Annotated in this window: 32 protein-coding genes, 1 tRNA gene and 5 pseudogenes; 12 read left to right on the plus strand and 26 right to left on the minus strand. The window is 65.0% G+C overall.

The window, feature by feature from the left end; genetic code table 11:
* Window positions 1-74 (minus strand): annotated as a pseudogene (locus tag MU521_RS21725) (IS6 family transposase); the annotation flags it as partial.
* 100 nt (window positions 75-174) lie between these two features.
* Between MU521_RS21725 and ppcA the strand changes: the two are divergent.
* Complete coding sequence (gene ppcA, locus MU521_RS19745) at window positions 175-1653, plus strand: phosphoenolpyruvate carboxylase (protein WP_092695195.1); 1479 nt, start codon at window positions 175-177, stop codon at window positions 1651-1653.
* Window positions 1654-1885: 232 nt separating this feature from the next.
* Here ppcA and MU521_RS19750 read toward each other — a convergent pair whose 3' ends face one another.
* The 3 genes from MU521_RS19750 to MU521_RS19760 all read right to left on the minus strand — a co-directional run bounded on the left by MU521_RS19750 (window position 1886) and on the right by MU521_RS19760 (window position 4930).
* Window positions 1886-2896, minus strand: a complete 1011-nt coding sequence (locus tag MU521_RS19750) for a DMT family transporter (protein WP_245681232.1) — start codon at window positions 2894-2896, stop codon at window positions 1886-1888.
* A 546-nt stretch (window positions 2897-3442) separates the two neighbouring features.
* On the minus strand, window positions 3443-4108 hold the full coding sequence (locus MU521_RS19755) for an HAD family hydrolase (protein ID WP_092695199.1): 666 nt from the start codon (window positions 4106-4108) through the stop codon (window positions 3443-3445).
* A 576-nt stretch (window positions 4109-4684) separates the two neighbouring features.
* Window positions 4685-4930, minus strand: coding sequence for a hypothetical protein (locus MU521_RS19760; RefSeq protein ID WP_092695201.1), 246 nt, complete (start codon window positions 4928-4930; stop codon window positions 4685-4687).
* Between the two features lie 662 nt (window positions 4931-5592).
* Between MU521_RS19760 and MU521_RS21540 the strand changes: the two genes are divergently transcribed.
* Entirely contained in the window at window positions 5593-5715 is a 123-nt protein-coding gene (locus tag MU521_RS21540; protein ID WP_281187071.1) for a hypothetical protein, read from the plus strand.
* A gap of 206 nt (window positions 5716-5921) precedes the next feature.
* Here the strand turns inward: MU521_RS21540 and MU521_RS19765 are convergent, their stop codons facing one another.
* The 6 genes and pseudogenes from MU521_RS19765 to MU521_RS19790 form a co-directional block, all read right to left on the minus strand.
* On the minus strand, window positions 5922-6233 hold the full coding sequence (locus tag MU521_RS19765) for a hypothetical protein (protein WP_092695203.1): 312 nt from the start codon (window positions 6231-6233) through the stop codon (window positions 5922-5924).
* Window positions 6234-6381: 148 nt separating this feature from the next.
* Window positions 6382-6924: a cob(I)yrinic acid a,c-diamide adenosyltransferase gene (locus MU521_RS19770; protein WP_092695205.1), complete on the minus strand. Its 543-nt coding sequence runs from the start codon at window positions 6922-6924 to the stop codon at window positions 6382-6384.
* A 175-nt stretch (window positions 6925-7099) separates the two neighbouring features.
* Window positions 7100-7319 (minus strand): annotated as a pseudogene (locus MU521_RS19775) (transposase domain-containing protein); the annotation flags it as partial.
* Window positions 7320-7358: 39 nt separating this feature from the next.
* Complete coding sequence (locus tag MU521_RS19780; protein WP_175452947.1) at window positions 7359-7745, minus strand: CBS domain-containing protein; 387 nt, start codon at window positions 7743-7745, stop codon at window positions 7359-7361.
* A 535-nt stretch (window positions 7746-8280) separates the two neighbouring features.
* Window positions 8281-8694: a universal stress protein gene (locus tag MU521_RS19785; RefSeq protein ID WP_092695209.1), complete on the minus strand. Its 414-nt coding sequence runs from the start codon at window positions 8692-8694 to the stop codon at window positions 8281-8283.
* 314 nt (window positions 8695-9008) lie between these two features.
* Window positions 9009-10226 carry an FAD-dependent oxidoreductase gene (locus MU521_RS19790; RefSeq protein ID WP_092695211.1) on the minus strand — a complete coding sequence of 406 codons (1218 nt, stop codon included), beginning with the start codon at window positions 10224-10226 and terminating at the stop codon, window positions 9009-9011.
* A gap of 167 nt (window positions 10227-10393) precedes the next feature.
* On the opposite strand from MU521_RS19790, the gene MU521_RS19795 reads away from it, so the two are divergent.
* A complete protein-coding gene (locus MU521_RS19795; protein WP_092695213.1) occupies window positions 10394-10819 on the plus strand; it encodes a hypothetical protein in 426 nt (141 codons plus the stop codon).
* A 145-nt stretch (window positions 10820-10964) separates the two neighbouring features.
* Here MU521_RS19795 and MU521_RS19800 read toward each other — a convergent pair whose 3' ends face one another.
* On the minus strand, window positions 10965-11156 hold the full coding sequence (locus MU521_RS19800; RefSeq protein WP_092695215.1) for a hypothetical protein: 192 nt from the start codon (window positions 11154-11156) through the stop codon (window positions 10965-10967).
* Window positions 11157-11462: 306 nt separating this feature from the next.
* On the opposite strand from MU521_RS19800, the gene MU521_RS21545 reads away from it, so the two are divergent.
* Complete coding sequence (locus tag MU521_RS21545) at window positions 11463-11594, plus strand: hypothetical protein (protein WP_281187072.1); 132 nt, start codon at window positions 11463-11465, stop codon at window positions 11592-11594.
* A gap of 1618 nt (window positions 11595-13212) precedes the next feature.
* On the opposite strand, the pseudogene MU521_RS19805 reads toward MU521_RS21545, so the two are convergent.
* The 8 genes and pseudogenes from MU521_RS19805 to MU521_RS19835 form a co-directional block, all read right to left on the minus strand.
* Window positions 13213-13908, minus strand: a pseudogene (locus MU521_RS19805) (IS6 family transposase).
* A gap of 420 nt (window positions 13909-14328) precedes the next feature.
* The gene (locus tag MU521_RS19810; RefSeq protein ID WP_092695217.1) at window positions 14329-15474 is read right to left on the minus strand and encodes an ISH3 family transposase; all 1146 of its coding nucleotides are present in this window, start codon (window positions 15472-15474) and stop codon (window positions 14329-14331) included.
* A gap of 368 nt (window positions 15475-15842) precedes the next feature.
* Window positions 15843-16073: pseudogene (locus MU521_RS21730) on the minus strand (TrmB family transcriptional regulator); the annotation flags it as partial.
* Between the two features lie 299 nt (window positions 16074-16372).
* A complete protein-coding gene (locus MU521_RS19815) occupies window positions 16373-16657 on the minus strand; it encodes a hypothetical protein (RefSeq protein ID WP_092695219.1) in 285 nt (94 codons plus the stop codon).
* A gap of 446 nt (window positions 16658-17103) precedes the next feature.
* Window positions 17104-19770, minus strand: a complete 2667-nt coding sequence (locus MU521_RS19820) for a DEAD/DEAH box helicase (RefSeq protein WP_092695221.1) — start codon at window positions 19768-19770, stop codon at window positions 17104-17106.
* Window positions 19771-19772: 2 nt separating this feature from the next.
* Window positions 19773-21371: a ribonuclease H-like domain-containing protein gene (locus tag MU521_RS19825; protein ID WP_092695223.1), complete on the minus strand. Its 1599-nt coding sequence runs from the start codon at window positions 21369-21371 to the stop codon at window positions 19773-19775.
* Window positions 21372-21652: 281 nt separating this feature from the next.
* Window positions 21653-22621 carry an MBL fold metallo-hydrolase gene (locus MU521_RS19830; RefSeq protein ID WP_092695225.1) on the minus strand — a complete coding sequence of 323 codons (969 nt, stop codon included), beginning with the start codon at window positions 22619-22621 and terminating at the stop codon, window positions 21653-21655.
* 61 nt (window positions 22622-22682) lie between these two features.
* Window positions 22683-24401 (minus strand): ATP-dependent DNA ligase, encoded by a 1719-nt coding sequence (locus tag MU521_RS19835; protein WP_092695227.1) that lies wholly within the window; start codon window positions 24399-24401, stop codon window positions 22683-22685.
* A 418-nt stretch (window positions 24402-24819) separates the two neighbouring features.
* On the opposite strand from MU521_RS19835, the gene MU521_RS19840 reads away from it, so the two are divergent.
* A complete protein-coding gene (locus MU521_RS19840; RefSeq protein ID WP_092695229.1) occupies window positions 24820-26865 on the plus strand; it encodes a cryptochrome/deoxyribodipyrimidine photo-lyase family protein in 2046 nt (681 codons plus the stop codon).
* A 70-nt stretch (window positions 26866-26935) separates the two neighbouring features.
* Here MU521_RS19840 and MU521_RS19845 read toward each other — a convergent pair whose 3' ends face one another.
* Window positions 26936-27388 (minus strand): hypothetical protein, encoded by a 453-nt coding sequence (locus tag MU521_RS19845; protein WP_092695231.1) that lies wholly within the window; start codon window positions 27386-27388, stop codon window positions 26936-26938.
* 270 nt (window positions 27389-27658) lie between these two features.
* Window positions 27659-29176 carry a lipopolysaccharide biosynthesis protein gene (locus MU521_RS19850; RefSeq protein WP_092695233.1) on the minus strand — a complete coding sequence of 506 codons (1518 nt, stop codon included), beginning with the start codon at window positions 29174-29176 and terminating at the stop codon, window positions 27659-27661.
* A gap of 436 nt (window positions 29177-29612) precedes the next feature.
* On the opposite strand from MU521_RS19850, the gene MU521_RS19855 reads away from it, so the two are divergent.
* Entirely contained in the window at window positions 29613-30614 is a 1002-nt protein-coding gene (locus MU521_RS19855; RefSeq protein WP_245681233.1) for a hypothetical protein, read from the plus strand.
* 19 nt (window positions 30615-30633) lie between these two features.
* Here the strand turns inward: MU521_RS19855 and MU521_RS19860 are convergent, their stop codons facing one another.
* From MU521_RS19860 to MU521_RS19870, 3 genes are read right to left on the minus strand one after another with little or no spacing between them, the layout of a single operon-like run.
* The gene (locus tag MU521_RS19860; RefSeq protein ID WP_092695237.1) at window positions 30634-31188 is read right to left on the minus strand and encodes a hypothetical protein; all 555 of its coding nucleotides are present in this window, start codon (window positions 31186-31188) and stop codon (window positions 30634-30636) included.
* 57 nt (window positions 31189-31245) lie between these two features.
* Window positions 31246-33504: a VWA domain-containing protein gene (locus tag MU521_RS19865; RefSeq protein WP_092695239.1), complete on the minus strand. Its 2259-nt coding sequence runs from the start codon at window positions 33502-33504 to the stop codon at window positions 31246-31248.
* Window positions 33504-34712, minus strand: coding sequence for an AAA family ATPase (locus tag MU521_RS19870; protein ID WP_092695241.1), 1209 nt, complete (start codon window positions 34710-34712; stop codon window positions 33504-33506). Before MU521_RS19870 ends, MU521_RS19865 begins: the two co-directional genes overlap by 1 nt.
* Before the next feature lie 69 nt (window positions 34713-34781).
* On the opposite strand from MU521_RS19870, the gene MU521_RS19875 reads away from it, so the two are divergent.
* From MU521_RS19875 to MU521_RS19890, 4 genes are all read left to right on the plus strand, one after another.
* Window positions 34782-34855 (plus strand) — tRNA-Lys (locus MU521_RS19875).
* Between the two features lie 21 nt (window positions 34856-34876).
* Entirely contained in the window at window positions 34877-35341 is a 465-nt protein-coding gene (locus MU521_RS19880; RefSeq protein WP_092695243.1) for a hypothetical protein, read from the plus strand.
* A 244-nt stretch (window positions 35342-35585) separates the two neighbouring features.
* Window positions 35586-35975 (plus strand): hypothetical protein, encoded by a 390-nt coding sequence (locus MU521_RS19885; protein ID WP_092695245.1) that lies wholly within the window; start codon window positions 35586-35588, stop codon window positions 35973-35975.
* Between the two features lie 82 nt (window positions 35976-36057).
* Complete coding sequence (locus tag MU521_RS19890) at window positions 36058-37005, plus strand: ArsA family ATPase (RefSeq protein WP_092695247.1); 948 nt, start codon at window positions 36058-36060, stop codon at window positions 37003-37005.
* Between the two features lie 211 nt (window positions 37006-37216).
* Here MU521_RS19890 and MU521_RS19895 read toward each other — a convergent pair whose 3' ends face one another.
* Together MU521_RS19895 and MU521_RS19900 are read right to left on the minus strand one after the other, a co-directional pair.
* Window positions 37217-37960, minus strand: coding sequence for an SDR family oxidoreductase (locus tag MU521_RS19895; RefSeq protein ID WP_092695249.1), 744 nt, complete (start codon window positions 37958-37960; stop codon window positions 37217-37219).
* A 566-nt stretch (window positions 37961-38526) separates the two neighbouring features.
* Window positions 38527-39288 carry a sugar phosphate isomerase/epimerase family protein gene (locus tag MU521_RS19900; protein ID WP_092695251.1) on the minus strand — a complete coding sequence of 254 codons (762 nt, stop codon included), beginning with the start codon at window positions 39286-39288 and terminating at the stop codon, window positions 38527-38529.
* Window positions 39289-39543: 255 nt separating this feature from the next.
* Here MU521_RS19900 and MU521_RS19905 point away from each other — a divergent pair, with 255 nt between their 5' ends.
* Both MU521_RS19905 and MU521_RS19910 read left to right on the plus strand, forming a co-directional pair.
* The gene (locus MU521_RS19905) at window positions 39544-39723 is read left to right on the plus strand and encodes a hypothetical protein (protein WP_092695253.1); all 180 of its coding nucleotides are present in this window, start codon (window positions 39544-39546) and stop codon (window positions 39721-39723) included.
* Window positions 39724-40678: 955 nt separating this feature from the next.
* Window positions 40679-40749: pseudogene (locus tag MU521_RS19910) on the plus strand (IS6 family transposase); the annotation flags it as partial.

Consider the following 40749-nt stretch of genomic DNA (forward strand, 5'->3'; position numbering starts at 1 on the left):
GGTGTCGCCTCGCGTTCAACAAACTCTAAGTCGATCTGGTCGATACTACCGCCGAGGCGTGTGTTTTCGGGCACAGATCACTCAGAAAACACACCGCCTCACTCTTCATCCTTATCTGAACACCGCCCTCCCGTTTGGCTCGGGGTTTTAGTTCCTCGACGCCGATATGAGTCTATGACCGACATCCCGCGGGTGCTGAGCACACAACACCCGGACAACGCGACGCTCCCATTCTTCACCGCTGGGGACGTCATCGAGGGCGAAGACGAGATTCAGGAGGGGTACTACGTCGCCTCCCATCTCGGCTGTGACGAACAGATGTGGGACTTCGAGGGCAAGGAGGGCGACGAGTACGCGGTCAAGAAGCTCCTCTCGCGGTACGACGATTTCTTCACGGACACGCGACTCGGCGAGGACTTCCGGCTGACCATCCGGGGGCCGAACCCCGATCTTGAGGTCTCAGAGGCGAAGATACTGCTCGAAATCTTGGAGAGCATCCCGCGGTCGTTCGACGCCGCGAAGCTGTTCGCCGAGGACCGCGACATCGAGACGGTCCCACCCATCTTCGAGGTCATCATCCCGATGGTCACCGACGCCGACCAGCTCAATGCCGTCCACGAGTACTACCGGTCGTTCGTCGCCGGCAAGGGCGCGGAGACGGTCTGGGGCGATCGAACCGTCGAGGACTGGGTCGGCGAGTTCCGGCCGGCGACCATCGGCGTCATCCCGCTGATCGAACAGCGCGACGCGTTGCTCCAGGCCGACGACATCGTCGGCGACTACGCGACCGCGCAGGGACTCACCGACGTGCGCGTCTTCCTCGCCCGGTCGGACCCCGCGTTGAACTACGGCTCGCTCGCTGCCGACCTCATCAACAAAGTGAGCCTCCAACGGCTCTACCGGATGGCCGACGACCGCGACATCGACATCCACCCGATGCTCGGTGCCGGGTCCGCACCGTTCAGGGGCAACCTGACGCCCGAACGGGCCATGGCGGTCACCGAAGCCTATCCCGAGGTCGAGACGTTTACCGTCCAGTCGGCGTTCAAGTACGACTACCCCATCGAGACCGTCCGCGAGGGCATCGAAACGCTCAAACAGGCCGAACTGGGAGCGGCCCCGCCGGCGTTCGACGAGGAACGGGCACTCGACATCGTCGACCGGACGGCAACCGCCTACGCCGACCAGGTGGACGCGATCGCCTCGACGGTCAACCGGCTGTCGAGTGCGGTGCCTGACCGGCGGGCGCGCAAGCTCCACATCGGCCTGTTCGGCTACTCCCGCGAGGTCGGCGAGAACGCTCTCCCGCGGGCCATCGGCTACACTGCAGCGCTGTACAGCGTCGGCTGCCCGCCGACGCTCCTCGGATGCCACGCGCTCACCGACGAGGACCGTGCGTTCGTCCGCGACGTGTTCCCCGCGTTCTTCCAGAACCTCCGTGACGCCGCCCAATACTACAACCCGCGGTGTACCGACGTGCTCGACCTGTCCCAGGACGCGCTCGAGACGGCCGCCAATATGGTCGACGTCGACCCGGAGGAGACACACCGGGCGGCGACCGACACGGCCATCGACGCCTTCCAACAGGACGACGACGACGCGCTCAGGACGGCTATCCGCCGGGGTGCCCGCCAGCGACAGTTCCTCGGCTGACCGCGTGCCGCGGCTCGCCGGGATACCACGTCACGTCCCCAGCGGACGGCTGGCCGACACCCTCGCGTTCGTTTGCCAACCCGAGAACCGCCACCAGTCTAAAAAAGCTCACGTCGGCCGTGCGAACAGTATCGGTCGCAACCGTACTGACGACCCGTGACACGAACGACTCCGGTCTGTCATCGTCTCGCAGGTGCGCCCGCCCCGTCCAGAGTGTCCGTGCGCTGCCGTCTCAGTCGTCACGCGAGGGCGGACTCGACGGCAGGTTATCGTCCCTAAGACGCCGCCTGAACCGGACGACTTCCGCCCGGAGGGTCGCTCGCTCGACCAGTGCGAAGCCGGTGACGACCACGAGGAAGCCGACGACCGTCCAGACCGTGACCCCCGACGCCAGCAGGAGCCAGCCGAACAGGGCCGCGACGACGGGGACCACGTACGCCACGAGGTTCGTCCGGACCGGCCCGACCCGACCGATGAGGCCAAAGTAGATGGGGTATGCCACGGCGGTCGACGGGATGGCGACGACCAGCAGGCTGAGGACCGTCGCCGTCCCCATCCGCGATACGCTGCCGACCGGCTCGCCGGCTGCGAGACTGAGGCCGTGGAGCAGGACGGCACCCAGCCCCATCGCCCACGCGGTCAACGGAAGGCTGTCCATCCGGGGACCGACCCGCTGGAGGAGGACGGAGCCAAGCGCCACCGCGCTGGCGGCACCGAGAACGAGCAACTGCCCGATAGTGTTCGCGCTCGTGAGCGTCGACGGCGAGGGTTGGATCATGACGACGACACCGGCCAGCGCGACGCCGATGCCGAGTGCGCCCACCCAGGAGAGGCGGTCACCGAGCAGCCACCACGCGAACACGGGCGCGAGCACGGGGTTCAGCCCGTACATCACCGACGCCATCGCCGGCGTGGTCGGCCCCTGGCCCAGGAACAGCAGGCCGTTGTTCAGCGTGACCAGGAACAGTCCGGCGACGCCGATACCCAGGAAGTCGCCGCGGGTGCGGGGAAGCCACGACGACCGTGGCCGTGTCAGCGCGGCGTAGCCGACCAATAGGACGGCCGCGATATCGAACCGAAGGCCCGCAAAGAGCACTGGCGGCAGCTCCCGGAGCCCGGTCTTGATCGCGATGAACGACCCGCCGAACAGGACTGCCAGCAGGACGAACAAGCCGGCGTCGCGGTATCGGGCGTCGAGGACCGGCGGTGACCACGCGCGGAGACTCGACAGGCTCAGCGCCACCACCCGCTCGTCGATGTCTCAGTCATTACTCTATGAAAGGGCTGAATCATCAAGAGGGCTGTGCGGGAAGAGCTGACACGGGCCAGTTGGCTGTGTTTGACGGTCCTATGGGGCTCGATGACGCCCTGACCGACGCCGGCGAGGAGGTCGGCTTCGGGGTCGACATCGTCGCCCCCGCCCAGTGGCACTACGGGTCAGCAGCGGGCGTCTACAAGAATCGCAGTCCTGCGACGATGCGCCCGGCTATCGAAGTCCGTGACCGGCACAACAGTGCCGACCTCGCACGGACGCTGGCCGACAAAGTCGCCCAAGCGACTCCCCACTTCGAGCCAAACGAGGATGCGGCGGAAGCCGAAATCGAAGCCGTCGCTCCGTCGTTACTGGCGGTCTGTCGGCGTCTGGACAGACCCGGCCACTGGCACCGAGTCGATGGCGCACCACGAACGGGAAACTGCCCGGGCAGAGGGCCCCGTCTCCTCTACATCGGGGTGTCTCTATCACGCTGTCGCCCGCATCCGCGGGGACCCTCATCTATCGTCCGTCACCTCAGTCCGCCTCGCAGAGTCGTTCGACGACTGTGTGGAGACTCGCTACGTCGTATGTCGGTTCGACGGCCAGCGAACGGTCCGCGTTGTGTTGGCGCCGCAGGAACGCCACGTCCACACCGGCTCGGCGAGCCGCTTCGACGTCGCTCTCGCTGTCACCGACGTACAGCGGCCGGTCGATTCCGAGGTCGGTCATCGCGGCCGTGAGGTAGTCCGGTTCGGGCTTCTTGCGGTCGAGGCTCGCGAGCGTCGGGTCGCGTGCCCGTACCGTCCCGACCAGGGCCGCGAGTCCGTGGTAGGTAAGTACGTCATCGACGATCCGGGTCTGATTGTTGCTGACGACCCCGAGCGGCAGGTCGACTCCGGCGAGCGCGTCCACGTCCTCGTACGGCTGTTTTCGCCCATCACGGGTCGCCGCCCGGAGCAGCGTCTCGATCCGGTCGTCCCGGTGGCGCCACAGCGTCGCCGGGTCGACGTCGTGGGTCCGGCCCAACTGGCGCACGTCAGCAGGGTCGACGCCGATGCTGATGGCGTCCACGTCCGCCGGGTCGGGGTCGTCGATCCCCGCGGCCTCCAATGCGGCGCCGGCCGCGCGGTCGATCGCAGCCCGGTCGGCCAGCGTCACGATGACCCCGTCGTGGTCGAGCAGGAGTCCGTCGTAGCCCATCGTCCGACACTTCGGCGCTAGCCACCTGAACACACCGATTCACTCCCGTTTTCGGGACAATCGCTCCGCAGTCTCGGTCGGCGAGACGAGGCGTGCCCCGCAGCCGTCTCTGACGGGGCTGTGATGCGCCGGGACAGGGTCCGGGTCTGGGTCCGGTCGTCGAGTTACTCAGGAGAGCCTGTCATACAATAGTCCTCAACGCATATAATTCATGGAATCATTCCTGAATAGAAGTTGTGAATAGCAAATTCACGGGCTTCAACGCGAATTGAGGGCTGTACAATCGCCAGGTAGAGGGTGTGATACGTATTTTATGACACGCTGCAGGAAGCTACTGTGACAGGGGCCACGCCACAGAGGCGGTCTGCGAGAAGCTACTGGCCGAGAGAGACGGCGCCCGGCCACAGTTCCGCTACCCGTGCCGCGGTTCGGTACGGTGCCGGCAGGCCGTGTGTCGAGACGCCGTCCAACGCGACACGGAAGCCGACCACCCGAGCAGCGCATACCACGCCCTGGCCGGGAGTGACTCTCGGTACGCCGACCGAGCGCGGGTCACTGCCCGTCGAACGGGCCCGTCTAGTCTCCTGACCGGTCGCCGTCCAGGGTCGCCGCTCGCCCGGCCGCGGTCAGTCGCCAACGGCGTACGCCGCGGTGGGTGTTGAACCCTACCAGTCCCTGGCAGGCTAGCTGCTGAAGATGTGTGGTGAGGTACGGTTTCGGCGCGTCGAGGTCGGTGGCGAGGGCCACCGTCGGGACCGCACGGCGCTCACACCGTGCTAGCGCTGCGAGCACCGCGTCGCCGGTTAGCGCGTCGATTGTCATACGCGGTATAGGTGGGCCACTGACACAAAGCTGACGGGACCGACTGCGCCCGGATTCACGTCCGTCCGTGACGGAACCGAGGGACGTCACTTCTCGTCGGCTACGACGGGTCGGTCCCCGCACGCCTCGCGGTCGAGTACGCGCGACATCGACCGGCCGCCGATAATCGTCACAGTGTCGAGGAGTCCAGCCGGGGTGGCAGGCCCCTTTCTCGTGAACGACGACGACCAGTCCGGCCTCGGCGCCGTTGACGAGCCATTCGGCGCTGTGGAAGCCAGTCGTCGTTTTGTACCCTCTGTCCCCGAACATGAGTATGGGGACTGGATGTCCGCAACCGGATGCTCAAACCACTGAAGCAGGCACGAGGCTTCCCGGCAGAGGACACAATCTGTGGCTCGCTCCCATTGTTGTGGGTTCGTGGGATTATCAGTCGCCCCCAAACGTGGGTCAAGTAAAAAGCGCAGAAGCGAACCGGTCAGCTACAGGCCATCCGGCTCTGTTGGAGTCCGCAGCAACTGACACAGGCGCTGTGCTGCGTACAGAGCGCTCCAGCAGCGTGGTACAGCGGTGACGAGGCGAAAGCCCACGGCCTCAGCCGTGGGAGGCGGTCAAAACTACAACAGTCTTAATCCCTCTCATGCCCTCTATTGAACCGAGAACGCATGGAAGTCACCTGTGCTGACTGTGACGCCGAGTCGATACGGAGTACAGAATCGGTATTTAACGTCGTCTACGTCTGCCCGGACTGTGGACAGCAACTCGGCTGCGACCCGGCCAAGGAGTAGAATCTCGTGGCACATCGAGCGGCCTGTACACCCGGATCGCGAAGGCGAGTTCGGAGCAAGCGAACTGCCGAGCCTACGGTGAGTTTGCCGGGTGATGTCGACGCGGGAGCTGTCGGCGTCCATACCGCTGCTCGTTAGGACCGCGCGCTCCTCCGGTTTTGGATGGAGTATCGGAAATAATACGAGGCACTACTTGCTGCTCTTGTTCAGGAAAGTGCCGTACTCGTGACTCCGTACACGGAATCTCCTGCGTGATGGTTCATCTGTCGCTCGATCCACGGTCGAAAGTCCGCGACAGCATCCGTATCGATTGCTTCGGCAGTCAACGTCACCGTTGCTCGTGTTGGCACTGTCTCGGTGTACTCGTTCAGCATATCCTCTTTTTCGGCGGAAAGCGACTGGTACTGCAGGTCCGCTTCGACCATTGCATTCCTGAATGCGCTCGCGATGATGCTCTGCGGTTGGCTCGTTTTCGTCCCGTCGAACTCGACGGTGCAGAACAACGAGACGGAGATCATTACCGGTGCTGTGTGGCTGTTGGGTAACAGTGTATCGCTCACCGACGGTTCTCAGGTTACACACTGATCAGGCCGCGTGCATCGGGGCTCGGCCCCGTGGCGGTTCACGGGTTACGCGTCCCACGTGTCCGGAAACTGAGGCTGTCGGTCAGTACTCGATACCGACCCGAGCGCTGATTCCACGTTGAAATGGATGTTTCACCGACCCGATGTAGCTCACGTAGTCGGCCATATCTATTACCCCTGTCGGCGCCTCGCGGCCCGTGATGACCAGTTCAACCGAGTCGGCCTTGCTCTGGAGCACCGCGAGGAGTCGCTGTTCGTCGATGACCCCGATTGAGTGCAACGTCAGTATTTCATCGAGGACGACCAGATCACTCTGTCCGTCACCGAGCGTTTCGGTGGCGATATCCAGCGCAGAGTTCAACTCCTCCTGTTCCGCGTCGGAGAGGGCGTCCGCCGACTGAGCGTGCCCCGTCGGAAACTGTTTGACGACAGCGTCGTCGAGCGACATGAGCAACTGCACCTCTCCGTACTGGTTGACCTCGTTGCCGGTGCCCTTCATAAACTGGAGGAGGGTGACCGTCTGTCCGTGACCCAGCGCACGAACACACAGGCCGACCGCTGCCGTTGTTTTTCCTTTTCCAGGCCCGTGGTATAGGTGTATGAGTCCGTTCGTTTCGTCTTCCATGGCTATTGCAAACACACCCCATATCTATAAATCTTCGAGTCCGTTGAACCGCCGGTCACGCCTCAGGGGTTTGTATAGCGGTGAACGTCGGCTGATTTGACTCAGGCGGCGCTTGAAGAGACGGCTGGCACACCTGCGTCGGTCTGGAAAATGTCAAAACCAGTATTATCGAAAGACGGTCGAAGCGGACAGAGAGCGTGTAGAACCACTTTCCAATAGGGTTCCAATCGGTCGGTATAGTTGAGCCGACAGTTCGGCCCTACTCAGGTAATGGCGGTCCGGTAGCCGAGTTGACCGGCGAGGAACACCGCGTTCGAGAGATCGTGTCACTCACAGAATCCGCGCAGAAACGCAGCGGCCGGGTCGGCGCTATGGTGTCCGAACAGGTGGACATCGGGAGTCGAGTTCGTGTCGTGGTTGACTCCAGCATCCAGTCACTCGTCGCTGGCGGCCACCTCGTTGAGTAGCCCCGTCGTCGTCGAGCCGAGTTGATTCAGGATATCGGTCGTCGTAACTACCCCCTCGATTCCCTGGTCGACGACCACCAGATGCTTGATTTTGCGCTCATCGAGTCTGCGGGCAGCGGTGGACAGTGGTTGGTCCGGATGGATCGTCACCACGGGCGTCGAGGCCACGGCTGAAACAGGTTGCTCGGCTGGGGCGTCATACGTCGAGTGTCCCGCCAGGAGGTCCGTTTTGGTGACGATACCGTCTGGTGTCTCCGTGGCGAGTACGACCGAACCGACACCCTCCTCGAGTAGCTGTTCGGTTACCGCGGTGAGCGTCCGGGCAGGAGGAGCCGTTATGACGGGGGTCGACATTACTTCAGAGACCGTGCCGATAATATGACCCATGATTAATTGTTATATTTACGACGTACATAAACGCTGCCCAGCGGTGGTCCAGAATTTTGTCAGGGGCCATTGAGTGCGAAGGACTCCAGAATGTGTCGATGCGGAGAGCTCGTCGACGACTGCAGCGCGTCCCGAGAGATGTACCGCGGACGGCATACGTGCGTCCGAGGACGCCTCACCACCCACAGCGTCGGTTACCGACACGAATCGGTTCCCGACGGCACTGCAACCGAACAGCGGTCGCACACCGTGTTCTAGACGTGGGACGTCTAACGAGTCTGCGATTTACCTGCTGCGTTCGTCGTTTCCACTGAAACAGCGGGATTGCAGCCCTCGAAATGCAACCGTTCGGCTCCGAAAACTTCAAATTGGTTGACAGAAGTCGCATGCCAAACGGAGAGAGTCGGTGCAGCAGCGAACGCAGACGGCCACGCTTATACTGGCTGGTCAGTTCTCGATACCGGGACTACCTGTCCTGGCCGAGTCCTGGGCAACGTATCGCCTACGACTCCACTGTGTCAGGAACGATTGTCACTGGGACTGCTGCCTCTTGGGCGACGACGAAGCCAGTGTGTCCTTCACGAACTGTGCTCAACCGGCTTTTCGACCGGTGCCCAATTACGATATGTTCGATGCTCGTATCCTCTGCAATTTCGAGAAGCTGCTTGCCGACGGCTGTTCCCGGGCGGAGTCCACCACGACTCAGATGCTCGAGGTCGACTTCGACTGGGACGTCGACATCCGACAGCGACTCCCGAACGTTATCGCGGAACGCCTGCTCGTCGCCAGATGCAGTCTCAGTCGCCGTTATGTGGGTTACGTACAGCTCTTGACCCAACCCAACGGCCAGTTGTACTCCCACGGTTAGAACGGTCTCAAACTGAGTATCGTCGCTGACTGCGATCAGCACACCCATAGTATTGTAATGTCTTACAGCCAATAATAGTTGGCGCCGCGCTGAACCAGTTCGCGAACTGCTCAAGGCGACTGACAAGCGTGTAGAACTCGGTCGTGAGACGAGCCGGTTCGCTCGGAAACGGACCGTCGACTGCCTATCTGTGGGCCCTCCATCTATACCGTCGGTTTCTGGAGGCGGTCACGGACGGTGTCGGGTTCGGGCATCATCACACGAGCGGACGGACCCACGCTGTCGGTCGTATAGGGCGGTCGCTCAGACTGGACACCGTCGGCACGCTGTGAGTGGACGCCGACACCCGTCGGCGCATTCTCTCAGCTCACGATGTCGGCGTCCGTCGGGCCCCGGCTGTCGAACCGGGCGACGTATTCGTCCAGTCGGGCCGGGTCGTCGTGGCCGGGGAGTGGCCGGTCGGCGGTCACGCAGTCTGCGGCGACGCCGAGTCGGTCACAGACGAGGTCGGCGGTCGCCGCCGCCATCCGGCGATAGGTGGTCAGTTTCCCGCCGACGATGCTGGCCACGTTCTCGACGTCGTCCATGGCGTGGTCGAGCAGACTGTAGCCCCGCGAGATGCCGCGCCGGTCCTGCCCCGCTTCGTCCGGCGCGTAGAGCGGGCGCACACCCCACCACGTCCGCGTGATCTCGGCGTCGGCGACCGGGGGTAGCATGGCCGCGCACTCCTCGATGCAGGTCTCGACCTCCCAGTCGGCACGTTCGCAGTCGTCCGGGTCCGACGCCGGCACGCTCGTCGTCCCGAGGACGACCTCGCCGTCGTGTGGGACGACGATATCGCCATCGTCGGGGACACGACACCTGTTCAACACCGGCTCACACTGGTCGTACGCGACGGAAATCATCACACCGCGTGACGGTGCCATCGTGACCTCGAGTCCGGCCATGGCGGCTACCTGGCCGGCCCACGCGCCGGCCGCGTTCACGACGTAGTCCGGCTCGATTGTCTCGTCTGCGGTCCCGCCCAGCTGTGCCGACACGACCTGCTCGTTCCGGACACGAAGCGATTCTAACGGCGAGTGCGGGAGGATGCGCGCACCGTGGGCCGCCGCGTCGGCCGCGTTCGTCGCGACGAGTCGGGACGGGAAGACGACCGCGTCCGGGACCCACAACGCGCGCTCGACGGTCGCACTGAGTTCGGGGACGGTCTCACGGACCGCATCGGCATCGAGCAGTTCCGTCTCGATGGCGGCGTCCGCACAGGCCTCGCGCTTCCGCTCGAAGTACGCCGGGTCGTCGGCGGCGAGTTGGACGAAGAGGCCGCCGGTGTCTCGAATACAGGCACCCGCAGTCGATTTGAGGATGCGATTCTCCTGGATGCACTCCTCGGCACCGCGCAGGTCCGACTCCGCGTAACGGGCCCCGCTGTGGAGGAGACCGTGTGACCGACTCGACGTGCCGCTCGACAGACCGTCCCGTTCCGCCAGGACCACATCGACGCCGCGAAGCGAGAGATCGCGCGCGACGCCGGCACCCGTCACACCACCGCCGACCACGAGGACCGTGTCTGAGTTCGCCATGCGTGTAAATTAGCCTCCGCAGGTATCAGTCCGTGGCCGGTCAGCCCGGGTCGTCTCGCGCCCGCCCGGCGTGGACCGAGCTGGCAGGCCGGGGCGTGTCCGCGGCCCGGAGAGTCACATCATTTAGGAGTCTCTGTCCAGTACATACAGTTACCGAAATCGTTCTCATGGATACGTACCAGCAGCGGTCGGACGACCTGTCGGCGGAACCGCCCATCCAGTGTGAGGCGTGCCGGACCGCACTGTTTGTCGGCGGGCAGACCCGGGACGCGCTCTCGTTTCTCCTCGTCGACGAACTCACGGTCCCGCTCGTCGGCTGTGACGAGCACGTCGAACAGTTCGCTGCAACCTGTGGCCTCACGACTCGGGGGTCGGCCGACCTCCTCCAGCATAGGCCGGCTGGCGGCATCCAGTGTCCCAGCTGTCGGCTCGCAGTCCGGAATCCGACGCAACCGATGATTCCGGTCGCGGACGGCGCGGTTGTCGTCCCGGCGTGCCCGGAGCACCAGGCAGACACGGTCGACCGGTTCCAGATTGGGCTCCAAACGCGACACCAACTCACGACGACGCTCAACGCGTCCCGGCCGGGATGAGCTAAACGCAGTGTGACCGCACCCACGGGCCGTCGGAGGAGGCGGCACGACGCGGAGGTTGTACTCGCGCAGGAGTTTGACAAAAAATACGATTAGTGGTGCGTGTCCCGTTCGTCGGAGCGACGCCTGAGCGACGGACCGGACGTCAGCGCGAGAGCGCCGCCCTGACACGGCGGAAGGCTCGCAGCGGAGCGGCGAGCGTGGACGTCGTCGGCCGCGGCACCTCCCCGCGGTCGCGTTCGGGTGACTCGTCCGTCTCAATCTCGTCGGTCGTGTCGGTGACTGCGGTCGGTTCGTCCTCGGTCGTTCGTGTCTGGAATCGATCGCCGTGACACATAACAACGCATCGTATGGACTCGTGTGTATTGAATTTTATTATGGTCTATCATTACATTCATCGACACGGGTCAGGAAGGCGTCCGCGGCCACGGTACACCTGCCGGCCGTTCTCGGTTGTCTGATGGGGTATGCTGCGGTCTGGTCGATTCCCCACGCACAGACAGGTTCGAGGTCGCTGACGACCGTGCCCAGGTAGTAGCCGTGGTCGCGATGGTCCCGCCGGTCGCCGAGCAGAACCGGTACGGGTCGTCGAACTCGGCATAACCATAACGATTAATAATGTGGGTACAGTGTAGAAGAGTGTATGATCCGGTGTACCTGCTGTGGCGAGGACATGAACTACAACGACGAGACGACGAGGATCACCGAGTACGCCTGTCGGCAGTGTCACAACGTCGAGATTGTCAGGAAAAAGTCAGGCCGCAGTGCTGCATAAATGCCCCGACCCGACACGAGGACTGACCGACGGCAGACACGACGCCACACGCAGGCACACGTACGGTTTCGTTGAGTCGCTTCAGTCATACTTTCGGTGTCACGAGCGGCAGCGTCGCGGTGAACACGGGCATAGATCCATTGGTGCCCTCGAAATTCGACGAGGCTACGTCGGGAGAGAAATACTGAGCACTCCACAGAGCCAGCGCCTGCGAGCGCGTCGTCTGGCCTCCCGAGCGCCTCGGTGTTCTCGGTGGAGTCGACAGTGGTGTAGTGGTCGTCCTCGTCGAGCGGCGAATTGGTTGTAACGGGCAGCCGTGAGTTCCACCGAACGACCCACGACGGGCTTCCGAGTGATGCGCTGTCCAGCGGTGCGCCGCCACAGTCGGACACGTTGCGGACGGTTCGACCAACTCGTATTCGGGCCGCCGAGTGCCGCCTCAGTCGAACTCGATGTCCTGTCCCGACGAGCGCTCCATCGGTAGGCCGGCAGCGGCTGGGTCGACAACGACCAACAACGGCAGCACCACCACCGTCAGCGGGAGCGCTCTCCGCGGATTCGTTACTAGCAGCGTCCGTAGGCTTCGTCTTTTGAAAACTGTTCACCTCACTACGAATTATTACCGATACTTATCCGTGCTGTATGTTTTTTGTGTGGTATGCTTATGCCGTCACGACCAACTCCGGACGCGGAGTCCGTGCGGGTTCTGTGCCCACCGTGGGCCGAACGGTCGTCAGTCGAGTCCGTACTCGTCGAGAAACGCCTCGCCGTTGAGGTGCTCTCTGTTGTCGAAATCCTCCCACTTCAGCTCGATGGCAGCGTCGAAGTCGAGTTCGTACGCCTCTTCGAGCACTGTCTCGGTGACGGCGACAGGTCTGAGGCCTGCGCGAGTCCGCGTCGCGGTCGAGCGTGTCGAGTGTCAGTGTCGCGATCGGCTGCAGGGGTGCCCGAGAGGTGTGTTCGGACCGACTACCGAGAGTCACCGAAATAATAACACCGTTAGTAATGTTATCTCTGCGCCCCGATAATACGCGAGACTGGTCGTCTCACGCCCGTTGTCGGCTCCACACGCCGCGGTAGACAGCCTCAACGGACACCGTTCGACCGAACGAGCAGGGCATCGGTGCATCGGTAGGGGAAGTTCCCGTGGCCGTCGGAGGCAGAATATGGTAGGTCGTCGGCAGACGCTACCCGGCGACCAGCGTCGGAGCCGCTGCGGCGGATCGAGTGCCAGCGAGGTCGTCGTCGGAGTGCAGAGATAGAGTCCAGTCGGGAAACGGGCTTCGGAACTACGGTTCAGTGTGCCCGCGTGAATGCGGCCGACCGGTCCGCGTTACCCGTCAAGAGGGTTCATCGTCGCCAGTTACGGGTCGTTGACACGTGAAAACTGGGTGGCGAATTTGCGACGGGTCGAACCGCTCTGCTCGCGCGAGTTTACGAATCGAAAATCGTGTCCGTCGGTCGCAGTCGGTGGAGGTGAGAAGCCGGCCACAGTCGTCTCAACGTAACAGTAATTCGTTTGTTGTTCTCGATGGGTGAGACGGGACAGTGGTCGGACTCTCCGGACCGACGAGACATCCCCCGGTTTTAGGATTCGACTGGGTGTAGCTCCATCGTGTTAACTTTGGCATTGATTCCACCGGACGGCGAAGGCCTGGAGCCACGATTCTGCTGTCGGTGGCTCTACGTTACCGGACGTATTTGAAAACGAAGAGGTTCGGCGTTTTACCTCGCGGAACACACGTTCGATGGCATTCCGATTTCCGTGATGTGTTGTCTGAAATCGGAGTCCGGGTGCTCCAGCGCGGCTTTGAGGTTGTGCGCTTTATCGACGAGGAAGGTTGCCTGCTCGACCTGCTGTTTCTTGCGGATTTCACGGAGAGACAGCACAGTGAGTTGCGTGGTTCTGGTCTGAAACAGCCGCGCGTGGAGGAATTTATTGGTCTCAGGATCGACGGCGTTCACGAGAGCGAAGCTCTCGTGCAGCCCAACAGAACGCCTATGCCGTTCTGAGGACGGCGTACAGCCAGTGTCGTTCGTCGTTGATTTGAATCACAGTCTCGTCGACCGCGATCTGATTCGGAGCTCCGTCACTGGTTGGCTGTAAATCGGCCTTCTGCACCCAGTTATGGATGGCAGTCCGACTCCGTTCGACACCAAACCTCTCAAGATACTGTTTGGTATTCGAGAGTGATAGCCCAGCAAGATGGAGCTGAATACCCACTTCAGCGATCTGCTCGGGTGTCCGCTCTCGCTGCATAAACTCCAACTCGACCCACTCGGTAGACTTGCTGAGGCGGTCTAATTCGGTCATAACCATCCGAATCAACGACCGCCTCACTCCTAACTTAACACAATCGACACGACGAGTACCAGGCTTTTTCAGGACGGCAAGAGTGTGCTCTCGAAGCCGGCACTGCTGCGGACGCTCAAAGTGCAGCACCACCTGTCGACACACGACGACCTCCGTGTGACCAGGATCGACAGCGCGGCGGGGGCGGGTGACGGCTCGCGGGGCCGTCCTCGAGAGTGGTCGAACGAGTCAAAATGCAGTCGATCACATCGACAGCCGCGTAATCGTGTCTGATGGCGGTGAATCAGATCGAACTGGTCGTGGAGCGTCTTCGAAGCGCTGGTGAGCGTAATCTTCGGGATGGACTGTCGCTGTCGGCGGCGGACTGCCGCCGACGCGACAGCGTTGCCACTCACGACCGCTGTCCGGATCGGTGGACAGCTACCGAAAGAACCGGTCGTTGAGTGGCTGGTTCGCTGGAACAGCACTGCGCACACCGAGTGCTGTCCAGGCGGCCCGCAGCACCATCTCACAGAACTCCGTGAACGACCACTGCCAGAGGCGGCGCCCCCCGCGGCGGGGCGCCGCCACGTACTTCCAGTGAAGATACCGCCAGCTGTTCTGGAGCAGCAGGCTCACGACAAACATCACCAGCCGTAGTCCAGCATCCTGAGAACTGGTGAACGCGAGGCTCTGCTTGGCTAATCGGTAGCTCGACTCGATGCCGAAGCGTTTGCTGTAGTGCTCTCGGGCATCCCGTGGCGTGTCGATGAACGGCGCGTCAGCGGCGTAGCCGTGACGCGCCACCCCGTGTTCGTCGTATCGTCCCTGCTGGTAGACACAGTCGATGAACACGGGGAAGGTCACCTCGCCGGCGAGATCGTGTTCGATCTCGCGGCTCCAGCCTCTGCTGAGTTCGTCTTGAATCGTCTCGCCCCACTTGACGATCGGCATCACGTAGGCGTAGTTGTGCGCGGACAGCAGTCCGAGACAGGTGCTGTTGTAGAATCCGCGATCGAGGTAGACGGCCTTGACGCCGAGGTCAAGGCCGTCGAGGAGTTCGAGGAACTCAGCGAGGACATCGCTGGTGGTGTCGCCAGCGACAAGCTGGCGCACCGCCAGCGTATACCGCTTGTTGCGTACCCGCGCGTACAGCGTCGCATACGCGTGAAACGTCGTTGTTCCGCGTTTCGCCTCCGATGAGTACAGCGCTTCTGTCTCGTCTTCGTCGCCGTAGTAGGGATCGAGGTGGAGGTCGGCGACGACCTCCACCGGTCGATCCAGGAGTGTCTCAAGCGCATCTCGTTGAAGCAGCGTGTCTCCAACCGCCTCAACAGTGTCAAGGTCGAACTGGTCGGTGAGATGTCCCCGGACGGTGTTGGCGTGCGGTGAGTCGTCTGTCGTTTCGCAGACGTGGTTGATCGAGGTCCCGCCGGCGCTGGCGCCGGCGAGGACCTCGTATAAGGTCTCTGTCGTGACCTCAACGTCCTCACCAAGGTCTATCGCAAGCTCCTCGTCAAGACTGTTGACGACAAAATTAAGCAGGTGCTCTTCCTCTATCTCGCTGTCTGCTTGGGTGGCTTCCACACTCCTCCCAAGCAGACGCTTCCTCTAACCCGATGTGATCGACTGAAAATGTGGTCGGAAGGCGTGTACTCTCGACGAACTGTGTGGACCATCTTGGGGTCAAGTGGTTCGAGAATCGAAGATTCTCGCCATCACGGAAATCTTTGATTTCCGTCCGACCCCGAGGCGCTCGGCCTGCTCCGCCTGTAGAAGACGGTGGACGGCCGCGGGCGCATTCGGCCACCCACACTCGGGTCGCGAACGGCTGTTCCCGCAACAGACCTGGAACCCCGCGTTGTCGCCTGTGTGAGAGACACACGAACGACCGCGTCGAGAAGTCGGCGGCACGAGTGGAAGGCGGGCGTCCGGTGTGGATGGTCGTCGGGAGTTCACGCCGTGGGGTCCCGCGCAGTCAGGAGCCTCTGCGACATGAGTCTTCGGGCGACCACGACCAGACCGTTCCCGAATCCCTCGCCGAAAATCGCCTGTCCGCCCTTCGTTTGCGGCATAATAGAGCTTACGAGGAGTGTCGAGCGGTCGACCCCCAACAGTCGCTCGATCGTCGTGTCGTCTTCGGTGGTGTCGCCACCGTGTAACCACCCCAGGCCAGAGATAGACGTCGGTCAACGGCGGGAGCGAACTGGGTTGCCGACCATCTACGGCACTGACAGCACGGACGATGGCCGTGCTCACCGATTCACTACTCCCGGTTTCGTATTCCATACGTTCTGTACCGGACCACAGAGCCTGTATCGGTTTCGACCCGGACTCTCAAAGCGGTGTTTCACCCCGTCGGTCACGGCGGGAAACACGGCATCGCCAGCACCGACGTGACGGTCGTACTCTCAGAGAAGGCCGCTTTGCTCTCCCGGTCCGACACACCGGATACGATACCGCCGTTTGCGGGCGGAGGAGGCTGTCAACGGTCGTCGGTCACGCGCTCCTCGAACGACGCGGGCGCGAGTCGGGCCATCACCTGCTCGAGTTCCGCGAGCGACGTCGTCTGAACGTACTCCCTGCTGGTCTGCAACTCGCTTTCGTACTGGACCTGAAACCCCCAGGTCTCCTCGTCGACGTATGCCGTCCGGTTGACCTGGAAAATCGCCTGGTCGGCGTGGAGTTCCGAGAGTGTCGCAAACGTCTGCCGTGCCGACTCCGGCGCGTCGGCAGCAGGGACGGTGAGCTTGACGCGCAGCGTTCGCATCCTCAGACAGCGGCGCCGATTCGGCGATTCCAGTCCGGTCCGGTTGTCGGTTCCACGGTCCGGTCACTCGATTCGGGCGCCCCTGCAGTCGTTCCGTGACCCCCACCTGATGCTCTTGCGGTCACACTCGGGACGGCACAGCCAGGCGTCTGTGGTGTGCCCCCGTCGAGCACTGGGAGTCGTGGAGGGTCACAGACTGCAGTGCAGTCGTGCGGGGTCTCGTCACGGGGCCGCTCCAGCGACATTGTCGTAGTTATGTTCGGGTAGCAGCGGTAATAAGCCTTACACACGGCCGATTCGGGGTCAGTCCCGGGTCACGAGACCACACACCTGTCCTGCCCGCGAGCGACCATCACCGAGCCCAATCAGTGTCCGGTTTCCCACTCGGATGCCGGTCAGCAGTGTGAGGCCGGGGTGGGTCGGCGGCGCAGACGGTATCTCACCGTTTACTCCGTCGGCTCTGACGTCGACTCGTCGTCGCTGCTGCCCGCCTCGCTGTCCAGCGCCGCAATCACGTCGTCGATGATGAGCTGGCCCGTCGCGCGGTCCAGCGGGTCGTTCTGGTTGCCACAGTCCTCGGACATGATGCACATCGGGCAGCCGCGACGTTGCCCGCAGTCACACCCTGCGATGTGTTCGCGGGTCCGTCGAAGGATCGTCTCGAAGTTGTCAAAGATTGACCGCGTGAATCCGATGCCGCCGTCGATGCCGTCGTGTACGAACCAGACCGGCCCGGGGATGGCTTCGTCGGGATGCTCCGGCATCGACAACCCGCCGATGTCGTTGTTATCGATCAGCAACTCAAGCGGCGCCAGCTGGATCACGCCGTGCTCGGCTGCGTGAATCCCGCCGCCGTACGTGTACCGTTTTTCACCCTCTGGAACCAGCGGGTCCCGACCCGCGCGGTCGGTCGGCTCCAGCAACGGCTCGTCCAGCCGGTCGAGTGTCGTGTCGATGTGATCCGCAGGCAGCGACACCCACAGTAGGTCCGTGTGTAGCGTCAGCGGCGGCGACCCGGTTGGCAGTGGCCCTTCGACGAGCTCGCCGGTACTGACCGTCCGCACCACGTACTCGTTGTACGTGACGTCGACCGTGCCCTGCCCGAAGTAGAGGTCGATCCCGCCGTCGAGCGAGCGGTGGTCGCGGGGCTGCAGGTTGCTGATCGATTTCTGTGAGAGCGTCTGTGTGTACAGCCCGGTGTCGGCCGTTTCGACGTGGATCCGCGGGATCCGGGCGTCCCGGTGGATGTCGACGACTTCGTACTGCTGGCCGGCGTGTAAGAACAGTGCGCCCTCGTGATAGTCGCGATGTGCGCTCTCAGGCGCCACCGGGTCGTGGTCGATGTCCCCGTCCCGACAAACCACTACGTACTCCATGTCCCGGGTCCCGTACATCGAGATACGGCTCTGCGGGCGCGGGTCGCCGGTGTACACCACGCCACCCAGTGAGTCCAGGCTGCTCGTGGACTCCAGTACGCCGGCGTCCTGCCACATCTCTACCATTCCTTCGAGACGGTCGTGGCCGCCGAGGAATGACGCGTCGTCGTCGGTCAACGGGAAGTCGGCTGCCGCCGCCAACACGTGGTCGGCGTACACATTGGCGTTGTCGATGGACACCACAGCGTTCTCGACCGACCCCGAAAACAGGTACTCCGGGTTATCCAGAATGTAGGCGTCCATCGCGTCGGTACTCCCGACCAGCACGGAGAGCGCGTCGGACTCACCGCGGCCGGCGCGCCCGACTTGCTGCCAGAAACTCTGTCTGGTCCCCGGGTACCCGCTGGTAACGGTGGCGCCCACGCTCCCGATGTCGATGCCGAGTTCCAAGGCGTTCGTCGACGCGACGGCATCTACCTGCCCCGCTTTCAGCTGGTTCTCGACACCGCGGCGAGTGCGTTTGCCCAGGCCGGCATGGTAGGCCTCCGCATCCACGCGTCCCGAGCGGCTGTGCGAGTCCGCTGCGTCGACGATTTGTCTGGCGGCAATCTCCGTGCCCTGCCGGGCCGAGCAGAACTGCAACGTCTGTGTGTCGTTCATTCCGAGGTGTGCGGTGACTTTCGCGGCTTCGGACCCAGTCGAGCGGCGGGCGTCCTCGAAGTCGGAGAGCTGGTCGGCGTCCCCGTTCGGGGCGGCCTGCCCGTCCGTGTCGTCGTCGGCCACCTGGTCCCAGTCGACGGGCGGCTCCCAGAGGACGATGTCGCGCCGGCCGCGTGGGCTGCCGTCGTCCTCGACTACTCCGAACTCCAGCCCGGTGAGCCGGCGTGCGTGCGCCGCTGGATTCCCGATCGTCGCTGTCGTCATCGAAAACTGGGGGCGGGAGTCGTAGTGGGCGGCCACCCGGCGGAGGCGGCGCAGAATCCACGCGACGTGGGTGCCGGTGATGCCAGTGTACTCGTGGGCTTCGTCTACCACCACCAGGTCGAGATGTTTGTAGAACCGCGCCCACCCGCCATCCCGCGCGTGCCGCGGCAGATACGCGTTCAGCCCGGCGGGGTTGGTGATGATAAGGTTGCAGTCGTTACGGATGCGGCGCTTCCGGTCGCTCGGCGTGTCGCCGTCGTACACACCGACACTGAGGTCAAGTCCCCAGTCGTCGCGCAGTTTCGTATTCAGCTCCTGCTCCTGGTCGCGACTCAAGGCTTTCATTGGGTAGAGACAGAGCGCGGTGGCCTGGTCGTCCTGCAGGTGGTTGCGGGCGGCCTGCAGCGCGTAAATCCAGGTTTTCCCGCTGGACGTCGAGGTAGTGGTGACGACGTTGTCGCCTGTCTCGAGCTTCCGGAGGGCTTCGGCCTGGTGGGTGAACAGGTCGTACGCCATCTGTGCAGCTAGTTCCGGGCGGAGCACGTCGTCGGCAGGAACGGTGTCTGCGGGCTCGGGCGGGAGCCGCCGGCTCTCGACGATCTGTCCCTGGTAGTCGGGGAACGACCGCTGGAGGGCGTCGTCGGACAGGACGTCCTGTCGGGCGCCGGCAGGTACGGCCGTCGTGTCGGTGTCGGCGCCGGTGTTCTGGCCACCGTCGGCCAGCAGTTCGGGCGGTCGAGACGACCGCGTGTGCGTGTCCGGCGGACTGCCGGGCTGTGTGTCGTCGGTCGGATAGATGGTGTCGTCGGACATTGTCAGCTGAAATCCGAAAGTGAACCCTGACGGCCAGTGGACACGTCGTCCTCGCCGCCTGCTGTGCGAAGGGGGGCGTCCCCGATTGCCTCGTAGATCGTCGCGAGCGCGCGGACGTCGTCTTCGCAGTACGCTTCCAACCGGCCCCAGTCGGGTTCGGGGATGTCTTCGCCGGGGTCGGCAGTGGTGGCGGCGTCGCGCCACCGGGTGTAGATTGTCGCGGCGGTTTCGCCGTCGACCCCGCTGGTCTGTGGCTCCCACCCGATGGCCTCGGCGACGGCTTCGAGCCTGTTCGACCGGCCCGGCAGCACGGCGTTGTCGCTGTTGCGCGCCCAGTACAGCGGGTCGAAGGTGCGGCGGGACTCCCACTCCTCGAGTCGGTCCGGGCAGTGCTCGCGGAACTGCTCGGTGAGGATGTCGAAGTCGAACCCGTAGCCGTTCCACGCGACCAGCGGGCGTGACCGTGAGATGCCCTGTAGCCAGGTGGCGAACCCTTCGAGGTGGGCAGTCGGGTCACCCGGAGTCTGCTGGCGGAACGGATAGTAGGCGTCGCTGTCGGAGCCGCCGTCGAGCACCCCGACCAGCCACGCGACGGACGCGCCCAGCCCGTCCGTCTCGATGTCGATAAACACCGGGTCGTCCGGGAGCGAGGCTGCGGACGTCCGGACGATGGTACCGGTGGTGAGCGCCTCCGCAGACGTCGTGACGGTGCGGGCGGTGGCCTGGCCGGTGTCGAGTGTGTTTGCGACGGCGTCGACACTCATGTCGCGGAGTTGAGTTACAGTCCTGACACCGTGGGAGCGGAGTGTGTCTGCACGGGCATCGCCGACCTGTTCGACGGCGTGCAGGCCGAAACTCCCGGGGTCCAGCGGCGTCGTGGTGACGTGACCGCTGGCGTACAGCGTGGTGTGGAGGAGGTCGTGAGAGGTGGTGTCGGCGGCCGCACCCATGTTCGACGCTTGGCCGACGCCGAGTACGTCGACGCTCACCTCGGCGGCACTGCCGGGCGGGTCGGCCGTCCTGCTGCCGGTACCGGACTGGCGACCAGCGGCGGCTGCAGGGAGTTGCTGTGTGGTCGTGTGTCCGGCTTCGACCATGGTGGAGGCGTGGACGACAGCAGGCGTCTCCGCACTGTCGTCGGGTGAGGGCTGCCAAGCGTCCGGTATCTCCGCGAGATAGGCGGCCAACCCGTCGAGCACGGTCTCTCGGTTTCGTGGGACGACACGCATCTCGAAGGCGTTCGAAACGACGACGACACGGCGCGGTGTGGTCTCGGCCGGTCCGAGATCGGCCGGCGTCTCCGGCAGTGTGTCGGGGGCGGGGGCCGGGGCCACGACGACGACGAGTTCGCCGTCTGGTGTGGCGACTGTACTCGGTCGCATCCCCCGGTCTGCACGAAGAACTGGTTGCTCGACGGCGTGAAGGAGGCGCTGCGCGACGACGTTCTCGTGTGGCGGGACCGGAAGCACCGCATCGGCATCGGTGGCGGAAACCGCGTCGGCGACCGTCGGGTCGGCGTCGTACTCACGGACGGCCGCGCCGGGCACGACGAGAAGTTCGAGCGACGGGGTGTCGGACGAGGGCAGGTGCTCAGGTAGCATACACGGAGAGACCCCGAGCGTTTGTGTCGTTCATACTGCTGTAGTCCTGCTTAGGCTGAGTGGATTGAAAATGCTTGGAACTGGCGAGGGTCGCACCGCGGAGCACTCCCGGCCCTGACTGAGTCGTGGGCCGGCCGACGACCACGGCCTGGGATACCGACGGGCCTCGGCTCCGGGTGGGACCACACGCCGGCGACCCGACGATGGACCGCCGGTCGTCGCCTCGGCGGCGTTCGGCGGCAGTCGCTGTGCGGTGGACCGTTCGGTCCGCACGGAATCGCTCAGAAGTCTCCGAGAGATAGCTGGTTCTGCCGGAGCGAAGTGGCGTCGTATCCGGCACTGGTCAGGTGGTCGGCCAGCGTGGCCGCCGAGCCGTGCTGGGTGTACACCGTTTCGGGACCGACGGTGTCGGCTACGTCGAGCAGTTCCGCGAAATCACAGTGGTCCGAGAGCGGGAACGTGACGTCGTAGTCACCCTGGAATTTGAACGACTGGTCTACCGCCCACCCCGAGAAGCCCGCTTTCACGGCACCGGCCTCCGTCGCCAGCCTGTCGACCCAGTCGATGCGGCCACTCGTCATCGGAAGCACCAGTGCGTCGCCCTCCCGCAACGAGGTGTCCTCGCCGTAGTGGTCCACGTCGAAGGTGACGTCACGGTGAGTCTCGATAACCTCGTTGACTCGTTCGACAGCCGGGGTCGTGAACACGCGCTCGCGGTCGGCCTCGGCGGCGAGTAACTGGAGTTTCTGCGCGCGGCCGAGTGCGTATCCGAGGAGGATGACCGGTTCCGGGGTCTCCCGGAGCCACGTGTGGATGTCGTCGGCAATGTCGTCGTGCGACGGGAAGGTGTACTCCGGTTCCCCATACGTCGCTTCGATGACGAGGACGTCCGCAGACGGTGGCTGGAATCCATCGAGGTAGAACCGTGATCGGGTGCAGATGTCACCGGTGTAGAGGTATCGAGTCCCGTCTGGATCTGTCACGAGGGCGGCCTGGGACCCGGCGACGTGGCCGGCTGACAGGAGGGTAACCCGAGGGTCGGTCGTCCGGTGGAGTGGCACGTCACGCCGGGCGGTCGCCAGCGCGGCTGTCAGTTCCGAGCAGACCGCCGTCGCCTCGCCCTCCGGGTAGTGGTCGCCGTGTGCGTGAGTTACCACGTTCACGTCGCCGTCGAGGTCGTCGGCGTCACAGACGACGCGTGTCCCGTCCGAGAGCGTCAGTTCGATGCCGTCTCTGTACCTGACAGTCACGTTCGTCGCTACGTGCCGATGTCGAATGGTACTTGCGCCCGTGCCTATGCCAACCGCCACCTCACTGGCCGTCGTAGAGCGCGGTGACGCGGTCCAGGGTGTCGGCGTCCGCCGGAGCGAGGTCGTCCCGGAAGCCGAGGAACCGCGGGAATCGAAGCGCGTAACCCGAACCGTACTCCGTCGAGGCCTGAATCTCCTCGTACTCAACTTCGAACACCAGTTCGTACTCTAGCTCGACGTCTCGTCCCTCGCGGGCCGTGACGAGCGGTTCGAGGCGGTCTGTCAGCGTCCGGAGTTCCTCGTCGGTGTAGCCGGTCGAGAGTCGACCGACCTCGCGGAACGTGTCGTGTTCGGGGTCGTAACAGGCGAGGTAGAGCCGGCCGAGCTGCTCGGAGCGGCGCCCCTCGCTGTACTTCGCGCGCGAAACGACGAGGTCCAGCGGTTCCATCGTCGGCTTGAGTTTCAGGAGCCGTCCGACGCGGCGACCCGGCTGATAGGCGGCATCCGGGTTCTTGATCACTATCCCTTCGTGGCCGGCATCCAGCGCCTCGCGGTACAGCGCCTCTGCGGATTCCAGATCGTCGGTCGATGTCCACCGCCACCGGGTCCGCTCCAAGCCGGCCCGCGGTTCGTCCGGTGCCGGTGTGACCGTCTCGAACGCCGATTCGAGTGCATCCAGACGGGTTACGAGCGGTTCGTCGAGCAGGGTTCGGTCGAGTGCCAGACAGTCGAAGAGGTGAACGACGGCGGGTATATTCCGTGCCAGTGTCTCGACGTCCGACTCGCGTTTGATTCGGCGGGAGAACTCCTGGAAAACGGTCGGGGTTCGCTGGTCGGACGAAACCGTCTCCGGGGTGTACCCAACGAGTTCACCGTCGAGGACGACCCGCTCGACGGTGACACCAGCACGAAGCGCCCGGACCACGTCGGGGAACTGCTCGGTGACGTCTTCGAGTCGACGGGTGAACAGCCGGACATCGTCCCCGTCGACGTGGATCTGGATCCGGATGCCGTCGTATTTGTACTCACAGAGCGCCCGACCGTCGCTCTGTGCGTCGCGCACCCCGTCTTCGAGTGCGTCCGCCTTCTCCGCGAGCATCGCCTTGACCGGCCGGAACAACTGGACGTCGAGCGCGTCGAGACCGGCACGCCCCTCGTCCCGTGCGGTCTCGGCGACGACGCGGTAATCGGTGGTCACCTGGAAGGCACGCTCGACGGCGGTGATGGACGCCGAGGACCCATCGAGGAACGCGACCGCGATAGCGTCCCGAATGGTGCCTTCACCGATACCGACGCGCATGTGACCCAGCGCGGTCCGGACGACGTAGCGGGCTCCGTCCGGATCCGCGTCTGCGAGGAGTCCAGCGAGCCTGTCGACTTTCCGGTCCTGACTGCCCGTTCCCTCGTACGTCGCGAGTTCTCGCAGTTCGTCGTGGACGCGTTCGACGGTCAGCGGTTCCGAGAACAGCGTCTGCTGACCGCCGTTGGCGACCGCCCAGGCGGCCGCGTCACCGAGGTCACCGGTTTCCTTCCAGCGCTCTCTGACGTCCGACTCCGCGGCACCGGTCGCCCGGAGAATCGCCGAGAGAGTAAGGCTCGACGAGACGCCCAGTTCCGTCCGGTCGTACGCCGGCGACAATCGCCCCCTGACGAGCGTGACCAACCGCGAGAGCATGTCCCCGGCATCCGCGAAGACCTCGGCGAGCGCGTCCCGTTTCTCGTTGTTCGAGTCAGTTGCCGCGAGGCGGTCGTACACGTCGACGAGGGCCTCGTACTCCATCAGCGGTGGCTACGGGACCAACAGCAAAAGCCTCTGGGCCGTCACGGCTCGGGTCCGGACGACAGCTCCGGGCAGGCCGACTGGAATCCACGGGAGGGATGTCGGATTGGCGGTCAATCTCCGGAGGACACAGTCGACCGACGCCAGTTACAGGCCGAAGTTCGAGCGTGTATCGAGTCCGTCGCTGGCCGGATCGGGGGACGCCCCCGCCGTCGGCCTGCGAACTGCGTCGTCGGCCGGTGTCGAGAGCGAGCGTTTCGCCGACGGGGCGAACCCGGCTCCCGTCGCTGTGTACACGTCCTGCGTGGCGGACGCGACCCGGCCACGTCTCTACGCGCAGGCCGACTGCCCCCGAGGGTGCCCCTGGAGCGGTTCACGACGGAACTAAACGACTCAAGGACGTAGTAGCGGTGTATCGATGTCGGACGAGAGCGACCGTGAAATCGAGGACGCAACCGTCGGTACCGTCGCCGATGTCCTCGGCGACACGACACGGCCACACTCGTCCGGCATCCCGGCACCGGCGGACCTCGACGGTGTCGAGTCGGGAACCGGATACGTGGTCTGGCATCGAAAGCACCTCCGACTCGCCGACCACCGAGCGCTGTCGCGAGCGGTCGCCGAGGGCGACGCCGTCTGTCCGCTGTTCGTGTTCGACCCCGCGTTCTACAGCAGCGACGGACTGGCGTGTGACGCTCGTATCCGGTTTCTCCACGAGGCAGTCGCGAGTCTGAACCGACTGTATGCGGCCGCGCCGAAGCGATCGGTTCTCCGCACGACGACACAGTCCGCCGCCGGTCTCGCCGAGCCGACACCAGCGGAATCAGGCCCGTCGGCCGGTAAAACCGATGCTGGCAGACGCGAGGCGAGCCTCGGACGGGCTGACGTATCGGGTCTGACCGTCGGTTTCGGTGACCCCGTCGACATCCTCTCGCGGTTCGTCGACCGCGGTTGGTCGGTCCTGACGATGGCGACGCCGACGAGTCGCTACGGCCAGCGCCGAGACGAACGCGTCCGGGCGGCCTGTGGCAACGCTGTCACCTTCGTCTCCGGTGACGGTCTGGTTCGCGACCGGGAGTGGCCGCGGGCCGACTGGCAGTCTCACGTCGAAGACTGGCTCACAGCGTCACAGCACACACCGGCGTGGGACGACCACGACACCGCTCAACTCAGTATCGAAACCGGCGTTACGCCGGCAGCAGTCGACGAGAAGTTCGACATCACGCCGGTGAAAACTCGGGTTCCGTCTGGGACACATCGCGCAGCGACCAAACGCCTGCGCGAGTTCGTCGATCAAGTACCCGCGTACCCGACGAACATCTCCGCGCCACAGGACGCCCGAGAAGGCACGAGCGGGCTCTCACCGTACCTCAACTTCGGCCTCCTTTCGGTTCGACAGGTGTACCAACACGTGCTCGACAACGCACCGTCCTGTCGCGGTCGCAGCATGTTCACCGACCGGCTGGTCTGGAACATGCATTACAACCAGAAGTTGTCGGACTGGCCGGGGTGGACGGAGCGGGCGGTCAATCCCGTTTTCGAGGGGCGCAACGAGGACCGTCACGACCCGGAACTGGTCGCCGCCTGGAAAAACGGCGGGACGGGATTCCCGATGGTCGACGCCGCGATGCGGTGTCTCCGGCGAACCGGGTGGCTGAACTTCCGGATGCGGGCGATGTGTGCGTCGTTTTTTACACATATTCTCCACCAGCCGTGGTGGATCGGGGCCGACTGGTACCACCATCACCTGATCGATAGCGACGTGGGTATCAACTACACACAGTGGCAGAGCCAGGCCGGCCTCATCGGGAAGCCGTCACAGCGGGTGTACAACCCGCGGAAGCAGGTCCGCGACCACGACGCCGACGGCGTATGGATCACGCGCTGGGTTCCCGAACTCCAGCCGCTGCCGAGCCAGTTCCTCGCCCGGCCAGAGCGGACACCACTGGCCATCCAACAGGAGTGTGGTGTGACGATCGGTGCGGACTACCCGAGCCCCGTCGTCGATTTCGAGACGCGTCGCCAAGCGTTCTGGACCCGGCACGAACGGCGCCGTTCCGACGCCGCACGCGAGCTCCGGCGTCCGGAGATTGCCAAACGGGCGTCGTTCTCCGGCGGATACGAGGCCGCACAGGCCATCGCCGACGAGTACGGTCGGGACGGGACCGAAGACGGAACGCAGCTCTCGCTCGGCGAAATCGACGACGGCGGAGACGAGGACACCGGCGGGGACCGTTCGGTGACGGGACAGGGTGACGCGGACGCGGCCGACGCCGAGGGCCCATCGACCAGCGACGATACACAGTCACCGATGCCGACCGGCGTCGGAGCGAGCGCCGGAGAACCCGCACCGGACGACGAGACCGCGGTCCCCGACGACCATGCAGGCGACGGCAGCGGGACCGACCACGACGGCGACGACGACGCGTCAGACGCACAGACGAGCATCCAGCGGTTCGAGTGAGCTGCAACCGAAAACACACGTACACGTCGGGGATGCTGTCGGCGCGGGCTGGCGCGAGAGAAGACGGTCGTTACACCCCGTCTGCCGTCCCCTCGCCCGCGTCGGAGTCGAGCAGCTCTTCGAGTGCAGCGACGGCGTCGTGGGTGCTGTGAGTGTCCGCCAGCACGGTTCCGAGCGCGCCGGCCATCTTCAGTACGGACTGCTCGTCGACCTGGACTTCTACGAGGCCGCGGTCGCCGCGTAGTCTGAGGGTCTTGATCGTCGGCGCGTCGTGGATGACGGACGTCTCCCGCAGAAACCCGGCTTCCGCAGGGTACTCGCGGTCGAGTTCGTCACGCCCGTCCGAGGTTATCGCGAAGAGACCGCGATCCACCTCGGTCACCAGTCCCGCGTCGGTCAGAGTCGCCAGGATATCGGTGGCGTCCGCCTCCGCGAGCGCACTCTGTTGACGGATGTGGTGGCGGTTCGAGCGCCCGTGAGCGATGACCTGCAGCACGCGTCGCGCGTCGTCGTTCAGGTCCATACCTACACAACGACTCGTCGGAATAAACCGTCGCGGTTTCCGGTCGGCGCACGTCCAGAGCCGGAGCACAGGCCGTCGAGAGCGTTGCCGGTCGGACGACACCGGGTCGAATCTCGGGTCGAAGACCCCTCGTCTCGGTGTGGCGTGTCGGCACCTCGCTCGGGAGTGGTCGACACGAACGCCGCCGGGGGTTTCGAAACCCTCACACGTCCGGGTTCGGACACACGTCGCAGTGGCTCAGTGACACCCCAACCGCGACCACGGGACCGGTCACGGTGACCGACTCGACGAAACGACGCTCCCGAGGGCGGCGGTGATGACTGCCTTGTCGGCGTCGCTCAGGATGGTGACCCAGATCACCCAGAGGTACCCGATCACGACGGCACCGGTGACGACGAGTCCGGGGAGCGTGGCGAGACGGGTGGTCGCCACGGCGGCGACGGCGAGGCCAGTGAGCCCGACTCCGACCGAGAGGAGTTCCGTGCGGGTAAATGGGACGAATCCTTCACGGACGTACAGCAGACAACACTCCGTCGCGTTGTTGAACAGGACGGCGACGAGATACGAGACACCGAGACCGACGACTCCGAAGCGAACGGTGAGGAGGAGTATGGTCGGGAGCGCGACGGCGGCGTTGAGCACCTGGAGGGCGAGACTCGCCCGTTCGTTGTCGGTCATCAGCAACACGAGTCCGACGCTCCCGAAGGTCGTAGCGAGGTACTGTCCGATCACGACGAGCAACAGAACGACCGCCGCGTCGGCGTAGGCCGGTGAGAACAGTGTCAGTAGCTCGCGATGGTACGGGACGAGTAGCAAGACCACAGGGGTCGCGGCGACGGTCGCGAGTCTGGCTGTCCGCTGATACAGCCCCTCGAGGCTCGATGCTCGCCCAGCGTCGTACAGCCGCGCCGCGATTGGCGGGAGGATGGTGTTGACGCCGCTCAGCGGCCAGCGGACGAGCTGGCCGAACACGACAGAGAGGCTGAACAGCCCCGCTTCGACGGGGCCGAGTACGACCGCCATGACGACGAACACGGCCCGACGCTGGACGAGTTCGAGTATCGCGACACCGCTCGCGGTAACGACGTACCTGAAGAATGCACCGAGCAAAGCACGGTGACGAGCCAGCTTGACTCCGGTTCGGCGGACGACCAGCACCGTGGCGACCGTCCCACCAACGAAAGTCGCTCCGACGACACTCGTCCAGAGCGTCGCCACCGCGTCGTCGGCAGCGAGAACGAGAGTGCCGACGAGCGCCCCCAGCAGGAGGGCCGCTGGTCGGAACACGTGTGAGACGAGCATCGCAGTTCGAATCGCTCGAACCGCCCGAAACACGTCCCGAGCGTTCCGTAACAGCACGAACGGGAGCAGTCCGAGCGCATAGAGGAGCAGCGTCGACCGATGGCGCGGTTCCAGGAGCGTCAGCTGTATCAAAGGGTCGCGAAACCAGACGATGGCCCCGGCGAGCACCGCCCACGTCACAAAAATACCGACGAGTCCGGCCGTCACGACGGATTTCCGAGCCGACGGGTCGGCCCGCGCCATCGTCCGTGAATACCCGTCACCGATCCCTGCAACGAGGTTCTTCACAATCGTCTCGCCCCGGACGAACACCGAGAGGTAGCCGTACACGACGGCCCCGGACAGCGCCGTCACGACGAACGAGAACGCGACGATCAGCGCCCGTTCGACACCGAAGGCCACGACGCCGACGCTGGCTTTCTCTACGACCTCGACCAGCAGGTCGTCTTCGCTGTCGCGTGTGTCCTCACGTGTGGTGCCTGACATGGTTCTCTCGCTCCGCCGACGCACGCCTCGTGCCGGTCGTCGCTCCCCACCGAGACCGAACGCGGGCCAGGTCGGACCGACGACGGCACTGCACCGATGTCGGCATCGTACCTCATCTTCGGGACCCGCACGTATTCGACTTCTTCAGAAGGTGCGGGCGCCGCAGCGACCGGACTCCGGTGGCGCCCGGTCGGAACCAGCGACTCGGCTGCGACCGACATGCTCGAACCCCTATGGACAGTCGGGACGGAGTGAGTCCCGCGGCCAGGGGGACGCTGGCGGAACGTTGCCGAAAGAGACAGGACCACAGGGCGTCTATGTTCGGATAGCTTTCGACATGTCGTCTCCGGCAATCGTGGTGAGCCAGTCGGGCCAGCCCACACACGGCTTGGTGGACATCATTGGGGCGCAGGTCGGCAGGCCAGTCTCGACGCACGTGACTGACCGGCCGGAAGACGCCGAGTACTACCTCTCGCCGGCGACCGTCACGGAACTCGCGAACCGGTACCTCGGCGGAGACGACGGGCCGACTCTGGTCGTGGACGGACTGCTCCACCCGGGCCAGGCCGTCGACCTCGGTTCACGGCTGGAATCGACGAGGATACTGGACAGGCGGGGGGCAGTGTGGGAGTGGCTGGGCGAGGCGAACCCGGTCGCGGCGGCACGGGCGTCGCTCCGGCAGTCCCGCATCGCGCGACGGGACGCAGCCACAGCACAGCGAACCGAGAGTACGAGCGGTCCGACGGGAGAGGACGGCCGACACGCCGAGTTGGAGCGACAGTGTCAGTCGCTCCATGCGGAACTCGACCGCCGAGGGGCGGCCGCCCGGGACCGGGTTCGGACGCAGTACGGCCAGGTCGACGGAAACGTGGTGCTGGTCGGGCGCGTGGCCGCGGAGCGCTCGCAACTGTGGGGCGAACTGACCGGCGAGGCGGTCAGCCAGGAGCCGGGTCGCCCGGCACAACCGGCGACAGCGGCGGCGACGGTCGGACCACACGAACTCGCGGTGACCGACACCCCCGGCGTACCGGGGACGGACGGGTTGCCGGAGTGGCTGACCGAGGTGGTCCCCGGCCTCCTCGCGGCACTGGCCGAGGCCGACTGCGTGCTCGTCGTCGGCCCGCACCGTGGACCGCTGCGCGACGCGATCACAGACCGATTCGACGCCGACTGTCGCGCGGTCGGTACCGCGACGGCCGATGCCGCTCGGGCCGCCCTCGGTGCGGTGTTCGAGACGGTGGAACTCGCACTGGAACTGCCGTACACGGACGCGGCCCACGCCCTCGTCTCGGCACTCCACGACGAGGGAGTCGTCCACGAGGTGGCGTACGAACAAGCGATTTACGTCCGTGTCGAGGTCAGTCGGTCGGCGGTCGAGGAGTTCGAGCGTCGCGTCTCCGACGCGGACGGGCGGCTCACCACGGTCGAGGCGGGGTGAGGCCCGGGGACACGGGACATTAGCTGGGTACGACGGCGAGGTGGGGCTCTAACACTTTCGCCTCGTCCGGGTGCGCCGCGCTGTAGGCGGCCCACTCCTCGGCGTCGAACTGGAACACGATTTCACAGGGCCAGTCGATGTCTCCGCCGGCCGACTCGAGTTTCGACTGAATCGTCGCGGCCTCGTCGGCGTCGACGAGTGCGTCGCTGGTCGCGGCCAAGAACTCCCTGAGTGCCTGGTAGGACGCGATGTCGAGGTCTGCCCGGTACGTGTCGTGGCCGTCGCCGTCCGTGGTCACGTTCTCCTCGCCCTGGTCGGACAGCGGCGAGCGTGAGGCTTCGGGGCGTGTCCCCTGCCCGAAGTAGAACACGAACCGCTCACCGACGAACTGGAACGGCCCGTGGGGACACTCGGGCTCGGCTGGGAAACACCGCCAGGCGAACGTCGCCCCGCAGTCGAGACAGCGAAACCGGGCGACGGTGTTCGTCCCGACGGGGTCGTTCCTGTCGAACCCGCCGGCGGGTTCGATGACCGCACACTCCGGGCAGTGTGCCTGACCGCGGCTGTTACTCACGTTAGTGCTGGGGTCTGGAAGTCCTATTCAACTTTCGTTCCGGGACCGGCGGCGGCCTCAAAACAGCACGCGCCCGGCCAGTCCCTGGAGTCGCTGGTCGATAGTTCCCCAGTCTTCGACGACGGCCAGCTGGTGGAAGTACGACCGGTCCGCCTCGGCCGACCGGCCGTCCGGCCGGTCGGGGTCTCTGAGGTACACCCCGAGCACGGGGAAGGTGCTGGCGTCGAGTTGTGTGGTGTAGGCGGCCTCGTCGTCCGGTAGGCCGTCGGTCACGACGAGGACGAACGGGTTCTCCGCGTCCTCGAACCGGGTCCGGGCGAGCGACAGCGCCTGCGCGAGCGGCGTTCCCCCGCCCGCGTTCCCCGTTAGCACGCGGCGCCGCGCCTCGCGGGTCGCTTCTGCGGCCGTCTTCACGAGTCGCACCGTCGAGTCATGGAGGTCGAGCATTGTCACGTCGACGCCAACCGCTTCGAGCGCGACAGCAGCCGACGTCGCGCCCCGCTCGGCAGCGGTGACGGCTCCGTCGTTCATCGACCCCGACCGGTCCAGCACGACGACGCAGGTGTACGCTCTGTCCTCGCTCTTCTCGGTCTGTGTGAACACGTCCGGCCGGCCGCGAGACGCGGCGATCAGCCGCGAGCGGTCGAGCGACCCCCGCCGTCGTCGCGACCGCTCTGCGTCGCGCCGCTGTTCCCGCAGTCGACTGCGAAACCGTTCGGCGAGGAGTTTGGCGTCACGACGGACGGCCGACCAACGGTCCGCGGTGGCGGTCCCACCGTCTGTGGCTTCAGTTACGACCTGCAGGGCCGCGTCCTCACCCATCGCGTCGAGTGCGTGGACGTACGACTCGAGTTCGTCGAGCCGTGCCTCGGCACTGTCGAGTTCGCTCGTCTCCGCCGCCAGTTCGGACGTGTACCGCCGACGCCACGCTGCTGCGGTCGCGTCACCCTCGGCTCCGGTGGTGTCGGTCCCACTCGGACCCGACGACGCCGCCCGTTCCTCCGGGGCGGGTGGTTCGGACTCGGACCCGACTTCCCCGGCGGCGGTCGCCTCCTCGCCTCGTCGTTCACCGGGTAGCTGGCCGGCACCGGGGTGTGACTGGGCGTCGAGCAACCCGTCGGTCGCCGGCCCGTCGTGGTCTGTGCGGTCGACCCCGGCCTCACTGGCTCCGGAAGAGGTGTCGTCTGTACTCGCCCCCGGCTGCGACGTGTCGGACGCTCCGGTTTCGTCGCCGGTTTCGGCCGTCTCGCGTGTGGTTGGGTCGTGCCCGTCGCTTCCGAGCACGCTTTCGAGTTGTCGGTCGACCTCCTCGGCGACGGTGTCGCGGGCGAGGTCACGCGCCGTTCGGGTATCCGGGCCGAATTCGCCGCCCGTGTCGTCGGGCTTGCCGGGGAGTGGCGCGCCGGCCCCGGTCTCGGGGAGGACGGTCGCGTCGGTCGTCCGTCTGGTCACTCGCGGATCGCCCTGGTCGGTTCGGACGGTGCCGTCGGCGTCAAGCAGTCTCGCCAGTTCGCTCGCTTCGGCACCGGGCACGGTCGAGGTTTCCAGCACGTCGACGAGTGCCTGCCAGAACGACCAGATGTGCTCGTTACGGGCGGCCGGATCCGGCTCGGTCAGGACCGTCTCGACCGTCTCGCGCATCGTCGGGCGGAACTCCCCGAGGACTCGCTGGTCCCGGAGCGACGCCATCCGGAGCGTGGCGTCGTCCGCACGGAGCCGTCGGAATCGGCCGCTGTCGTAGATCGCCATGTCGGCCAGGCCGGTGATGACAGCCTGGAACAGACTGAAGCGCCGTTCATCGGCCGCAGGGGACTCGCGAGCGAGCGAGCCCGCCTGGAACAAGTTGGCGTTCAGCACCTCCAGTTCGGGTGCCACCGCGTACCGGTGACGGAGCTGTCGCTCGATGGCTCCGTCTTCGAGTGTGTTCCAGAGTCGAGAGAACAGCCGGCGGCGCTCCGGGTCGGCTCGGGCGAGCAACGTGCGGAAGCCGTCGTTGTCGGTGTAGTGGAGGTGGCCGACCTCGTGGACGACCAGCGCCTCCTGGACGACGAGGTCGAACACCCGCCGACGGAAGTCGGTCACGGGCTGGTCGAACGCCCTGGTTGTCACCGTAATTTCGGGGTCCGAGCCGTCGTAGTCGGTCGTCGCTGTCCGCAGGTCGTCGGCGAACCTGACCGACGGCCGCGTCGACGACAGGAGCCGCGCGAACGTCTGCAGGTAGCGCCGCCGTTTCTCGGACTCACGGAGCGTCTCGGCGTCACCGGCACCGAGCCGCTCGCGAACCGACTGGAGCGATGTCGATGGGGTTAGTCGCATCACTCCCACCGCGTGGACTCGATCGCTTTCGAGACGGCATTGCGGTCCTCGGCGGTCGCTCGCGCCTCGAACACCTGTTTCGCGGCCGCTATCGGCGCCATGTCGAACTCCGAGACGAGTCGTCCGATCTTGATGACCGTCCGGTGGGACGTCGGCGTAGCCAGGTCCCGGTCCCGATAACTCGCACGGAGACTCGCGGCCAGTTCGGTCAGTCGCTCGGCGACTCGTTCGTCGTGCTCGACCCCACGTTGTAGTGCGGTCGTCTCGTACAGTAGGCGGCGCTCGGCCGTCGGCGAGAGGTAGTCGAGTTCGAGTTCCCAGAACCGCGACCGGAAGGCGTCGTTCAACGGGCTCGTGCCGGCGTACCGCGGCGGGTTCATCGTCGCGACGAAGCGGAATTCGGGGTGTGGCTGGAGTACCTCCGAGGTCGAGGTAACCGCCAGCTGCCCGTTGCGCTCGGTCAGTCCGTGAAGCGGCATCGTCGCGGCCGGCCCGGCTGCGTTCAGCTCGTCGGCCACGAACGTCCAGCCCTGCTCGACGGCGCGATACAGAATCCCGGGTGTGAACTCGAAGGCGTGTTCGGCCCCGACGAGTTCGGCGGCCTCGCCGAGCCCGATGTCGTGTTCGTCGGCCAGCCGTCTGACCCGGGCGATTCGGTCCTCGTCGGCGCCGCTGTTCGGTGCGAACTCGCCCACGAGGTCGGCGTATGTCGTGCCCGACCCGAAGTTGACCCGGACGAGCGGACGGTTCGTTCGGGCAGAGAGGTGTGCGAGCAGTCGGTCTTTTCCGACGCCCGTCTCCCCGGTCAGCAACAGCGCGTAGTCCTCGTCGGCGAGGAACCGCGCGGCGAGTTCGACGTCCGTCCAGCCGTTCCGTACCTCCCGCTCGATGTACGCGTGGTCGGGGTCGGGGACGAGCGGGTGGTCGGGGTCGTCGAGCACCGAGAGCTCGTGGAACGTCTCGCCGGAGTGTCCACCCGCCGGCCGTCTCAGGTCGGCCACAGCGATATCGCCGGCCCGTTCGTCCGCCACCGATGTGGTCCCGGAATCGGTCATCGACACGGATAGCCGGTCCGCGAGTATATGTTCCGCGGAACCGGCGAGCGAGTCCAGCCACAGCGACCGGGCCGGTTCGAGCGAGCGTGACCGGCCGCCCGTCGACCCTGTCTGTCGCTCAACGTCCCGGCCCTCGTCGTCGGGTCGGGACACCGGGGCCGACCGGGCGCACGGTTCCGGCGTCCGCAGGAGATATAATCGTCCAGCCACTGCTATGTGTGCGGGCTCGGGGCCTATGCGGCACAGGCGTGGGACTTTTAATCCCGAGATAGAGGGTTCGAATCCCTCCGAGCCCACTGGCCCGCTCCATCCACATAATGCGCTCGCGACTTCTGAAACTCGTCGTCGCGCCGTTTGTCCTGCCACACGAACTCGGGCACGCAGTTCCCGCCGTGCTCACGGGTCTCCCGGCGAACATCACGCTGCTCCCGGATTGGGAAGGGAGTCAGCAACCACTGGGTCAGTTCAACGCCGACCTCGATCCGTCGACACCGCTCTGGGTCATCAGAGCGACCGCCCTCGCGCCGATACCGCTGTTCGTCGGCCTCGCAGCGCTGCTCCGACTGACCGTCCCGCCTACGGGCCCGGTGGCTATCAGTGCGGTTTTTCTGTGCTCGTGCTGGGCCGCGCCTTCGGGGGGCGACCTCGCCATCGCTCGCAAACCGACGCAGGCGCGTACCGCAGGCGAGTTCCTCGCCGCGACCACGACACGTGAGGTGCTCATCTCCGACATCGCCACGGTCGCTATCTGTATTCTCGTCGCCGTCGTGGTCCTGGCCTGAGACCGTCCATCCGGGTCCGGTCACAGTGTCGCGAGTGTCACTGTCTCGGGCTCGGATTCGGGTTCGGGCTCGGTTCCCCCTCTGGTGCGCTGGCGTGAGACAGCGTCCGGTGTGTTCCGCGGGTTCAGACGTCGTCAGACAGTGACACAGTGGTTTCGCTCAATTCTCAAAGAATTGGATGTCTCGCTCAGTCTCCGGAGAGTGGGCCGTTCTTGCTAAGTTCGTGGGGAACCAACGAAATAATATGTCGGTCGTCGAGCGGGTTCGGGCGCGACTGACGCGTGAGCAAACCCGTTACGAGCGAGCGTGGCTGACGAGTATCAACACAGTCGGATTCCTCGTTGTGGTCGGTATCCTCCTCGACAGCAAACTACTGCTGGGGGCCGGGCAGACAGGCATTTTTCAGCGGGCGCTCTACCCGTTCGTCCCGCCGGCGGTCTCTCTCGGCGTGGCGATTGCCGATGGGAACGACCGTGGAACGCTGCTGTCCGCCGTCGCTCTCGTCGGGTACACGCTCGTGCTGGGCGTCGTCGGAACACTCGGCACCGCAGTCGCGACCGCTCCGGTCTACCCCGTCGCCGGCTTGGTCGGTGTTGGCACACTGGTCGTCGTGGCCACACTGGTGGCGCGCTGACGGGCCCGTCGACTCGAACGAGGGGTTCTGCCCGTTGCCGCCCCGGGCGGAATGAGGTTCGGCGAGGCCTCGAATAGCGCGTGTGACTGAGTTCGTTCTCTTCGGCGGGAAAGGTGGCGTGGGCAAAACGACCGTAGCAGCGGCGTCCGGGCTGTCGCCCGCCCGTAGCGGTCACGAAGCCCTCGTCGTCTCGACGGACCCGGCGCACTCGCTGTCGGACTCCATCAGGGCCGAGATCGGAGGCGAACCGACCGAGATCAGGGAGCGACTGTTCGGCGTCGAGGTCGACCCGAACGACGGGCTGGACCGGTACCAGGAGATGTTCGAGACGATGGAGGACGTTCTCGAGGAAGCCGGTGTCGACGTCGAGAGCCAGGCGGACGGCATCGGCAACGCCGCCGACCTGTTCAGTTCCGGCGTCGTGCCCGGCAGTGACGAACTCGCCGGACTCAGCGGACTGGCGAGGTACGTCGACACCGACGATTACGACTACGTCGTCTTCGACACCGCGCCGACCGGGCACACACTCCGGTTGCTCGATTTGCCCGGCATCATGGCCGACGCGCTTTCGACAGCAGCGGAGGTCCACGAACAGGTCCAGCAGAAGGCCAACGTCCAAAAAACACTGATGTTGGGCCTGCTTGCGATTCGTCACACCGACGACCCGACCGCCATCGTCGAGATGCGCGAGCGCATGGACCGCGTCGAGAGTGTCCTCCGTGACCCTGAAATGACGACCTTTCACGTCGTCACCATCCCGGAGACGATGGCCGTCGAAGAGTCCGTCCGTCTCGCCGAACAGTTACCCGGATTCGAGGTTCCCGTCGGCGAGCTCGTCGTGAACAAGTTCATCGAGGACCCCGGCGACTGCGAGCGCTGCCGAGCGGACTGGGCCGTCCAGGAGGACGCCATCGACGGCTTTCGCGACCGGCTCCCGGGTCTCGACGTCCAGCGGGTCGCCGACCGACCGGGCGAGGTCACGGAGCTGGAGACACTGGACCGGGTCGCCGAGGACCTCACAGTGAGCTGAGTCACGAGGCCGTCCGCCGCGGCGCACCGTCACAGGCCACGCCGGCCTTGCTGTCGCCGTACTGTTCGTACTCTCGAACAACCTGTCCCGTCGGCTCCGGTGAACGACCCCACCCTACTCGCTCACGACTCCCACCGTTCGCTCCTTGCGGGTGGGACTTTCTGTTTCTACGACGCGCTGTACATCCACAACATCGGAAGCACTCGACGGTTTAAAACCGCTCGTGAATGTCCCGTCGGTAGAGGTCGAGTTCTGCCACTGCCGTCGCCCCCTCCTGGTCGGCCGCGTAGACGATTCCGTCTGCCACGTCCGCAGCGCTAACTGTCGCCTCGGGGTCGAGGTTCTGGGCGTTCGTCGTCTCCCGGAACGCCGATCCGAATTCGGTCGGGACGCCGGTGGGATTGACGACGGTGACTGCGACCCCGTCCGGACCGGCGCGGCCGGCTACGCTCGCTGCGAAGCCGCGAACCCACCACTTCGAGGCCGCGTACACCGGTGTCGACGTACTCGGGTACTTGCCCTTGGAGCTGCCGACGAACACGATGGCTCCGTCACGCTCGCGAAGGTGTGGTAGCGCCGCCCGCGCCGTGTAAAATGCGCCGTGGACGTTCGTCTCGGTGACGGCCTCGAACTGCTCGCGGGGCAATTCCGACAGCGGTACGTCCCGGACCTCGCCGATGCCAGCGTTGACCACGGCCACGTCCAGCCGCCCGAAACGCTCGACCGCGGCCTCAACGAGCGCCGCGACAGCGTCGGGGTCGGTCACGTCCGTTTGGACGGCGGCCGCCGCAACGCCGCAGTCGCGGCACTCCTCAGCGGTCGCTTCGAGCGCATCCACGCTCCGGGCACCGAGTACCACAGCGGTCCCGTTCTCGGCGAATCGTTTCGCTGTCTCCGCTCCGATACCTGAACTCGCGCCGGTGATCAGCGCGACTCGAGCCTGCGTCTCCGTCACGTCCGGACACCTCCCGCGGCAGTCATCGCGAACCCACACCAGAACGCGGTCTGTTCGTTGCTGGGCTGGTCTCCCTCGTGGCCTCGCGGAACGGTGTCGTCACCGTGCGTGACCGTTCGGTACTAGCACCGCTCGTAGAAGCGACCTCGGTCGTCGACTGTCCAAGCAGGTGCGTCCTGCCGGCGACGGGGTACGTTTCTGCCTCCATGGAGTCGACACAACGGACCACGGCGGCAAGTACACTCGGGTCCTGTGTCGCAGGCCGTCTGTGACACCACCTGCTCGTCCCTGGTGTCCCAACACCTATGTCCCAGAGGGGGCTGTCCGGTTCGGGACTGCCAGTTTCTTTCAGCGTGCGGGGTGGAGCTCGACGTTCGGAGTGGAACTACTCGTTCGATGGACGAAGTGGCGGTCGTCTTTTATAGACGCGGTGGAGTTCGGATGAGTCCTGCCGCCGAGTTCTCGCGGCGAGAAGGTTCCTGCGGGCGACAGGCCGGTCTCGGCGGGAACGACGCTATCGGCGTGGGATGGCGGCACTCACACGACGGCGATGACGGGCTCGGCTCTCACGGGTACTCGTCCTCCGGCGACACGCCGTCGAGGGCCGCGGTAAATCGCTCCGCCGACGAGGTCAGATATCCCGGGTCGTCGGTGAACACCTCGACGGTCGCAGTCGTCGGTGCCGCGTCGGCGAGCGCCGGCCCGAGCGTCGCGTAGTCGACGTCGCCGCTGCCGACCGGGATGTGTGTGTCGCGGCGGTGTCGCGCGCCGTGGACGTGGAGGTGGTCCACGATGTCACCGTACGAGTCGAGGAACGCAGTCGTGCCCTCTGTCCCCGCCTCCAGGTACGCGTACCCGACATCGAGACACACCGCTGCGCCTGCTTCAGCGGCGAGTTCGCCGACCTGTTCCAGCGCGACCCCACCCGCATGGCCGACAGTCTCGAAACAGACAGTCACGCCGTGCTCTTCGGCGCGGTCGACCACCGAACCCATCCTGTCGGCGAGGTGGTCTCGCCCGGAGCCCCGGGAGCGCGGGTGGGCGACCGCAGTGTCAGCGCCCATGGCCGCGGCCGCGGCGAGCAACGTATCGAAGTACTCGAGCGTCGCGGAGTCGATCCGCTCGACCGTCGTCGCGAGCGGCTGTCGGTACGGGAGGTGGACCGTGGCACCGAAGCCTCGTGTCGTTAGTCGCTCCGAGAGCGCAGCGGGGTCGAGCGCGCTCACTGGCCGCTCTCCCTCCCCAATCGCGACCTCGACGAAGCTGAACGACCCTGGCAGTTCATCAATCCTGTCGACGTACGGCCCGACGGAAACACCGATGTCCATGTCCGTACTATTGGACTGACAGTGATGGGACTTGTTCCACGAGTTCCCGCGACCGGACTCGGCTGGACCGTTCGTCGTGGCCGCATCGGCAACGACCGGAACGCATAGACCTAGCAGGCTCTCGTGTCGTCTGCTCCCGGCAGGCTCTCGTGTCGTCTGCTCCCGGCAGGCTCTCGTGTCGTGTGTTCGGCCGCCAGTTTTCGGTCACTCGACCGACCGACGGAGTGTTACTCCTTCAGTTCCTAATCGGAGATAGTGCCACAGTACACAGTGACGTTCGCCGAACCCCACAGCCTCACAGACGGCGACGACGAGACTATGCAAGTGACCGGATACGAGGACGTCGGCAGCATGTACATCCTCGAGTTATTGAACGGCGAAACGCGGTCGGTCGGGAAACAGCTCGTCGACGACATCACAGAAACCGACGACTGACTGGTTGTTTCAATATTCGTGACGAGTCTGCCTCCGTGGCGAGTCTGTCGACTTGTGTCGTGCTCTGTTTTAGCCGTATACAGGCGCTAAGTCCGCATCCTCAGGGAGCTACGGCAAACTGGGGAGTCGGAGTGAGTCGTTCACGGTGAACCCACCCTCCCTGCCTCAGCGGCGCCACGTTGTGTATTTTTCTGTACCCTCCGGACGGGGGGCGGTTCTTAACCAACACGGTTCGAATGCCGGACAGTTGTTGGTTAAGATTCGACTGTAAGACGGTGTCTGTGTGGTCGGGTCGGAGGCTCCAGAGACACACACCGGGTTTCCGGTGAAATCGGGAGGCCGAAGAAGAGACACCGGGTTTCCGGTGAAATTGTAGGCTGGCGTGTCTCGGACCCGTTGGTTGGGCTTCACTCGGGATCGTCTTGCACATATCAGAATGGTAGCACAACCACAGACGGTCGGAAGGTCACACGGTGCAGAGACATCGAGATCGGCCGAGACAGCGACGAAATGATGAGGCGGTTAGGCCGGCCGAGACGACAACGAGTTGGAGGGTTGGCCGAGACGGTCTGCTACCTAACCACGGGAGACAGCGGTTCCACAGGGAGAGGAGGGTGACCCCACTGCACCCCACTGCACCCCACAGGTCCCGAGAGAGTTCTCCCGAGTTCAGAACCGGCCGTTCAACTGGAGATTAGAGGATGAGCTCGATCGGTGTGGCCGTCTTCAGACAAGAGGGGACCTCAGAGGATGGGGAGACGGGAGACGCAACATCTTCCAGAGGGAACACACACACACCACGTTTCCGGTGAAATACCTAGAAGAGTGTGTGCCGTCCGTGTCGACTCCAGTGTAGAGCGAATCATTACCTGACAAGATGCATATGGATGTCTGACGTAGGCACTGTCTAGTTGAGTGAGTTTGAGAAGCGAGGAGGCTGTAGCGAGAAGTGCCTATGCAACTCGCAGACCTCCTCAGCGAGACGTTGGAAGAGGACAGTCAAGACGTTTGGGAGAACGAGCGCAC

It is taken from the genome of Halorientalis regularis (assembly GCF_023698535.1).
GTDB lineage: Archaea > Halobacteriota > Halobacteria > Halobacteriales > Haloarculaceae > Halorientalis > Halorientalis regularis.

Bases quoted from the DNA above. Each gene is read 5' to 3' on its own strand.
- ppcA (WP_092695195.1), top strand. From the start codon at position 175: ATGACCGACATCCCGCGGGTGCTGAGCACACAACACCCGGACAACGCG.
- MU521_RS19755 (WP_092695199.1), bottom strand. From the start codon at position 4,108: ATGGGCTACGACGGACTCCTGCTCGACCACGACGGGGTCATCGTGACG.
- MU521_RS19760 (WP_092695201.1), bottom strand. From the start codon at position 4,930: ATGACAATCGACGCGCTAACCGGCGACGCGGTGCTCGCAGCGCTAGCA.
- MU521_RS21540 (WP_281187071.1), top strand. From the start codon at position 5,593: ATGGAAGTCACCTGTGCTGACTGTGACGCCGAGTCGATACGGAGTACA.
- MU521_RS19765 (WP_092695203.1), bottom strand. From the start codon at position 6,233: ATGATCTCCGTCTCGTTGTTCTGCACCGTCGAGTTCGACGGGACGAAA.
- MU521_RS19770 (WP_092695205.1), bottom strand. From the start codon at position 6,924: ATGGAAGACGAAACGAACGGACTCATACACCTATACCACGGGCCTGGA.
- MU521_RS19780 (WP_175452947.1), bottom strand. From the start codon at position 7,745: ATGTCGACCCCCGTCATAACGGCTCCTCCTGCCCGGACGCTCACCGCG.
- MU521_RS19785 (WP_092695209.1), bottom strand. From the start codon at position 8,694: ATGGGTGTGCTGATCGCAGTCAGCGACGATACTCAGTTTGAGACCGTT.
- MU521_RS19790 (WP_092695211.1), bottom strand. From the start codon at position 10,226: ATGGCGAACTCAGACACGGTCCTCGTGGTCGGCGGTGGTGTGACGGGT.
- MU521_RS19795 (WP_092695213.1), top strand. From the start codon at position 10,394: ATGGATACGTACCAGCAGCGGTCGGACGACCTGTCGGCGGAACCGCCC.
- MU521_RS19800 (WP_092695215.1), bottom strand. From the start codon at position 11,156: ATGTGTCACGGCGATCGATTCCAGACACGAACGACCGAGGACGAACCG.
- MU521_RS21545 (WP_281187072.1), top strand. From the start codon at position 11,463: ATGATCCGGTGTACCTGCTGTGGCGAGGACATGAACTACAACGACGAG.
- MU521_RS19815 (WP_092695219.1), bottom strand. From the start codon at position 16,657: ATGCGAACGCTGCGCGTCAAGCTCACCGTCCCTGCTGCCGACGCGCCG.
- MU521_RS19820 (WP_092695221.1), bottom strand. From the start codon at position 19,770: ATGTCCGACGACACCATCTATCCGACCGACGACACACAGCCCGGCAGT.
- MU521_RS19825 (WP_092695223.1), bottom strand. From the start codon at position 21,371: ATGCTACCTGAGCACCTGCCCTCGTCCGACACCCCGTCGCTCGAACTT.
- MU521_RS19835 (WP_092695227.1), bottom strand. From the start codon at position 24,401: ATGGAGTACGAGGCCCTCGTCGACGTGTACGACCGCCTCGCGGCAACT.
- MU521_RS19840 (WP_092695229.1), top strand. From the start codon at position 24,820: ATGTCGGACGAGAGCGACCGTGAAATCGAGGACGCAACCGTCGGTACC.
- MU521_RS19845 (WP_092695231.1), bottom strand. From the start codon at position 27,388: ATGGACCTGAACGACGACGCGCGACGCGTGCTGCAGGTCATCGCTCAC.
- MU521_RS19850 (WP_092695233.1), bottom strand. From the start codon at position 29,176: ATGTCAGGCACCACACGTGAGGACACACGCGACAGCGAAGACGACCTG.
- MU521_RS19865 (WP_092695239.1), bottom strand. From the start codon at position 33,504: ATGCGACTAACCCCATCGACATCGCTCCAGTCGGTTCGCGAGCGGCTC.
- MU521_RS19880 (WP_092695243.1), top strand. From the start codon at position 34,877: ATGCGCTCGCGACTTCTGAAACTCGTCGTCGCGCCGTTTGTCCTGCCA.
- MU521_RS19885 (WP_092695245.1), top strand. From the start codon at position 35,586: ATGTCGGTCGTCGAGCGGGTTCGGGCGCGACTGACGCGTGAGCAAACC.
- MU521_RS19900 (WP_092695251.1), bottom strand. From the start codon at position 39,288: ATGGACATCGGTGTTTCCGTCGGGCCGTACGTCGACAGGATTGATGAA.